Source organism: Limnothrix redekei LRLZ20PSL1 (assembly GCF_043235035.1).
Taxonomy (GTDB): domain Bacteria; phylum Cyanobacteriota; class Cyanobacteriia; order CACIAM-69d; family CACIAM-69d; genus CACIAM-69d.
Genome location: NZ_JAZAQF010000081.1, coordinates 1 through 57671, shown reverse-complemented (window position 1 = coordinate 57671; position 57671 = coordinate 1). Strand labels below are relative to the sequence as shown.

Sequence of the window (57671 nt, the reverse complement as noted above, 5' to 3'; positions counted from 1 at the left end):
GGCCCGAAGCACCACCTTGGGTGAACGCATCCACAGCCGCTTGGCCGAAGTGCGGATCCCAAATTGCGTGGGCGATCGGACGGACGTTCAGGGGATCTTTCACCCACTGCTCAAAGTTGCCTTGCCAGGCCACATGGAACAGGTTGCCCGAAGTCCACAGGAAGATGATTGCCAAGTGACCGAAGTGCGACGCGAAAATCTTTTGATAAAGATTTTCTTCCGTCATGCCATCGTGGCTTTCAAAGTCGTGGGCTGTGGCAATCCCGTACCAGATCCGCCGCGTCGTGGGATCAGCGGCGAGATCCTGGCTAAATTTTGGGAATTTGGTTGCCATAAGTCCTGTTTTTGTCTTAATCCTCGTTGCCGAAGTCGCGTCTCGACCTCAGATGCAATCCGGGGCTAAAGGGATTAGCCGCTGACCGAAATAATCCGAGCCAGGAAGAACGACCAAGTGGTCACAATGCCGCCAAGCAGATAGTGAGCAACACCCACCGCACGACCCTGAGTGATGCTCAGAGCGCGGGGTTGGATTGCCGGAGCCACCTTCAGCTTGTTGTGCGCCCACACGATCGACTCAATCAGTTCTTGCCAGTAGCCGCGACCGCTGAACAGGAACATCAGGCTGAACGCCCACACAAAGTGAGCACCCAGGAACAGCAGACCATAGGCCGACAAAGCCGAACCATAGGAGGTGATCACCTGCGAAGCTTGCGCCCACAGGAAGTCACGCAGCCAACCATTGATGGTAATGGCGCTTTGAGCGAAGTTGCCCGCCGTGATATGAGCCACCGACCCATCAGGGTTCACCGTGCCCCACACATCCGATTGCATCTTCCAGGAGAAGTGGAAGATCACGATCGACAGCGAGTTATACATCCAGAACAGACCGAGGAACACGTGATCCCAACCGGACACTTGGCAAGTACCGCCACGACCCGGACCATCGCAAGGGAACCGGAAGCCCAAGTTCGCCTTATCGGGGATCAAGCGAGACGAACGCGCATACAGCACGCCCTTCAGGAGAATCAGCGCCGTCACGTGAATCGTGAACGCATGGATATGGTGAACCATGAAGTCCGCCGTACCCAGGGTGATCGGCATCATTGCCACCTTGCCACCCACCGCCACGATGCCGCCGCCAAAAGCGTGGCTAACGATTTCCAAGGCATTAGGAGCCGTGTTACCAGGCGCAAGGGCGTGCAGGTTTTGCACCCACTGCGCAAACACCGGCTGCAACTGAATACCGGTATCCGAGAACATGTCTTGGGGACGACCCAAAGCACGCATCGTGTCGTTGTGGATGTACAGACCGAAGCTGTGGAAGCCCAGGAAAATGCACACCCAGTTCAGGTGCGAGATGATCGCATCGCGGTGACGAATCACGCGATCGAGCAAGTTATCAACGTTCTTCGCCGGATCGTAGTCACGAACCATGAAGATCGCCGCGTGAGCGCCAGCACCCACGATGCAGAACGCGCCAATCCACATGTGGTGGGTGAACAGCGAGATCTGCGTCGGGTAATCCGTCGCAATGTAGGGGTAAGGGGGCATCGCGTACATGTGGTGCGCGATCACAATCGTCAGCGAACCCAACACAGCCAAGTTAACGGCCAGTTGCGCATGCCACGAGGTATTGAAGATTTCGTAGAGACCCTTGTGGCCTTGGCCGGTGTAAGGGCCCTTGTGGGCTTCCAGGATTTCCTTCATGGAATGACCAATGCCCCAGTTCGTGCGGTACATGTGACCAGCCACGATGAAGAGCACCGCCAAAGCCAAGTGGTGGTGAGCCGTATCCGACAGCCACAGACCACCAGTGACGGGGTTCAGACCGCCCTTGAAGGTCAGGAAGTCAGAATAAGCACCCCAGTTCAGCGTGAAGAAGGGGGTCAGACCCTGAGCAAAGCTCGGGTAGATCTCCGCCATCAGATCCTTGTTCAGGATGAATTCGTGGGGCAGCGGAATATCCTTCAGCGCCACACCCGAATCCAGCAGGTGGTTGACGGGCAGAGAAACGTGGATTTGGTGACCAGCCCAGCCCAAGCAGCCCAGACCCAGCAAGCCTGCCAGGTGGTGGTTCATCGCCGATTCGACGTTTTGGAACCACTCAAGTTTGGGTGCTGCCTTGTGGTAATGGAACCAACCAGCAAACAGCATCAGGGCAGCCATCACCAGCCCACCGATCGCGGTCACATAGAGTTGATCGCCATTGGTGAAGCCGGAAGCCCGCCACAGTTGGAAGAGACCGGAGGTGATTTGAATACCGTGGAATCCACCGCCCACGTCGCCGTTGAGGATTTCTTGACCGATGATCGGCCAAACTACTTGGGCGCTGGGTTTGATATGAGTCGGATCGCTCAACCAGGCTTCGTAGTTCGAGAAGCGTGCACCATGGAAGTACATGCCGCTCAACCAAACGAAAACCACGGCCAAGTGGCCGAAGTGAGCGCTAAAAATTTTGCGCGAAACGTCTTCTAAGTCGCTGGTATGGCTATCAAAATCGTGAGCGTCAGCGTGGAGGTTCCAGATCCAAGTCGTCGTCTTGGGACCCCGAGCCAAAGTTCGATCAAAGTGACCCGGCTTGCCCCACTTCTCGAAGGAAGTCGGAACCGGATTCTTATCAACCGAGACCTTGACTTTTGCCTCTCGCTCTGGAGGGCTAATCGTCATCGAGATTCTCCTCTCTCAAGACAGGAAACGAGGACTATCCACCCGACTGGCCTTCGCAGCGCCCCAAGCAGGGGGGTACAGCGGGTCAGCGATGGCGTTGATCACGGCTTGGATAGCAGGGATCAAGACACGCATCACAGCCAGATTGCCTGGAATTCCCGTCGCATCTAGCTCGCAGTGAACGACCGGGGTGGCTTCTCTCTTGAAGATTATAGACGTGGGTTTTCAAGGGACTTGAGGGGGTTAACAATATTTCAAAATCCGTAAAGCCTCATCCCATGAGGCATTGGAGCTTTTTTATTCAGTAGTAAGATCCAGAAAGTTAGGTTTATAAACTTTACAAACAGTTTGATTAAGAATTACAAAGCATCTGAGGTCAAGTTGGGTAGTTCTTTGTGGTAAAGGCTGGAAACCGCGGCCCGGCTATGGTTCTCGGATACACTGGACTCGATTTCAAATCGCCTTCAGATCGCAAATTTCGCAGATTTCGCAGGTTTTCCAAATTCTGCATTGCCTAGGTTTGCTTAGGATCGCCTAGGTCATATCAGTTCCTATACCCATTACTGAAGATTGCAAAGAGGTAACGAGATGAGGTGGCTCGGGGCGCTGGGTCGAGGGCTAGGGCGGCGAATGGCCTGGGGATGCGTGGTGTTGGTCTGGGGATGCCTCCTGTTGCCGATCGGGGGATGCGCCAAGGAGCCACCGCCGCTGGCGACGGCCACACCGCCCAAACCCAATCAGGGCAAGGTGGTGGGGGCTATTGATGAGGTAGCACCACCATCGATCGTGCAGCGATTGAATCGGGAGTTGGATCGCTATCAACCCCAGGTGCAGATCATTGCGCCAAGGCCCGATGAAACCCTGACGCAAACACAGGTGGCGGTGCAGTTGCGGGTGCAGGATTTGCCGCTATTTAAGGATGAAGCGCTGGCGGCCGGGCCACATTTAAAGCTGATGTTGGACGATCGCCCGGTGGCGGAGATTTTTGATGTCACGGATCCGATTACGATTAGCGACTTAACGCCGGGAACCCACACACTCCGGGCCTTTGCGGAACGTCCCTGGCATGAAAGCTTTAAGAATGATGGGGCCTATGCTCAGGTGTCTTTCCATGTGTTTGCAAAAACCCAAACCCAGGTTCCCGACTCGGGCCGGCCACTGCTGACCTATAACCAACCGATCGGGACGGTGGGTACGGAGCCGGTGTTGCTGGACTTTTACTTGACCAATGCACCGCTGCATCTGCTGGCTCGGGAGCGAGATGATGATGAGATTGTGGATTGGAAGGTGCGGGTGACGGTCAATGGCGACAGCTTTTTGCTGGATGATTGGCAGTCTATTTATTTGAAGGGATTCCGTCGGGGCAAAAACTGGGTGAAGTTGGAGCTGATCAACGATCGGGGAGAGCTGCTGGAGAATGCGTTTAATGAGTCGGTGGCGCTGGTGGAGTTTGACCCCAACCAGACGAGCGCGATCGACCGACTGCTGAAGGGTGGGTTGTCGGAGTCGGAAGCTCGGGCGCTGATTGACCCAACCTATGAGCCACCAGCCCCGAAACCGGTAGCCGCGCCTGAGCCGATCGCACCGTTGCCGCAAGACCTGCCAGCCGTGACCGAAGCGCCAAAGACCGAAGCGCCAAAGACCGAAGCACCGGAGGCGATCGCTCCAGCAACGACACCGGCGGCTCCGTCGATGGAAGCGGTCAACCCAGAGCCAGAGGACGCAACCGACGAGAACGTAACTGATAACGACACGATCGCCCCGGGTGAGACCTTGGCTCCGCAACCTAGTGCAGTGACTCCGGCGGAGTCTGCCGCTCCGGCTCCAGAACCGGCCCCAGAACCGAAAACGGTGATTCCGGAAACGGTCGAGGAGTCAGCGATCATTAACCCGCCTGCGGCTCCGGAACCGGAGCCAGTACTGGAACCCAGTGCCGAGCCAGTTAGCCCAGAGTCAGCTAGCCCAGAGCCGCTGGATGCAGCCCTACCTCAAGCAGAAACCCGGAGAGTCAACAGCTTGCTGAGCGAAGACCGTGAAGAGTCTGCTTCGCCAGCATTGGTGAGCGAACCGAAGCCGGAAACTGCTCCACCAAGCGTGATTGCACCAGCGGCGGCAACGAAGCCGAAAGCATCAGCAACGGCAGTTCCCACCACGGAGCCGATCGACCCAGAAGCCCAACCGAAACCGGCAGCGGTGGTTACACCCAAGTCAGCGCCTCCAGTTGCAGTCAAACCGCCGATTGCGCTTGAGTCGATCGAGCCGGTGACCCCAGAGCCGATCGTTGAGCCAACGCCATCGGACACCCCATCGGCCACAGCAACGCCCGATCGCCCCCTCAAGGGCTTGCGCAAACAATTCCTGAAGTGGCTGAAACAGACTCAACAGCAGTTGCCGGATGATTTGAACCTGCCCTTCGACATCAAGCAAGTGCCGATTCCGTCGGGTGATTAGGCAACAATCCCAATCCAGACAGCCCCCAGCTAGGCAGGTCAAATCTAGACAAGGGGCAAAACCAAGCCAGACAAGGGGTTTCAACCCCTTGCCTCATCAAGCACTTTCTAGCGTTGAACCTTCGTTGAACCTTGCGGGTTAATCGTCTGGATCGGTGGGCGGTTGGTGGTTGGCGAAGGCACGCCGATCGACCCGGAATAATTGATAGGAACCAGCGGCGGCGATCGGTTGACCCACTTGGTCTAAACCGGTTTCCGCCAATTTTTTGCGATCGCCCAACAACAACACCGTGGCCGGTTTGGGGTTGGGGTTAATTTTGAGCGCTTCCCGCTCTCCTTCAATTAACGGGGTCGCCCGTTGGGAGAAGTTAACGATTTGCTGGGTATAGAACACCACGCTCGGTTTGGCAAACCCCACCATCATTAACTCTTCCTCCGGTTGTCGTACCCGAATTACGTCCGCCGACAGGATCCGCAGGGGCAATTGACGTTGGGAATCGAGGGCAAAGGTCACCGGCATGATCGTGCCCACGAAAAACAGCACGCCACCCACCCACGTGATCAGCCACAGCCAGCGATAGCGCCGCCGGTAAATCATCACCGCACCGAAGACAGCAGCGATCGCCCAATCGATCGCCCCCCGCGTAATGGCTCCGGATTCGATCAGTACCTCCCGAATGCGGGGCATGGTCGGATCTTTGATCAACGGAAGCCAGAGGTTTTGGGCACTGAGGGCGATCGCTAAAATGCCCATCACCACCACCGCCGCGATCGCCGTGCGGTGGAATCCCGGCGACACCACATCTTCCGTGGCGATCGGCGGTTCGCTCAACCCTGGCCGGGGCATCGATCGACGCGGGGCCAGGTCTCCACTCAGCAAGTCTCGCCACAGCAGCGCCACCAACAACCCGCCCGCTGGCATCAACGGCACAACGTAGCTGGGCAACTTGGTCACGGCGATCGTGAAAAAGCCAAACACGCCCAAAAACCAAGCGCCCGCAAACAGGGGCAACCGTTCCGCCCGCGATCGCCGCAGCCACCATTTGCGCCGCCACAGTTCCAGCCGGCCCAGGGCGATCGGCAGATAGACCGACCAAGGCGCAAAGCCCCAAGCCACCACAATGAAATAGAAAAACCAGGGAGCCGAATGCTGGTTGACCACTCGGGTGAAGCGATCGATGTTGTGGTAGCCAAAGAAGGATTCAACGTAGGCATCCCCATTGGCCACAATCACCAGCACAAACCAGGGCACGGATAGCAGCGCCACCAGCAGCAAACCCCAGATCGGCTTCGCCTCCTTCCATAGAAGCTTGAATTCTCCGAGATATAGCCCAAAAGCCAGAATAATCAGCCCCGGCAGCACCACCCCGATCGGCCCTTTGGTCAGCACGCCGAGGGCCATGGCCAAGTAGCAGCCCCCATAGGCCAGGGTTTTGACCTGGGGGCGATCGCTGGCATAGCCCCAAAAGAAGGCCAGCAGGGCGGTGCTAATACAGCCGGTGAGCAACATATCGGACACGCCAACCCGGCCCCAGATGATCATGTGGGGTGAAAAGGCGATCGTCCCGGCCCCGATCGCCCCCACTAACCAGGGCCGCCAAGGGGCTTGTTGACGCGCCTCGCCAGTGACGGAAAAGCGCCAAAGGGTGGCAAAGGCCAGCCCGATCGTGGCCAGGGCCGCCAACCCCGAGGGCAACCGCACGGCCCATTCATTCACACCCAAAATTTTGTAGGCGATCGCCGTCAGCCAGTAGATCAACGGGGGCTTGTCGAAGCGGGTCGCTCCGTTGAAATAGGGCGTGATCCAATCGCCGGTGACGGTCATTTGGCGAGCCGCTTCCGAAAACATCGGCTCCGTTTCATCCACCAGCCCCACGCTGCCCGAGTGCCAAAACAGGGCGATCGCCCAAACCAGCAGCACCCAAGCCAGGCCCAGCCAGCCCCGCCCCTGATCGTCCAAAGCCGCCAGCCGCCCCATCCAAGAGCGCAACGGCTCCGGCAGCGATCGAGTTAAGCGTAAGTCCAGCATAGGTTTCCGAAAAAGTGGGCCAAGCAAGTCGAGCTTTACTTTAGCGCCGTGGGGAGCCGTTGCGTGTGGATCGCCAACGTTGCCAAGCATCGGCCACACCGTGGAGCTTGGCGCGCGATCGGGCGGGATGCTGCGGCCACTGGGCGATCGCGCTGACCACAATCCGCACCAAACGATAGACCAGCGCCCAAGGACTGCCGTGAATCGCCAGGGCCAACAGATAACCCCCGATCGACCAGCGCAGTTTCCGCTCCGGTTGGCGACCCGTCACCGTCGAGGTGGCATGGATCACCCGCAGGCTCGGGGCGATCGCCACCGAATGGCCTTGGCGAGCATAGCGGCGGCAAAACTCGAAATCTTCGTAATACAAAAAGAAACGGCGATCGAACTGGGGCAAAACTCGAAACGCCGCCAAATTAATCAACAAGCTGCATCCGCTCACCCAATCCGTGGGCTGAATTTTGGGATCGGTGGGGGGTTCTTGGGTCATTGGTTCGATTAAGCCCGATCTCCGATCGAACCGGCCGCCCCGAAACTCCGGCCGGCCGTCGGGTTGATCGATCGCCGTGCCTAAAATTGCCCAATCGGCTTGACTCAGGAGCGATCGGGCCGCTGCGATCGTCCCCGCCGGTAGCCAAGCATCGGGATTAATCAGCCAAACGATCGCCCCCGGATCGCGATCAGCCACCCAGGCGATCGCCCGATTGCAGGCCCGCCCAAACCCCAGATTCTCGCCGGTTTCTAGGATCGTGCAATGGGCAAATCCAGCGCTGAAGGAATCAAGCGATCGATCCTCCGGTGAATTATTGACAATCAGGATTTGGTAATTCTGGTCGGGGCTATCTTGGGCAAGCGATCGTAATAAATGGGCGATCGATTCCCCACACCAATAATTCACAATCACGAAATAGAAAATCGGCATTTCGCCCCATCAAAATCCAACCCCAAATCCATGACCACGCCAACCAGTTCTGTAGGTTGGGTTTCGCAAGGCTCAACCCAACGCGATCCACGTGAGGCTTGCTGTTGTTGGTTTTTGTTCCTCAACCCAACCTACTGTTGTTGTTAGGTTAATTCGATGTGGGAGTCGTCGCCGATCATGAAGCGGAGGGCTTTCGGGCGTTTTGGCCCCACGTGGAGTTTCACCCGTTGACCGATTACGCTGTCGATAATTCGCTCCGTGACCCCCACAATTTCCGCCCCTTCCAAGACCACGCTGTGATCCAAATCCACATCCACCAAATGGGCGCGATCGCTGATGCTGCTGTAGGGGCCAATGTAGCAATTCTCGATTGTGCAATTCTCGCCAATCACCGCTGGGCCACGCACCGTAGAATTGACGACCTTGGAGCCTTTACCAATTTCCACCCGCCCGATAATTTTGCTCGATTCATCAACTTCGCCATAGTTCCAAGGCTGCAAATCGGTGTCCAGAATAATTCGGTTGGTTTCCAGCAAATCATCCTTTTTACCGGTGTCTAGCCACCAACCTTCGAGGGTGCAAGCCTCCACGGTTTTGCCCGTATCAATTAGCTTTTGGATCGCGTCCACAATTTCCAATTCGCCCCGGGCTGAGGGTTGAATTTGGGCGATCGCCTCGTGAATCACCGGCTGGAAGAAATAGATCCCGACCATGGCCAAATTCGAGGGGGGATTTTTCGGTTTTTCCACCAACCGAATCACTCGCCCCGCCGCGTCCACTTCCGCCACCCCAAAGGCTCGCGGATCGGGCACTTCTCGCAAGATAATCACCGAATCCACACCGGGCTTTTTGAATTGGTCGATAAACTGCCCCAAATCCGCTTGGATGACGTTATCGCCCAAATACATGATGAATGGCGAGTCACCGAGGAATTCTTGTCCGACGGAAACTGCATGGGCCAGCCCCGACGGATGCTCCTGCAAAATATAGGTAATGTTTGCGCCAAACCGACTGCCGTCGCCGGTTTTTTCGCGCACTTCGTCGCCGGTTTCCGGGCTGATAATAATCCCAATATCCGTAATCCCTGCCGCCACAATTCGCTCGATGCCATACCAAAGAATTGGCTTGTTAGCCACCGGCACGAGCTGTTTTGCGCCCGTATAGGTTAGGGGTCGCAGGCGGGTTCCTTTGCCACCCGAAAGAATCAAGGCTTTCATGTTATTAACTCGCTGCGATCGCGGTTGAGTAAATCGTTGAATCGTTGGGGGCAAGGGGCTTAAGCCCCTTGTCTGGAGTCGTTGGGGTGAGCGCTAGTAGGTTGGGTTGATCTGTGCGAAACCCAACGTGATTTTGGCAAGGTCTGCTGATGTTGGGTTTCGTGTCTCAACCCAACCTACGGGGCTACGAGGCTGGGATTCAGGGAGCTATTTAGCGGTTCAGCAGTTCTGGCAGCATTTTGCGGAGGCTGGCCCGCCAATGAGGAGCCGGACTGCCGAGCAAGGCCGCCAACTTGCCGCCCCACAGCACCGAATAGGATGGGCGCTGGGCTGGGGTTGGGTAATCCTCCGTAGCGATCGGGACGATTCGCTCCACCGCAAGTTCCAACCCCAGGGCGCGGGCCTCTTCGATGATCGCTACGGCAAAGTCATACCAGCTAACGGCCCCGCTGTTGGTGTAGTGGTAGACCCCGGCGGTGTTGGCATCCAGGCGGCCGGCGAGCTGCCCGATCGCCCCGGCCAAATCCCGCGTCCAGGTGGGCGAGCCGATTTGATCCGCCACCACCCGCAGTTCCGGGCGATCGGTCGCCAGCCGAATCATCGTTTTCACAAAGTTGCCGGTTTTGCCCGCGCCATAGACCCAGGCGGTGCGGACGATCGCGCTCTGACCCGGAGCTGTGGCCAAAATCGCCGTTTCCCCCGCCAGCTTCGATCGCCCGTAGCTGCCCAGTGGATCGGTGGGGTCGGTTTCCCGGTAGGGTCGCCCCTGCTGTCCGTTGAACACGTAATCCGTGGACACATGGATCAGCCGCCCGCCCAAGTCTTTGGCCGCTTGGGCCAAAATCCCGGGGGCCGTGCCGTTGACGGCGATCGCCAAGTCGGCTTCGGTTTCCGCCTTGTCCACGGCCGTGTAGGCGGCGGCGTTCACGATCAAATCCGGCTGGAGCGCCATCACCGCGTCGTAGAGCGTGGCGGTGTCGGCCAGGTTGACCCGATCGCGCCCGACCGCCGTCAGCTCCCCGATCGCCCCCAACACCGGTTGCAGGGCCTCGCCCAACTGCCCCTGTGCGCCCGTCAATAAAATCCGCATGGTTCCGCGATCCTAGATTTGCCCGTACTCAAACAGATCCGCTTCTGCCAACAGCTTGGCCGCCTGGTCTTTGCCCGACAGGATCGGCTCGCCATCCAGGTTCCAAGCAATGTTGATTTGCGGATCGTTCCACAAAATCGAGCGATCGCCCGCTGGGCAATAGAAATCCGTCGCCTTATAGAGCAATTCCGCCGTATCGGTCAGGGTGAGGAACCCATGGGCGAATCCCGGCGGAATCCAGAGTTGGCGCTTGTTTTCCGCACTCAGCTCATAGCCCACCCATTGACCAAAGGTGGGCGACCCGCGCCGAATATCCACCGCCACATCAAACAGCGTCCCGGCTCCGGCCCGCACCAATTTGCCCTGGGGCTGCTGCACCTGGTAATGCAACCCGCGCAGCACGTTTTTCACGGACTTGGAATGGTTGTCCTGCACAAAGGTCACATCGAGGCCGGTTTTGTCGGCGAAGGTGCGACTGTTGAAGCTCTCATAAAAAAAGCCGCGATCGTCTCCAAAGACCGTCGGCTCAATCAGCAATACATCGGGAATGTCGGTCGGCGTGACGTTCATGGCGCTGGGATCGCTCGAAACCGGCCTGAGACTACCACAGACCGGCAACAGAACCGATCGCAATTTGCGATTAACTCTGGGCGATTAACTCTGGGCGGTTAATTCTGAGCCGCGAATTCTGAGCCGCTGATTTTAAGTCGTTGATTTTGGGCGACGGATGCCCAGGCATCGAAGCATCCAGCCTTTGGCAACTGGTTAGCTGGCCCTAACTCTCCAAGAGATAGCGCTTGCAGTAGGTATTGCGCCCTTGCTGTTTGGCCTCATAGAGGGCCGCGTCGGCGGCGGCGATCAGATGTTGGGGAGTATTGCCCATTTTGGGAAACTGACAGGCTAAGCCCAAACTAATCGTGACCCAGGGGCTAGCTTCCGATCGCTCATGGGGAATTTTTAAATTTTCGATCGCCCTTCGCAGTCGATCGATCACCTCCACTGCCATCGTCAAGTCCGTATCCGGCAACAGAATCGCGAACTCCTCTCCCCCATAGCGAGCCACCAAATCCGTCGCCCGGCGTGTGCCATCCTGCAAGGTGCGGGCCACTTGAATCAAACAATCGTCTCCCGCTTGATGACCGTAATGGTCGTTGAAGCGCTTGAAATAGTCCACATCACAAAGCACCAACGACATTGGACGATGATCCTGGGCCAGGCGTTGCCACTCGCGATTAATAGTGGTGTCAAAACAGCGCCGGTTTGCCACCTGCGTCAGGCCGTCGCTGGTGGCCAGACGCTCCAGTTCCAAATTCACCGTCAACAGCGTGGCTTCCACCCGCTGCCGTTCCGCCACCTCCCGCTCCAGTTCTTCATTTTTGGCGCGTAACTGCCGAGTCAAGTCCAAAAGCCGCAATTGCAGTTCAATACGGGCTAAGACTTCTTCTTTTTGGAAGGGCTTGATGATGTAGTCCACTGCGCCCAGTTCCAGCCCTTCGAGCTTGCTGGACAAGTCCGAAAGGCCCGTCATGAAGATGACGGGCACATCCCAGGCAGGATAAAGGGTTTGCAAAGCGCGGTAGGTCTCAAACCCGTTCAGCTTTGGCATCACCACATCCATCAAAATCAGGTCAGGATGATCCTTAGGTGGCACATTTTGCAGATATTCGAGGGCCAGTTGACCGTTTTCAACACTTTGAATGCGAAATTTCTTGAAGCGCATCAGGTAGCGCCGCAACAGATCCACGTTGTCGGGAGTGTCGTCAACGATCAACAGTGAGTAGTGTTTGCGGCTGGACTCCATGTCTGGCGATGCGATCGGGTGGGAGAGAGGACTGGATGAGAGTGATGGGTAACTGGCCGCAACATTGGCATCGGTGCGGGCGGTGATCGAATTGCGCATTCTGACAGGTGATCCTCACTCAGCACGACTGGATTCTGCTGCACTGGAGTGATGCAACTAGGGGGGCGATTCACCCCGTTTCAGCACTCCAGAGCGCTGTTGGTTACCCCCTAACTCAAACTCCTGAATAGCACTATTTTTGGCAATCGATCGCGTTTCGAAAGCGATCGCGGTCAATGGACAGGAATGATATGCACCAAGAGGCAACTAGCTCCAATGGGTGATGAGCGCACTGGGATTGGGATCCATGGGCTAAGGACTAGTGGTGATCGATGCTGAAAAATTTCTAACCCCCCAAATTCCTAAGACCTAAAGCGCTAGTGGTTGATATCAGTCGGGTTGCCGGTGGAGTTTGTTGAATCTTTCATCCTGCTTCAGCGACTTTCAGGTCAAATTTCCCTCAACTAAATCCGGTTGGTTGGATCAAGCGGTGGCAGCAGTCGAAACAATAATCGAAAATTGATTGTAAAAAATGACACAATCAGACCCCGGGAAAGCCCTCAAGACACCCTAGGTTTAGCCATGGCAATTCCGGTTCCCCAACCCACAGTCGAGGACGAACGATCGGGATCAGGGCGATCGGAAGTGGGAGACCAGTCAACAGTTACAACGTGAGCAAGGGATAGGCAGAAACTATCAATTGTTGTTGATCTTTGGTTGGGTTTGGAACTTCTGAAGTTACCCTTGCCCACCCTAAGTACCTAATGGTTTGCTGACGGCCTTTTGGGATCTAGCTTACCCATTAGAAATTGAGAGGTTTCAAACTATCCCGAACTCAGGTGAATTCAGCATAGGAGCTTAGACCACATCGGAGTTCTATTGCACCCAATAGCACCCAATGAAGCCCAATACAGCCAAGACTGAGGTTGAATGTTTTATCTTGCTCATGCTAACGAATACGAGTCGATACTCGCCAACCCTTGCACATTGTGCCCCAATGTGGCCGGGGGAGCTGCAAGTTGGCGAAACACCCCTTGGGCTGCCCATGGCACTGGTTCAGGGATGAATAGGGATTAGCAGCAAGTTCAGGAATGGTGGGACTTACCAGAACTTAACTCAGTTGGGCGATCGGGCATTGGTTGAGCAGGGTACGATCGCTCAGCAAGTCTTCAACGGTGACCCGCAAGGTGCGATCGGCATCCACTTCAAAGGCCACCCGAATTCGGTCAATGCCAGGCATTCCAGGTGGATCCAGTTGAGCCAAACTACGTGCGCCATCCCGATCATTCAGCGGCTGCACTGAGGCTTGGCCACCGATGGTTTTGGTGACCAATCGATCGCCATCAAAAAAGATTTCGGTGCGCTGTTCTTCGTCGCCCAATTCTCCAATGATCAGTTCAATTTGGGGCTGATTTTCAATGGAGGCTCCCAAGAGCAATTCAACGGGCTTGGCGGTGGGATAAGGCTGACCTTTGGGGATGATGGGATGCCAACTGTGACGTTTTTCTCGTTGGTTCCAATAGCGAATCCCGTAGCCGTGATAGAGAAAATCGCGCACTTCTAAGCCACTGGCCAGTTTCAAGGCTCCTTGGGCAATCGCTTCAAAGGGACGATCGGTGGCGACTTTTTCGGCAGGAAAATAGTTACGAATCCAGGACTGAATGGCAGGAATTTGGCTAGTGCCACCTACTAATAACACCGCCTCGATCGACTGGGGTTCTAGTCCCTGGCGAATGGCTTGCTGAAAAATTTGATCTAACGCGCGATCGAGCTGCTGAAACAGCCCCCGATCGCGCAAAATGGTTTCCAATTCCGTGCGTGAAAGGCTTAGTTCCAAGCTATTAAACGTCGCGTCATCAAAGTAGACTTCCTGGGCCGTTTCCTGATGCGAAAGGGCAATTTTGACCCGCTCCGCTAATCGCAGCAAAATTGGCGTTTTCTGGAAAGAATGACCCGCGAGATTGCCCGAGGAATTACCCAAGGCATTGCTTGGCAAATCCACCGCAGATTGCTGTTGACTCCAATAGTCCACAATCCAGTTATCCAAATCAGATCCGCCCAGGTTTAGCCCTGCTTTGGCCAAAACCCTGGCGGTTTTCACGGTTTGTTGGGAATCCTCGAGGGCGCGGTTCCCCCACTTCAACAGAAACCCCAAGGGGCGGCCGGCGCTGGTGGCACTGGGGCGATCGAGCCGCACCAGGGACAGATCCAACGTGCCGCCGCCAAAGTCCACCACCAACACCAAGTCCCGATCGCCTGCACCATAGCCCAAAGCCGCCGCCGTTGGCTCATCCAGCAAACGCACCTGTTCAATTTGCCCCAAGGCCGACTGGGCGATCGCCCGGGTTAACCAATTGCGGTATTGCTCAAAACTGTCTACCGGCACGGTCAAAATCAGTTGTGACCCAGCCCCTGCACCGCCCAAAAACTGCTGCTCTGTCAGGGCGTGGGCGATGGCATCTAAAAACCACTGCCCCGCCTGCTCGAAGTCCACCGATCGCCCGTCTAACTCGGGCACAAATCCTTGAACGGCGGTTCCGATCCCCCGCTTGAATCCCCGAAATAAGCGCCCATCGGCCAATTGATCCAGCCCCCGATCGCGCACTGCTTGGCCAGCCACCACCTGACCTTCGGCCGCCTGGGCCACGTACAACAGGCTGGGAATGAGCGGCGGGTTGGGAGACTGTCGCACCGAAAGTTCACTGAGATCCAGGGTTTCGGGATTGCCGGTTACGGGGTTGAGATAGGTCACCACCGTGTTGCTGGTTCCAAAGTCGATCGCAATGGTCATGGCAGTGGCAAAGGTGCAGTAAGGTGCGTTGGGTCATGAATCCATGGCTCAGCCGACAACCAGCCAACCAACCGGGAGCAAGCCATGCCGGGGAGTCAGAACTCCAATTCGGTATTGTGCCAGTTTCCCAACGGGTTTCCCAATGGCCTTTTGCCGCTGCCTTTCCCCACTGCTTTTTCCAAATTTTGGTCTCAAGCATGGCCTCAGGTGCTGCCCAAACCCCGATCGCCCAATTTTCCCAGCCATTTTCGATCGGTTTCTATTTTCCTCATCCCTCGGCCCGATTCTTGCGAAGTGCGATTTAATGCCAAGGCTTGCGAATTAATTGCGTAATTTCACGTAGATACTTTACGAAGCGCCCGATCGCCCGGCAAATCCTGACAAATCCCGGCAAATTGTCCATCCCATCCTGAATTGCAACCCCCTACTGAAATCTCGCAACCCAAAATTGAGAGCTTGCGGAGAGCTTGTATGGCATGGCCGATCCATGACTTGCCAAGGCTTGCGAATCCTGAGCCTTGCTGAGCCGCTGATTTTGGAACTAGAAACCAACCGATCGCGCCCGCATGGCAGGGTGAATCTAGGGCAAATTCGTAGCCAATCTTGAGCCAAGCCGGAATCTCAACGACGACAGCCGATCGCACGCTGCTTCAAAGTCGCTTCAATATTGCACACCCAATTGCACACCCAGCGATCGACCACAGATCGCAAGTTCATCAATTCCCATCCTGGCGAAAATGGCTTAGGGTTCTTGAGGTTAAATGATTCCAGCGCACGAATCTGGCCGAATCCTCGTAGAATCAATGGAAGTGTGCTTCCGGATAGACGGCTCTCGGCGAAGTGGCACCCCCTCGCTGAGACCCCCAGCAAACTAGCCGTCTGAGCGCGGCGCAACTGGCTTACCCCCATGCTTATGGAACGTATCGGAAAATACGCCCCCGATTTTGAAATTCCTGGGGCCGATGGCAAAGTACACCACTTTGCGACCTATCTCGGTCAATACAAGGCGGCGGTGGTGATTTTCATGTGCAATCACTGCCCCTATGTGGGGATGTATCTCGATCGGCTGAAGGCTCTGCAAGCGGAATTTGAGCCACAGGGCGTAACGCTCATCGGGATCAATGCCAATGATGCCAATCAGTTCCCCGAAGATAGCTTTGATGCGATGAAGGTCTTTGCTCGGGAGCGGGGGCTGAATTTTCCATACCTGTGGGATCCCACCCAGGATGTGGCGGACTGCTTCGGGGCCAAGAAAACGCCCCAGGCTTTTTTGGTGGATGCCAACAGCGTGATGCGCTATATCGGCGCGGTGGATGACAGCCCTCAGGATCCATCCGTCGTCACGCAGGCTTATCTGCGGGATGCGATCACCAGTTTTTTGGATGAACAGCCGATCGCGATTGCCTTCACGGAGGCGATCGGTTGTTCTGTGAAATGGCGGCCCGGCCGATGACCGGCAGCGTTGAGCACACAGAACTTAGCCCCAACATCTCCCCAAATCTTGATCAATCTCAATCGCGCGATCGAGCGGATCAGCGACCGTTGATTTTGGGAGTTTCGGGGGCTTCGGGCTTGATCTACGCGGTGCGGGCCCTGAAGTGGCTGTTAACAGCGGGCTACGCGATCGAACTGGTGGCTTCCAAGGCGGCCCACATGGTTTGGCAGTCAGAAAGCCAGGTGCAGATGCCCCTTGAACCCTTGGCCCAGGAAGCTTTTTGGCGATCGCAGGCCGGCGTGTCCACCGGAGGGCAGCTCATCTGCCATCGTTTCGGCAACGTGGGAGCGACCATTGCCAGCGGTTCCTATCGCACATTGGGCATGGTGGTGATGCCTTGCAGCATGAGCACCGTGGGCAAATTGGCAGCGGGTTTAAGCAGCGATCTCCTGGAGCGGGCCGCCGATGTGCAACTGAAGGAGGGGCGACCGTTGGTGTTGGTTCCTCGGGAAACCCCTTGGAGCTTGATTCACTTGCGGAACCTGACTCAGTTGGCCGAGGCCGGCGCGGCGATCGTGCCGGCCATTCCCGCTTGGTATCACCAACCGCAATCGATTGAGGACTTGGTGGATTTTGTGGTGGCCAGGGCGCTCGATCGCCTGGCGATCGACTGTGTGCCTCTCCGGCGCTGGCAAGGGGGCAACGAAACGCCCGAAGATTTGCCGGGCTAAACCCACTTGTTGAACTTTTTGCAGCCATTCTCATTTTCAGGCATTCCCAATTACAAGCCCAAGGCCAGAACGCTCCGCCTGCCTCCTCGGGCGGCAGCACTCCCATCGGCCCCAATCCAAGCTAGGTTGGTTGAACGGCCAGGTCACGAAACAGCTAAGGTCGTCCGGAGAAGGAGAGAGAGCGGGTAATGGCGCGCCTGTTGGGATTGCTACTGTTGGTGGTGGGATTGCTGTTGTTAGCAGTTCAAAACCCCTTGCCCCTGCTGCCTTTGGTGGTGTTTGGCCGGCCGATGGTGGTTTTGCCGTTGGGGTGGTGGCTGGCTGGTGCGGTGGCTGCGGGGGCCGCAACGATGGGCCTGATTGGCCTGTTGGTTCAACTGGGCCGGCCGCCCCGCCGTCCGGTGATCGATCGACGGTCAACCCCCGAATCCGAGCAGTCTCGATCGCCCCGTCAGCGTTTGATTAATCAGCCCTTAGGCGATGAGTCAGAGGACGAGTGGGGCAGCGGGGAATCGGCCAACGAGGGCCAAGCGCAAGGTCAACCGGGCAATACCTCTTGGCGATCGCGCCTGTTTTCCCTGCAAGCGGAACCGCGCCCTTCCGCCACTGCCGCCGAACTGGAACAGGAATTGGCCGATTGGACTGTGCCCGATCGCCCGCAGAAGGGTTGGAATCACGATCCGGAGTGGGATGAATGGTCAGAAGCGGCTCCCGACAGCAACCGAACCCAACCGAGTCCACCCCGATCGACCCCATCGCCGCCTCCGGATCGCCCCCGATCGACCAATCGGATCGATCGCCCCTTTGACCCCGACCCGGCCCCGGCCCGCCCCCCTCAGGCCGCCCCCCCAAAACCAGAGCCTAAGCCCCTTGAAGCACCCGCCCGCCCCGCTGCCACCCGCCGCGAAGGAACCAGCTACTCCATTCGCTATCAGCGGAACGAGGACAATAGCGAGGACAATTTAGAAGAACCAGCAGCAGAAGCACCAAAAGTAATAGCAGAGCCAGAAAAACCAGCAACGTCGGCAGCACCGCCCAAGGCCGATCGCGCCGCAACTGCCCAAGGCACAGAATCTTCAAAGCCAGAATCAGAATTGCCGCCGCCCGCCGAGCGATCGCGCTCCGTCACCGATGCGGAATATCGCGTTCTGACTCCGCCCGCCCCCCAATCCACCGCCCCTCAGGTCAACGATTGGGATCGATCGGCCCCCGATGATGACTGGGACGACAATTGGTAGAACTTGAATTAGTAGAGCTTGAATTGGTAGAGCTTGAATTGGTAGAGCTTGAATTGGTAGAGCTTGCACTCGCCATTCACCACCCATTCAACCCAAAGCCAATCAAACTCAACACCCAATACAAGCTCAATACCCAATACAAAGGGGCCGTCGCGATCGCAACAGCCCCCTCAATGTCATGGCAATCCCTAAACCGACTCAGCCATTCCAGCCCAAAACCGGGGTAGGAGCCGAATCCTCAAGGTTTAGTAGGTTTCCACGTGCCAGCGCTCTTCCTTGCGCATCTGCTTCTGATAATCCGCCCAGTTCACACCAAACTTAGACGCAGCCGCCGACATCCCCTCGTCAATGCCCGGCTCCATGCCACGCAGACCGCAGATGTAAACATGGGTATTGGGTTGTTGCACCAACGCCCACAGCTCATCCGCATTTTCCTTAATGCGGTCTGGGATATACATCTTGCCGCCTTGGGCGTTCTTCTGTTCCCGGGAAATGGCATAGGTGATCCGGCAGTGGTCAGGGTTTTCCGCCTGCATTTTTTCCAGATCGTCCTTGTACAGGATGTTGCCGGTATAAGCCACACCAAAGAACAGCCAAGCGAGGCCCTTGAATTGGTAATCCGGGTTGTTTTCCTTAAACATCCGCCACAGGAAGGCGCGGAACGGTGCAATCCCGGTTCCAGTCCCCATCATGATGATGTTGGCATTCGGATCCACGGGCAACAGCATTTCCTTGCCCACGGGCCCCGTGATGGTCACGTCATCGCCGGGCTTCACGTTGCACAGGAAGGTGGAGCAAACCCCTTCAACCCGCTCGCCCGCTTCGTTGGTGTAAACCAATTGGCGAACGCAGAGGGAAACCGTTTTGTCATCGAGCAAGTCACCATGCTGCGTCGAGGCGATCGAGTACAAACGCAGCTTGTTGGGTTTGCCGTTCTTGTCCGTTCCGGGCGGGATAATGCCGATGCTTTGACCTTCCAGATAACGCAGGTTGCCGCCGCTCAGGTCAAAGGTGATGTGTTGCACCACCCCTTCGCCACCTTCGCGCACCAGACCTTCATTGGAAATCACCTTGCCCGTGAAGGGATTTTTGGGCTTGTAGGTGTTGACCGGTACATCAGTGGGAAAAATATGCTCATGGCTGACGGCGGCGGGCGGCTCGGCCGGAGCACTCGGGGTCGGTTCCGGAGCGGCGGCGGCGGCCACCGGAGCGGCTGGGGTCAAGCCATCATGGCCCGAATCCACGGTCACCGCCACAATGTTGACGATTTTGCCCCCGAGCCGAGCGATGCGACGCATGAAATCATTCATGCGGCTGTAGGGCACGTTAAAGAACACGCTGCCACTCTTGCGAATCGCGTAACCGTTTTTATCGGATTCACTGCTTTGACGTAACCCGGTTACTTCGTAACGAAATACGCGGTTTCCGGCAGTTGTGTTGCTGGCGCTCCCGGCTGCACTGGGACTATACATGACTTGCTATGACTCTAATCAACGTTTAGGAGTGGGTTTCGATCTGCAAAGATTTTAGCCCCTCTGATGCAAGGCCTTCGCTGGGATTCGAGAAACGGTTGCGCTTGCAGGGGCAATGACAGCTCGGTGGCCAGGTAAGGAATGGGGCGATCGGCCAGGCAAGACCCCCATTAACCTAAACTTGCACGAACGATATCAGTCTGATACGCTACTGACGGTTCGCTTAGTAAAAATACTTAACGAACTATTAATTTTAGACAACGTGCTCGTTAAACAACTTGTGCGATCGCAACGTTGCGGTTAACGCTTGCGGAAGTTGCTTGGGGAGTGCTGGTTTCCAGCAGTTCGTGGGTAACCAATCTCCTGGTAGCCTGCTTCCGGTAATGCGTTGGTGATCGATCACTGTTTCGTAATTTCGCAACGGTAACTTCGCAACGGTAACCCAGCGATTGACGAAACGCTCGATCGGCCCCGGCCCTGCACATCGCTGATTGCGGCGATCGCGACAGGTCAATGACCGCTTCATTGGGGTCTCGAATCAGCACTTGCTGCCCTCTCCTTTGGAGATCATCAATTGTCGATTCATTTCCCAAAGCAACGGTTCTCGGTGCAATTCATGCCACTGTAGTTCATGCCAAATAGAGCGCAGACCCGATGTAGTGCATGATTTTGATCGAGTCGCTTTGATCGTGCATCAATTGACTGCGATAATTGCAGGGATTTTCTTAGGCGCTGTTCGCTGCCGAACACGCCACACATCCCAGCCAAAGTGTCTAGTGATATAGAGGAAACTTATGACCAGCAAGCCAGATCGCGTCGTCTTAATTGGTGTGGCCGGCGATTCCGGGTGCGGTAAATCGACCTTTTTGCGTCGCCTAGAAGACTTGTTCGGCGCAGAGTTAATGACCGTGATCTGTCTGGACGATTACCACAGTCTAGACCGCAAGCAACGTAAGGAAGCGGGTGTGACGGCTCTGGATCCGAGAGCCAATAACTTTGATCTGATGTATGAGCAGATCAAAGCCCTTAAGAATGGCGAAACCATCAATAAGCCCATCTACAACCACGAAACCGGCCTGATCGATCCGCCGGAAGTGGTACACCCCAACCACATTGTGGTGATTGAGGGCTTGCACCCACTCTATGACGAGCGCGTTCGCAGTCTGTTGGACTTTAGCGTCTACCTCGATATCAGCGATGAGGTGAAAATCGCTTGGAAGATTCAACGCGACATGGCTGAACGGGGTCACACCTATGAGGATGTGCTGACCGCGATCGAGGCCCGTCGTCCGGACTTTGAAGCTTACATTGACCCGCAAAAGACCCACGCCGATGTGGTGCTGCAAATTCTGCCGACGCAGTTGATTGCCAATGACGAAGAGCGCAAGATCCTGCGCGTGCGGATGATGCAACGCACGGGTGTTGAAGGATTCGAGCCGGTGTATCTGTTCGATGAAGGCTCTACGATCCACTGGACTCCCTGTGGCCGCAAGCTGACCTGCTCTTACCCCGGCATGAAGCTGTTCTATGGGCCTGATACTTACTACGGCAACCAAGTTTCGGTGCTGGAAGTGGATGGTCAGTTTGAGAATCTCGAAGAGATGATTTACGTGGAAAGCCACCTGAGCAACACGTCTGCGAAGTACTACGGCGAGATGACGGAACTGTTGCTGAAGCACCGTGACTATCCCGGTTCGAACAATGGTTCGGGTCTGTTCCAAGTGCTGACGGGTCTGAAGATGCGGGCGGCCTATGAGCGTCTGACCCAAAAAACGCTGGTGGGTGTGGGCCTGTAAGGGTTCTGAGTCCTAGCGTCGAAGTTGGTTCGAGACTAGGTTTAGGGAGCAGATAGAAACCCGGATCTAAGCTGGTTTGGGAATTCAATTTCTGGATCCTTTCCATTGAAGCCCGGGGATTTGAAACAATTTGAAGATAATGGTGGGGATGTTCCATGGGGACATCCTCCTTTTTTGTCGATCGGGGTGACGATCGAGATGGTGATATTGGATTGATGATTTTGTTGATTAAGCTAGGACATGAGCGTAGGACAAACTGGACGCAGCGAGGCTGATGGGCTGACCAAAGCCTGATAAAAGGGGTTGGGGGCTGAGCGATCGGGTTGCCCAACGGCCACAAAGGAACAAAGCGAATGGGTTTGGTGGGAGGACAGACAGGCGATGGCATCAGCGGCAGCCCAAGGCGGCTGTCGTTGCGTTGGCTGTTGGGGTTGGGGGTGGTGCTGCCGGTGGGGGTGGCGTTGGTGATTAGCCAGGGAATCTATGGCTGGCAGGTGCGCGATTTGAGCGATCGCACGGCCCAACGATGGCAGCAGGTGTTGGGGGCCCGGGCTAGCGATCGACTGGTGAGCCACTTGCAGGGTGCAATTCAGCTTAATCAATCCTTGGGTGATGGGGCCCGCTGGGGCCAGTGGGCCCAAAGTCCCCAAGACCTGGAGCGTTGGCTGTGGCAACAGTCCCAGCGATCGCGAGCCTTGCGATTTGCGGCTTTTGGCCGAGACAATGGGGCCCTGACGGCGGTGGAGCGCACAGACACGGGATCTTTGCTGCTGTGGGCTGTGCCGCCGAAGCCGAATCAAGGACTGGCGATTTACAACACCAATAGCCAAGGGGATCGATCGGGTCTGCTGCGCAGCCAGGGCGATTTTGCGATCGAGCGGGAGGCTTGGTTTCGGGCAGCCACCTTGGCGGGCCGGCCCACTTGGTTTCTGTGGCCCCTGAGCGAGCAGACGGCAACCCCGATCGCAGCGATCGCGGAGCCGGTGGTGGGAGCCGATGGCCGGCGCTTGGGGGTGTCGGTGTCGGCGGTGTCTTTGCAACCGTTGGGGGTGGAACTGGCCCAGTTGGGGGATGTGGATGTGGCGGTGGTGGATCGATCGGGGCAACTGTTGGCCCTGAGTGAGCGATCGACCCAGGCCGGTCAACCGCCAGCCCGTGATCGCTGGCCCCTGTTGTTGGAGCGTTGGCAGCAGGCTAGCGGCCCCTTAGAACAATGGGATGGGGAGCGATCGACCACAATTCGTCTGGGCAACCAAACCTATCGCCTTTGGGCCCAACCCCTGAAGAATCCGAATTTACCTAACTGGGTGGTGTTGGTGGCCGCCCCGATCGATAGCCTCAGCGATCCGGGCAGCAATGCCCTCACCGTCGCTGTGCTCTTCCTTTCCGTGGGCTGTGCCCTGGGTGTGGCCTGGTTGTTGTTGCGGCTGATTGAGCAACCCCTGGCCCGGTTTGCCCAAACGGCCCAAACCATGGCCAGCGGTCACATTACGGGGCCCATTGAACCCACGGGTCTGCGAGAGCTAGATGAAGCTGCCCGCCAAGTGCGGCTGATGATGCGGGAGTTGCGGGCGGCCATGGCGGCCTTTGAGCGCGATCGGGACACCCTTCAAGAACGCATCCGCGAACGCACCAGTGCCCTCAGCCTTTCCGAAACCAAGTTTTCTAAAATCTTTTACGCCAGCCCCAGTGGCATTTGTCTGATGCAACTGGATAACAGTTGCGTTTTGGACTTCAACGACAGTTTCCTCGACATTTTTGGCTATAGCTTCGAGGAAATGATGGGCTTTGCCAGCATGGAATTCAACATCTGGCTGCGGGCGGAAGATCGCCTAGCCGTCATGCAGGCCCTGCAACGGGGCAGCAGCATCCGCAACCAGGAAATTCCAGTGCGCACCAAGGGCCGAGATATCCGCACGGTGCTGCTGTCGGCGGAGTTGCTCTATCTCCACGGGATGGAATGCGCCCTGTTGGTGGTCCATGACATCACGGACTACAAAGGCCTAGAGGAAGACCTGCGCTATTCCCAACAGCGCCTGGAGGAAATGGAGCGGCGGCGGGCCTTGGCGCTGTTGGAGGTGTCCCGCGATGAGTTGCGATCGACCCTAGAGAAGCTGGAAACGGTTCTTGGCTCCGTGCGCGATGCCCTCGTTTGGACGGATCCAGCGGGCAAGGTGCAATGGTGTAATCCTGCCTTTGAGCGGTTAGTCCAACAGTCCCATGAGCAAGTCATTGGCCAAGATTTAATCGACTGCTTGCCTCTGATCCATCGTGGCAAACAACTGCCTACGCCTCTGCATCCGGTCACCCGGGCGTTGGAAATCGGCTCGGGCAACACGGCTTACGAATTTCACAACTCAGCGGGCGATCGCTATTCCCTGGAAATTGCTTGGTCTAATGTGACGCTGCCGGATCCTGACGGCGCACCCAACCACAACCAAACCAGTGCCGTTCTGGCAATTCGAGACATCACCGAGCGCAAGCGGCTGATTGCCGAGGTGCTGCGGGCCAAGCGCTTCATCGACGGCATCATTGAACATATCCCGTTGGCGGTTTATGTCAAGGATGTGCGGCAGGATTTCCGGTTTGTGCTCTGGAATCGAGCCAGTGAAAAGCTCTTCGGTATTCCGCGCGATCGGGCCTTGGGCAAAAACGCCGATGATTTGTTTCCCATTAAGCGAGCCACCACCATCCTGGAACAGGACGTGCAGGCCGTAGAAGAGCGGCGCGAGCTGGAAATTCCCGAAGAGCAGGTGACCGGGCCCAATGAATCCCTAGTGTTGCGCACGGTGAAAGTGCCGCTGTTTGATCCCAACGGAGGCGTGGCCTATCTGCTTTGCATTACGGACAACATCACTCAGCGCAAACAGGCGGAGCAGGCCCTCAGCGAAAGCCAAGCCCAATTCCGAATGCTGACGGAACAGGCCAGCGGCGATCTGATGTTGGTGCATGACGTGCATGGGCAAATTCTGGATGCAAACCAACAGGTTTGCACCGTGTTGGGCTACTCCAAGGCGGAGTTGCTGCAAATGAATGTGCGGGCGATCGACACCCTGGCTTCCTTGGATCAGCACGATCGAATCTGGGCCATGATGAAACCGGGGCAACCCGTAACCGTGGAAGGTATGTATCGCTGCAAGAGCGGCCGTACCTTGCCCGTGGAAACCCGGGTGGGAATGCGCGAATCCCAAGGCCAGAAAATTTTCTTGGCGATGGCCCGGGATGTGACCGATCGCAAGCAAATGGAAGAGGCCTTGCAACGGGCCGAAGAAAACTACCGCAGCATTGTGGAAAACGCGGTGGAAGGGATTTTTCAGTGCGCCCCCAATGGTCAGTTTTTGGGGGGTAACCAATCCTTGGCCAAGATGTTTGGCTTTGACTCGATCGAGGAAATGCTCGGCTCCTTAGGCTTAAACCGCACCCGCCGGTTCTATGTGGATCCAGAACGATGGGACAGCTTCCTCACGGTCATTGCCGATCGAGGCACGATCTATAACTTTGAGTCGCAAGTGTTCGATCGCGATGGCGATACCTTTTGGGTTTCCGAAAATGCCCGCACGGTATTCGATGGAGATGGGCGACTGCTGTATTACGAAGGCACGATTCAAAACATCACCGAGCGCAAACAGGCGGAAGAAGCCCTGGTGATGGAGCAAGAAAAGTCCGATCGCCTGTTGCTGAACATTTTGCCCAAGGCGATCGCCGAGCGCCTCAAACAGGGCGAAGGATCCTTGGCGGAACAATATGCCGAAGCAACAATTCTGTTCGCCGATTTGGTTGGTTTCACGCCCGTCTCTGCCCAAATGCGCCCGATCGAGCTGGTGAACCTCCTCAATCAAATCTTCTCCACCTTTGACCAACTGGCCGAAAACCACGACCTCGAAAAAATTAAAACCGTCGGGGATGAGTATATGGCCGTGGGCGGTTTGCCCGTCCCCAAACCCGACCATGTGCACGCCGTGGCCCAACTGGCCTTGGACATGCAAGCGGCCATTTCCAAATTCACCACCCCCAGTGGCAAGCCTTTCCAAATTCGGATTGGGATCAACACCGGATCCGTGGTGGCCGGAGTGATTGGCATCAAGAAATTTGCCTACGACCTGTGGGGCGACACCGTAAATGTGGCTAGCCGCATGGAAACCCAGGGGGAACCCGGCAAAATTCAGGTCACCGAAGCGGTTTACGAAATTTTGCGCCAAGAATTCCTCTTAGAGCCGCGCGGTGAACTAGAAGTCAAAGGACGCGGCATGATGACCACCTATTGGCTCTTAGGTCGTAAGCCCAAATCTCAAAGCGAAACAGACGAGGCCGAGGCCATATCTATTTTCAGTAATTAGCAATTAATGGCCAACCAGCTTGTTTGCCATTGGTAAATGATTAACAGCTCATTGACAGGTCAGTCATTAGCAAATGATTGGTGATTAATGCGCTAGCCATTAGTCTGTGATGGCCGATTCATTGGCTGATCATTGGCTGATCATGATGCCATCTAGGCGATCGCATCACCGCTTGCCATGGACCAAAACATATCGGCCGATTTCGTCAAAGTGTTGAGATCGGGGATGGTTTCCTATAAATTTCCACTTGCAATGTTGCTATCACGAATAACTCGCAATCATGGTCGCTAGCAAACGGCAATGATTGGCAGTTATGGAGCAATGGCTGGAGCAATAGCTGGAGCAATACTGAGTGACAGTTCATGAACTTGAGTCTTCCATTTCAAAGAATTTAGGTTATGAAGGATTAAGGAGCAGTAAGCTGAGTGATAATTCAGGTGTTTTCAGCCACCCCAAATATTGATCAGTAACGATTCTGATGAGTCGATCGACCCATTGACGATCGCATCGTGGCCCTGATCACTCCCACTGTTTTCCCTTCCCAGAACACTACTTTCTAGAAGGTTTGCCCATGTCTTGCGTTGCATCTCGTGAATACAAAGTGATTTTGCAGGCTAATCAATTTACCGATCGGGCGGCTGGAGTCGATCGATTTTGGTTAGTTGTGCGCAACCTCGCAGAAGGTTTGGGCCTGAAGGTGACGGGCGAACTCAGCGAATTGGTGAAGCGGGAAGTGGTGTTTTTGGACACACCAGAACATGACTTGCTCAACACCGGCTACATCGTGCGCCGTCGGGTGGAACTGAAGGCCGGCAAACCCGCCCGCACGAAGGTGATGCTGAAGTATCGATCGCCCGATCGCTACATTGCCTGGGGTGCAGATGTTTCCACCCCCACGCTCAAGGGCGAAACCAAATTTGAAGAGGACATTGTTCCCCCCTTCCGCAGTCAGTTTTCCCACTCCACGAGTGCCGTTGTGGAATCGGCAAATTGGACAACGATCGGGGACTTGGCCACCAACTTCCCGGGGGTTGATTCCCTGGAGCTATCGGCCAGCAAACCCCTGACCGTTGTGAATCAGTTTGTTGCCAAAGAGTTTGTGCAACGCGGGGCAATCATCGACTTTGGCAAACAGGATGCAGAAGTAGCCCTCACCGCCTGGTACGTAGACCCCGATCGCCAAACACAGCCTTCCGTGGTTGAGTTTTCCTTTGCCTATGGAGAAGATGCAGAAAACTTCTCCGCTCGCAGCGCCCTCCGTGCCAAAAAACTGTTTGATGGTCTCCAATCCCTCACTGATTGGTATGACCCAAAGGCTATTACTAAAACACAGTTTGCCTATCAGTTTTCTGGCTAGTTTTCTGGTTGATTCTTTGATTGGTTTTCTAGTTAGTCAGCCAGATTCATTAACCGGAAAGGCAGCCAGTTGGCAAATCAGTTAATTCAAACTAAACTTGTGCTGAATTTATGCTGAATTTGCGCCTGTGAATGAGTTACCGGCGAATTAGCTAACAATGAACTAGTTACCAACCAATAAGTTGCCAACCAATAAGTTGCCAAACACCCCATTTTTCCAATCACTGACAAGGCTCATGGAAACACTCGATACTGGTTTGCAGTTCCTTTATGGTTGGATGCCCATCCTAGCGGCCCTGGCAGGCATCTGGATTTGGCAACGCTATGGCCAATTGGGATGGGGTTTGTTTGGCACGATCGCCCTGTTGCAATTCGTTGCTCCCTATATTTGGCCGGCGGTGGCCCTAGGCGCTTCTAACGATCGCGTGAACTGGTTTTCGATCGCCCTGGTGTCGTTTTGGTCTGCCGGCATTTGGCAACAATTCCAAGAGCAACGGGCGAAGAAGTTGGATGCTGAATCTGCTCCCGATCGCCCCACCCTTGATACATCCGGTGGCGTTGATGAGTCTTGATGCTTTTGCACATTAATGTTTTTGAGAATGTTTTTGAGTGTTGATCCTTTTGCACATTAGCGCTTTTAGGTATTGATACTTTTAAGCATTGATCCTGATAGATGCTGATGCCGATCAATGTTGATTCTTTTGAAGATTAATGCTCAAAAGAATGCTCGAAAGCATTGATCCTTTCTTAACCTCCCTCGCGGTCTCTTGGCTTGACCACCGCCTAACACCATGTCTGCCTCTGCCAGTTTCCTTAGCCCCGATAAACGTCAGCGAAAGATTCGGTATATCCTGTGGCTGACGCTGCTGCTGAATCTTTTGGTGTTGGTGATCAAAGCCCTCGTGGGTTGGGCCACCGGATCCTTGAGCCTGTTGGCCGATGCCCTGCACAGCGTGACGGACAGTGCCAGCAACGTGCTGGGGTTGGTTACCAGCCAGCTAGCCGATCCTCGCCCCGATCGGGAACATCCCTACGGTCACCAGAAATACGAAGCCCTTGGGGCCCTGGGGATCGCTGCGTTTTTGGGAGTGGCTTGCTTTGAAATTACGCAAGGGGCGATCGAGCGATTAACCGGCCAGGGCGAGGCCGTGAATGTCTCCGGCCCGGCGATCGGGCTGACTGTACTGGTGTTGGGGATCAACATCTTGGTGGCCCTCTACGAACGCCATTGGGGCCAAAAGCTTCACAGCAACATTCTGCTAGCCGACGCTCGCCACACCATGGGTGACGTATGGATCACGATGACGGTGATTGGGGGGCTATTGGGTGTTTGGTGGGGACAGCGTTGGCTGGATGTGGCCCTGGCGTTCCCTGTGGCCCTGTTGGTGTTCAAGAGTGGCTGGGATGTGCTGCGATCGAACCTGCCTTGGTTGATTGATGCCATGGCCGTTCCCCCTGAAGAAATTCACAGCCTGGCGATGAGCGTGCCGGGTGTGGTCAACTGCCACGACATAGCCTCACGGGGAGTATTGGGGCGGCAAGTCTTTATGGAAATGCATTTGGTGGTGGATGCGGAGGACGTGCGCCAGGCCCACGACATCACGGAAGCGGTGGAGTCAGCCCTGTGCGAGCACTACCATCCCGTGCGCATGACCATTCACGTGGAACCCAATGGTTATCAGAGTGATCAGTTGACCTACAGCATGGACTCGATCACCCATAAGGAAGTTTAAAGAAAATTTAATGATCGGTTAAAAATCCTGAGTTTTCCACAAGGGCGGCCGAGTTTTCCACAGAAAATGTTTAGTTTTCCACAGGATGACCGTCCCCGCATCAACGAATTGAGCGGGGAGATTGGGGAGCGATCGGTTAAATTGGGGAAAATTCGTTACGCTAGAGGGTTGGTCTTGGGGGCACCTGGCGTGATCGACCTCAACGAATCTCGGCCAAGCTCCGTGAATCGAGGTTAATCAAGATTGATCAAGATCGATCGAGCCAACCCATGATTAGCCCTACTCCCACTCGATCGTTCCCGGCGGCTTGGAAGTCACATCATAGACCACCCGGTTAACCCCTTCCACCTCGTTCACAATCCGGTTGGAAATGGTCTCCAGCAAATCGTAGGGAACCCTAGCCCAATCGGCGGTCATGCCGTCTTCGCTGGTCACCATCCGCAGCACGATCGGGTAGGCATAGGTGCGCTTATCGCCCATCACCCCCACACTACGCACGGGCAACAACACGGCAAACGCCTGCCAAACGTCGTTGTAAAGGCCGGCGCGGTTAATTTCTTGCCGCACAATCAAATCCGCATCCCGCAAAATATCCAGCCGCTCATCGGTAATTTCGCCCAAGATCCGAATGGCCAAGCCCGGTCCGGGGAAGGGCTGCCGCTTCACGATCTCTTCAGGCAAGCCAAGGGCTCGGCCCACCTTGCGCACTTCGTCCTTGAACAACTTCCGCAGCGGTTCCACCAGCTTGAAGCGCAAGTTGTCTGGCAACCCGCCCACGTTGTGGTGGCTCTTGATTTTCACGGCAACGCGCTCGCCGGTTTTGGGATCCATGTTGGTGTCCGCCGACTCAATCACGTCGGGGTACAGGGTTCCCTGGGCCAGGTAATCGAAGGGCCCCAAGCGGGTGGATTCTTCTTCAAAGACGGCAATGAATTCATGGCCAATGATTTTGCGCTTCTGCTCAGGATCGGCAACTCCATCCACGGCATTGATGAAGCGGCGACGGGCGTTGACATATTCCACGGGAATGTGAAATTCCTCTTGGAACAGCTTCAACAGGCGCTCTGGCTCGCCTTTGCGCATGAAGCCCTGGTCAATGAACATGCAGGTGAGGTTGTCCCCGATCGCCTTGTGCAGCAAAAAGGCCAAAGTGGAGGAATCGACTCCACCCGACAGGGCCAACAGCACCCGCTTATCGCCCACGCGGGCCCGCACTTCGCGCACAGCCTCTTCCACAAAGGCTTCCGTGGTCCAGGTGGGTTGGCACTGGCAGATGTGATAAACGAAGTTGCGAATTAGGGCCGCGCCTCCGACGGAATGCACCACTTCCGGGTGGAATTGCACGCCGTAGAGTTTGCGTTGGTGATCGGCGATCGCGGCGCAGGGGGTGTTGTCCGTGTGGGCCAAAACCTCAAACCCGCTGGGCAACTGGGTGCAGGAGTCTCCGTGGCTCATCCACATGGTGGAACCATCTTCCACGTTGGTGAGCAAATCGGTGGGGTCATCCACAAACAGGGCCGCTTTGCCATATTCGCCCCGATCGGCTGCTTCCACGAGGCCGCCCAACTGCTGCACCATCAACTGCATTCCGTAGCAAACGCCCAACACGGGAACGCCCAGGTTCCACAGTTCCGGGTCGCACAGGGGCGCACCATCGGCATAGACGGAACTGGGGCCGCCGGACAGGATGATGCCTTTGGGGCTAAGTTGCCGCAGTTGCTCTGCGGAGGTGCGATAGGACAGAACCTCGGAATAAACCTGGGTTTCGCGAATCCGACGGGCAATCAGTTCGGAATATTGAGAACCAAAGTCCAAAATGGCAATGAACTGGCGATTGACTCGGGAGTCAGGAGCAGTGACGGTGGGCGATAGGGTTTCGGTAGTCACGGGTCGTCAGCGAGAAGGTAGACGGAATAGCATATCGGACAGCCTCGCTGCCAGCGGCCATTTTGATGAAGAAATCAATAGGAGCGATCGGGCTAGGCTAGTCAGTTACCGTGACTGCCAAGGCAGGATGCTGCGGCCCGACGCTAGGTCATTAAAACTGATTGATCCGAAAAATCCGAAAAATCCGAAAGATTGGACTCAGGATTGGACTCAAAAAAAAATTGATGAATTGCGGCGGCTGAATGGAAGGCCCTGAGCTGGCGAATCGTTGGCTGGCAACGAGGACACCAAACGCGATCGACCAAACCGAATGAAGCGGGCGGGCGATCGGCGGCTCAGTCCACGGCGGACAGCGCGGGCACAGCCAGCCCCTAGGGGCTAACGAGCCAAAAGAAGTGTACCAACCTAGATGGCCGTTGAATGCCCCGATGATAACCCATGGGGCGGATGAATGAACCAATTAAGCCGGTTAAGGATAACCCATTGGGTATGAACGAACCCGTCAAGAAAAAGCACGGATTTTGGTCGAGATCCTGAATAATGATTGGCCACATCGCCGCGCACAAGTTCGTCAGGAACTGGGTTGGGCACTTATGGCCGCTGAAACGATTGATTATCTGCGCATCAGTTTGATTGACCGCTGCAACTTCCGCTGCCAGTACTGTATGCCCGAAGGAACAGATTTGCAGTTTGCGTTGCAACAGGATTTGCTGACCGATGGGGAGTTGCTGCTGTTGTTGCGGGAAGTGCTGATGCCGGCGGGGTTTCGGCGCTTTCGACTCACGGGGGGAGAACCCCTATTGCGGCCAGGGGTGGTGGAAATTACCCAGGCGATCGCGCAGTTTCCAGAAACCTTGGACCTATCTCTCACCACTAATGCCTTTTTGCTGAAGGATTTGGCCCAACCGCTCTACGACGCAGGGCTACGACGGATTAATATCAGCTTGGATTCCCTGATTCCAGAAACCTTCGATGTCATTATTGGGAATCGGGGGCGATCGCGCTGGAAACAGGTTTGGGATGGGATCCAAGCGGCTCACCGGGCGGGCTTCGATCCGCTGAAGCTGAATGTGGTGGTGATTCCGGGCATCAATGACCAAGAGGTGGAAGCCTTGGCCGCCCTGACGCTCGATCGCCAGTGGCATGTGCGGTTCATTGAGTTCATGCCGATCGGGAACCAGGATCTGTTTGCCGATCGGGGTTGGATTGATTCAGAACAGTTGCGTCAACGGATTCGCTCTCGCTGGGGCCTGACCACGGGTTGGGTCGCCGGCAATGGTCCCGCCGATGTGTTCCAAATTCCGGGGGCCAAGGGCACGATCGGTTTCATTAGCCAAATGTCCGAATGCTTCTGCGATCGCTGCAATCGAATGCGCCTTTCGGCCGATGGCTGGTTGCGCCCCTGTTTGCTGAATGAGTCGAGCCAAATCGATCTCAAAAGCCAACTGCGATCGGGCATTGACCTCCAGGACTTGCGGGCCCAAGTCAGCCAACTGATCCAAGCCAAACCAGAGATCAACTTCAAAAATCGCGAATCAGGAACCACTGGACGCTACGCCCGTACCATGTCCCAGATTGGTGGCTAGGGGCAAACTGAAAACAGCCAGCTAAGATTGGAATCAGCCATTACTAAGATTCCATTTCCATTGCCCAGAAGCGGCGAAATCCAGGGCAGTCAGCCCATTTCAGGGCGCTGGCTCCCCGTCGGTCTCACCCTTGCTAATCCCACCCTTGGAACTTGTGGCACCCTCTCTCTCGTCCAAAACTTCTATCGCAGGGTGTAATCAACCCGTCAGGCAATGCAGGTGCAAGCCAGTGCAACGCACGCTGGAGAACCAGTCATGAGCGACCTTCAGAATAAAATGCCCACTCGGAACCCATTGGCGACCCGAAGCGCAGTTGCCATGCTGCTATGCGGTGGCATTGTCCTCTCCCTGGCCCCTGCCCAGGCCGCTTCGATCGCAGGGCCTGCTTTCCCCAACACCGAAAACCGAGGCGGCCCCAACCGCACGATCGGGGGTGGCACTCGCTTTGGGGCACCTCGCTCCGGGCTGCGGTTTCCCCAAACGGAAGATCGGGGCGGCCCCAACCGCACCACTGGCGGCGGCACCCGGGGCGGTGAATGTATTGCGGCCACGGGGCCCAACTTGACCTTGTTGTTGCCCCAAAACCAGTCAGGCCAAGCCACCAGCGCCAACCCAACGGTCTTTGTTTACGTGCCCTCCACGGTGGTCAAAACCGCAGAATTGGTGGTGGCCGATCAAGACGGCAATTTGATCGATCGCCAAGCCGTGCCGCTCACCGGTCAGGCAGGGATTTTAAAAATGTCCCTCCTCAGCCCTGGCAAGGCGCTGCAAACGGGCAAAACCTACAACTGGGCTTTTTCGATTGTTTGTGACCCCAGCGATCGAGCCAGCGATGTGGCCGCGATCGGGGAAGTGAAACTCGTGGCCCTGCCGGACAGCGTTAACCGCCGCCTCAGCGCAGTCCGCGATCCCTTCCAGCGGGCCCAAGTCCTGGCAGAAGCGCGCCTGTGGTACGACACGTTGGCCACGGCCATTGCCCTCCAAACCACCCAACCGGATCAATGGCAAAGCCTGTTGGAATCGGTGGGACTGCAAGGCCTCGCCAGCGCTCGACTCCTGAATTAGCCTGAATTGAATTAGCCTGAATTAGGTTGCCCGTGCCGCTTCCCCCATCCGGTTCTATGGTTAATCGGCAGTTATGAAATCCTGGGCCAAAATGCTCAAACGGTGGGTTTGGCGGTGGCGGGGCGTGCTGCTGGCGGTTCCCACGGCCACCGGCTTCGTTTTGGGGATGCGGGAGGTTGGCCTCCTGCAAGGGCTGGAATGGTTAGCCTATGACCAAATGCTCCAGGCCCGGCCGGCAGAGGCTCCCGATCGACGCGTAGCGATTGTGGGGATCACCGATGCCGACTTGCAGCGGTTTGGCACCACAACCCTGCCCGATGGGGTCTATGCCCAGGCGATCGAACGGTTAAAGGCCATGGGCCCCCGGGCGATCGGGCTGGATATTTACCGCGACTTGCCCCAGGAACCCGGTCACGCCAACCTGGTGCGCCTGTTTAACAACACGGATTACCTGGTGGGCATTGCCAAGGTGCGGGGGGAAACCGCCGCCGATCGGGTTGCCGCGCCCCCCGCCCTAGCCGCCAAAGGGCAAGTGGGCACTAATGACTTTGTGGTGGATGCGGATGGCAAAGTGCGGCGAGTTTTAATCGATACCCAAGACACCGAAAACAACAAAATCTACGGTTTGGGCCTTTACCTGGCCCTGCTGTATCTGTATCCAGAAAACGTCGCCCCCGAAGCCGTGGCTGCCGAACCCGGAGCCTTTCAGCTCAAAAACGCCATTTTTCGGCGGTTTCGGAGCCATGACGGCGGCTACATTCGTGCCAACGATGCGGGCAATCAACTGCTGCTGAACTATCGCGGCGGGAGTGGTTCCTTTGAAATCGTTTCCTTGCGGGATTTGGTGGATGGCAAACTCCCCACCAACTGGGCCCGCGATCGGGTGGTACTCATTGGCAACATCAGCGAGAGCGGCCGCGATCTATTCCTCACGCCCTACAGCGGCAAACCCCTAGAACTGCCCCAAAGAATGGCCGGGGTTGAAATCCATGCCCACTTCACCAGCGAAGTAATTGCCGCCGCCCTCGACAATCGCCCCCTCCTCACCACCTGGCAGGAGCCGATCGAGTGGTTATGGATTGTGGGCTGGGCCGCCGTGGGTTCCACCCTGGCCTGGTTGTTGCGACTGCCAGACTCGCGCCGTTGGATTGCCATTTGGGGCATTGGGGGTTCCGGCAGCTTGGTGTTGCTGTTGTGGGGAATTTGCCAAGGGGCCATGATCCAAGGCCTGTGGATTCCCTTTGTGCCGCCCCTGTTGTCTTGGTTGGTGGGAGCGACCATGGTGGCCCTTTACCTGGCCCGCACCGCCGGACAGATCCGCAACACCTTTGGCCGGTACCTGAACAATGAAGTAGTCGCCAATCTGCTGGAAGATCCCGAGGGCCTGAAAATGGGCGGGGAACGGCGCAAAATCACCATCTTGACTTCCGATCTGCGAGGGTTCACAGCCACCGCCGAACGGTTGCCCCCGGAAAGAGTGATCGAAATTATTAACCTCTACCTGGAAGCCATGGCCGATGCGATCACGGACTTTCAGGGCACGATCGATGAGTTTATGGGGGATGGAATTTTGGTGCTGTTTGGGGCCCCCACCACCCGATCGGACGATGGCAAACGGGCGATCGCCTGTGCGATCGCCATGCAGCAAGCCATGGGCGGTGTGAACGCCAAAATGCGCGAAATGGGCTACCAACCCTTGGAAATGGGCATTGGCATCAACACGGGCGAAGTGGTGGTCGGCAACATCGGTTCCTACAAACGAGCCAAATACGGCGTGGTGGGGGCCCAAGTCAACCTGACCTATCGCATTGAGTCCTACACGATCGGGGGCCAAATTCTGATTACCGAATCGGCCCTTGAAGAAGCTGGCGGCTCCGATTACGTCAAAATCGCCGCCACCCAACAGGTGCAACCCAAGGGCGTTCCCGAACCGATCACCATTTACGATGTGGGCGGCGTGGGTGTGCCCTATCACCTCACCCTGGAACGGGCCCAGGAAACTTACTACCCGATCGCCCCCCTTCAATTCACCGCCCAACCCCTGGATGGCAAACATGTCAGCAGTCAGGCTTGGGCCGTTGCCTTGGTGGAACTGTCTACCAAAGGCGGTTGGCTGAAAATCCAAGGGGCAATCAACCCGGCCAGCAATGCTCCGGCCCCGAACCCCCAGGCCTTAACCAAGCCCCTAACAAATCTCAAGCTGAACCTGACGGAAGCCTCTGCCCCGGATACCCTGCCCCCTGGCTCGGAAAACCGCGAAGTTTATGTCAAAGTGCTCCCCAGCCCCGATCGCCCAAATCACGTTTTGGTGCAATTCACATCCAAGTCTCCGGCCCTGGGTCAATGGCTGCAATCCCTGGGCGATCGGGCCCAGGCCGCAACCTCAGAATCGGAAACTCAACTACAGTAGTTCGGTCAAATAACGGCTAGTTTGGCTTGATTTCAGCCTCTAGGTTGCTCGCATCTTCCTAACATGAACTGGTTAAAACCCCTTCAGCAAGGCCTTCTGGATTTGCTGCAAACGCCCCTGTTTCAACTGGGCGAAACGGTTATTTCTCTCGGGTTTTTACTGCAATTGGTACTCTACAGCGCCCTGGTTTACGGCGGTGCTCGAATCATCAAGGGATTTCTGCAAAACCGCCTGCTTGCCAAGCTCCGCATTGATGAAGGAAATCGCGGACCGATCGCCGGCATTGTCAGCTACAGCGGCGGCGTTTTGATTTTCATCATGTTGCTGCAAAGTGCAGGGTTTAATCTCAATTCCCTCGCTGTGCCGGCCGGAGCTTTGGGGGTTGGTGTGGGCTTGGGCCTGCAAAATATCACCAAAAACTTTGTGGGTGGCTTGAACCTGCTGTTGGAGCGCAAGCTGAGGGTGGGGGATTTCATTGAGTTCGATGGGCTGGCGGGTCATGTGGTGGAGGTGGCCCTGCGATCGGCCGTGATTCGCACCCTGGATGGAGCCCATGTGATCGTTCCCAACAGCGATTTAGTGGAAAAACGGGTCATTAATTGGCACTACAACAACTTAGCCGCGAGGCTTCATATCAAAGTCAGCGTGGCCTACAGCAGTGATCCGTTGGTGGTGACGGAATTGCTGTTGGATGTGGCCTATTCCGAGTCTATGGTGCTAGATGATCCGGCTCCCACGGTAATTTTGCTGGGGTTGGGCGATCATGGGCTGGACTTTGATCTGCGGGTTTGGATTCGGGGCTATGAACGGGAGTTTGATGCTCGCCATGCCCTCAACTGCGCGATCGAGTATCGATTTCATCAACAGGGCATTGAAATTCCCTTCCCTCAACGAGATTTGTGGCTACGGAACCCGGAAGTGCTCTATCCCCTCGGGCGCGGCAGTGACCCAACGGCCGCTGTACCCCTTGCACCCTTGGCCCAACGCCAAATTCCCAGCGAAACGCGATCGAGCCTGCTGACGGAATCCCTGAAACGGGTTCACTACTTTTCGCATCTGAATGATTTGGATCTGCGGCGGGTGATTGAGTGTGGTTACCGTCAGCGCCTCAAGCCGGATGAGATTCTGTTCCGGGAAGGAGATCCGGGCAATAGCTTTTATATTGTGCTGTCGGGATCGGTCAAGGTGTTTGTGGCGGAGTTGGATAAGCACTTGACAGATTTGGCAGCGGGGAGTTTCTTTGGGGAGCTGGCGCTGATGCTGGGCATTCCGCGCACGGCAACGGTGAGCGCCAATGAGGAAACCTTGCTGTTTGCCATTAATCAGCAGGGGTTCACGGAGTTGTTGCGGAAGCATCCCCCGATCGCGGAGGTGATTGTGCGGGAACTGTCCGTGCGCCAAGAGGAATTGCGCGATCGACAGGCCCAGCTTCGGGCCTTGGGCCTGATTGCGGCCGATGAAGATGACAGCAACCCGGTGCAGTGGGTGCGCAAGCGGATTGCTCGCCTGTTTGATTTGGGTCTTTAGGGCTGGTCGTCCAATTGCCCAAACCCCTGATTCCACCGTGACGAGTCGTGGGGCAAGGGCGAACCGTAGGAGTCGTGGGGGCAAGGGGCTTAAGCCCCTTGTTTGGGGTGGTTAGGGCATGGAAGAGTAACCGCTTTTGCGTGATCCCAAGACATGACGACTGGCCCTCATCCTGATCATGGCTTGGCCCTTGGTGCTGCAAGAGATGATGCGAAATCTTCCAAAAAAATGTTACGAAAGATGAATAGCGTTAAGCTTGTATGTAGATTGGTTAGTTTCTAATTTGCCTATGTCGGCTCCTACCCCTCCCGATCCCAATCTGCTGAAGACCATCTTGCAGCCGCTGCTTGAAGATTTTCAATATTGGTTTGGGCGATCGCGCACCTTGCTGGAATCGGAGCGCTTGTCGTTTCTGAGCGATGAGCAACAGGAAAGCTTGCTGGCACGGGTCAAACAGGCCCAACAGGAAGTGAGCAGCACTCAGTTGCTCTTTGAGGCCATGGGGGCCCAGGTGGGTGTTGAAACATCAACCCTCATGCCTTGGCACAACCTAGTTCAGGAATGCTGGCATGTGGCAATGCGGTTCCGGGCTGAACAGAATCCTTCGGGTTCGGCGGGGTAATCGCCTTCTCAGATCATGTTAGAGACTATTTATTTAGAGATCATCCGTTAGGGAGACGACGGCCGTGCTACAGGTGTTGTATATCCTGGCCTTTGCAGTGTTGGCATTCTTGGCGATCGGGAATTTAGTCCGCAATCTCTTCACACTGGGAACTGAGGCGGGCCGCACGGCCGATCGAGTGGATCATTCAACGCGGGGGGCGGCATCGGCTCAACCGCCCATCTCGCTGCACCCGGAAATGCTGGATGATCGGGGGCAGCCGATTCGTGAACCCCTGTTGGTGATGAAGTCAATCACAGTTGAAGATGCCCGCAGCCGTCTGGATGCGTTGTTTGATGCTTCGCCGGGAGATTCGTCTAACCCTTCTTCCAACTCTCAACCCACGGATGAGGCTTAAGGATCCACAACGATCGGCTCAACCGGTTCTCGGACAATGTTCGGGAGATCGGAATGGCCGGTCTGGGCTAGATCGGTCTGGGCTAGATCGGTCTAGGTTCCTCTGGAAACCATTCAACGGACAGAGACGGCGATTTTGGATACTTTTGGGGGCGATCGGGCTGCTTGGGTTGCCGATCGCGCCGGCCGCTCAGGCCCAAGGGCCATCCCAGCCACGCCGCCCTCAACCAACCAACCCCGCTCGCTCCCGATCGCCGCAACCGGCCCGCAATCCGCCACCCGGCCCGGCAGAACCCAAACCACCCCAGCCCAATGCAGCCCGCAGTCAACAGGCCCAAGCGGCCTATGCCAGGGGAACCACCTTGGCGGCGGCGGGCAAGCTCCAGCAGGCGATCGAAGCTTTTTCAGAGTCCCTGCGACTGAATCCGGCCTTGGTGGAGGCCTATAACGATCGAGCGACGGCCTACGCGGCCCTAGACAATCCCTTGGCGGCCATGGCGGACTATAACCGGGCGATCGAGCTGGATCCCCAATACGCCAATGCCTATTTCAATCGGGCTAATTTGTTGGTGCAACAGCAGGCCTATTTCCGGGCCATTGAAGATTACGATCGCGCCCTGGCAATCGCGGCGGACGATGCGGAAGCTTTGCACAATCGGGCGATCGCCCAAGCGGCCGTGGGCAATCTGCAAGAGGCCGTGGATAACTTGCAACAGGCGGCCCGGTTATTCGCCCGTCGGGGCGATCGCGAGGGCTACGAACGGGCCCTCAGCACGCTGCGGCTTTTGCAACCGGCCGAGGCGCTGCCCAATGCCAATCCTGCGAACGCTAATCCTCCAAACACCAATCCTACGAACCCGTAACGTTCAGGCGGCACAACCCCTCGCCCCCGTCCGGCGCGATCGCCAATTTAGCTCACCAACCTAGTTTGCCAATTTAGCTCGCCAACCTAGTTTGCTAATTTAGCCGGCCCATTCAGCAATGCAGTTTGCTTGGCTCTATCCACGCCTCTATCCAGTCTTGGCGGCCGGTTTTCCCTTGGGTCTGTGGGCCGGCAATCCCGATCACCGGGAAATTGCTCTCAGCTTTGACGACGGGCCCCACCCGGAATATACGCCAGCCCTGTTGCGCCTGTTGGCCCAAGAGCAGGTGACCGCTAGCTTTTTTTGGTTGGGCTGTTGGGTCGATCAGGCTCCTGCCGTTGCCAAACAGGTTTGGGACGCGGGCCACTGGCTTGGCCTCCATGGCTACCGTCACCGATCGTTTCCCCGCCTCAGGCCAGACGAACTTCAACGGGATTTAAAACGCACCCAACGGGCGATCGCCCAGGCCTGTCAGCTTGATCCGACTTGGGTGCAACACCATGTGCGAGATGTGCGGCCACCCAACGGGCTATTTTTGCCCGGGGCCTTGGCTCAGTGGCGCAGTTGGGGATATCGACCAGTCCTGTGGAGCGTTGTGCCGGAAGATTGGACGCATCCTGGGCCGGCAGTGGTGCAGCGGCGGGTTTTGGATCAGGTGCAAAACGGTTCGCTGATTGTGTTGCACGATGGGCCCTGTGGCGGGCGCGATGTGGTCGAAACCGTGGCGCAACTGATTCCGGCCCTGCGCGATCGGGGGTGGCAGTTTGTGACGGTCGATCGACTTTGGAATGCGATCGAGCAGAACGCTCTCAACCCGACTTCACCAAGACCAACTGATCGCCCGATCAATCAGGCGATCGATCAAATGTCCGATGAATGAATAATCGTTGAATACGTTGAATACTTGGTCAATGCTGGATTGATGAATACGCGATCAACTCATCAATCACTCCAATCCACTGAACTGTTATTCGCGCCCTGCAGGATTGGCCAATTAAAATCCCAAACATGAAAACTCGAAAAATGAAAACCAAATGAAATCAGTAGCCCTGTGATTTAGAAAAGAGCGTGTTACAACAGAGGAAGGCACAAGAGAACGCTGAAGCATCACTTTGGAGGTTTGTAAATCAGCCCCACTCCAGCCTGTCTAGGGAGATAAAATCGCTGGAAGTATTTCAGCGACCGTGACCGGGGCGATCGGGGGAAAGAGACCGTTCCTCCGCTGACAACAATTGCCGCTTATCCAGGGAAATATCAATAACTCATAACTTAAACCCTAGCCAAATTGCCCACTTCAGCCGACACAAGATCGGTCATGGGCGGCAAATCAGCGGCCAATCGGTTGTTTCTTGCCTGTTTGTTGTGATTTTTGGAGTTAATTGCCAGCAAATTTTCGATCGTCCCGGCAAAATTTCGTAAGACAGGCTACAGTTTATTGGGACATTTCAAAAATCTGGGGCTAATCTGGATCTCGGCAAAAAATCCAGCCCAGACTGCGGCGTTGCCAGCCCTTCAGTGCCTGTTTCCGCAACCGTCGCAGTTTCCAACTTCCCACTGATCACTGCATATCTACCCCACTTCGTTGAAAGGAGCGAGAGGACTCGGCATGACCCAGGCCAAAACCGTACTCGAAGAAATGAACGTATTGACTGATGCTGTGGATGATGTAGAGGTCGAGCTAGAGCTACTCACCACAGAGGATGAAGATGAGGTCGATATTGATGAGTATGATGACCCGTCTGCCGAACTCGACGAGGAAGATGAAGAGCAGCCTGGCAAAGCGGCCGCGTCCCGTCGTCGCACGGCTGCTAAGAAAAAGCACTACACCGAAGATTCAATTCGGCTATATCTTCAAGAAATTGGTCGAATTCGCCTGCTGCGAGCCGACGAAGAAATTGAACTGGCCCGTAAGATTGCTGACCTGCTAGAAATCGAACGGGTTCATGAAAAGCTGCTGGATCAACTCGATCGCGCACCGAACGATCGAGAGTGGGCTGAAGCGTTGAATATGGGCTTGCCGGAATTCCGGAAGCGGCTGTATGTGGGTCGGCGCGCCAAGGACAAAATGGTGCAGTCAAACCTGCGCTTGGTGGTTTCGATCGCCAAGAAATACATGAACCGCGGCCTGTCGTTCCAGGATTTGATCCAAGAAGGTAGCTTGGGTCTGATTCGCGCCGCCGAAAAGTTTGACCACGAAAAGGGCTATAAATTCTCCACCTATGCCACTTGGTGGATTCGGCAGGCAATCACCCGGGCGATCGCCGACCAATCCCGGACAATTCGCCTACCGGTACACCTGTACGAAACCATTTCGCGGATTAAGAAAACCACCAAGTTGCTGTCTCAAGAGATGGGCCGCAAGCCCACAGAAGAAGAGATTGCAACGCGGATGGAAATGACGATCGAAAAGTTGCGGTTCATCGCCAAGTCGGCTCAGTTGCCAATTTCGTTGGAAACCCCGATCGGGAAGGAAGAAGATTCGCGCCTGGGCGATTTCATTGAATCCGACGGCGAAACGCCGGAAGATCGCGTTTCCAAGAACCTGCTGCGGGAAGATTTAGAAAGCGTGCTCGATACGCTCAGTGCCCGTGAGCGCGATGTGCTGCGGTTGCGCTATGGCTTGGATGACGGTCGGATGAAAACCCTGGAAGAAATTGGGCAAATTTTCAACGTGACCCGTGAACGGATTCGCCAAATTGAAGCGAAGGCCCTGCGGAAGTTACGCCACCCGAACCGCAACAGCATCTTGAAGGAATATATTCGCTAGGAAGCTGGGTTCAATTCATCTCGCATGGGGCGATCGTCTGAGGGCGATCGCCCTTTTTTGGGCCTGCCAATCCGAATCACAAGGATATCTGCAAAACCAAAACGGATCCCTGATTGATCCCATTATTGAAATGATCCACAGGCCCTATTCTTCCAAGAAATTTTGAATCGCTTGGGCTGTGCGATCGGGCTGTTCCAAATGGGGCACATGTCCGCAATTTTCCACCCAAATAAATTGACTTTTGGGCAGCGCCGCTTGAAATTTTTGGGCTGTGGCTTTGGGCAAAATTTGATCTCGATCGCCCCACAAAATCAAGGTTTTTTGGGGCAGTTGGGCAATGCGATCACCCGTAATGGTATAACCACCGTTGCGAGTGAAGGAAATGAGCGCCTCACTCCATCGGGGCATTCCCAAATGCAACGCACCGCAACGATAGGCCTCTTCGGTGGCACAGCGATCGGGGTCGGCGTAGGCCTTGCGCCCAATGCCCGATCGCACCTTTTTATTCGCCAGAAATTGCGTGGCCCATTGTCCCAAGGGCGGAATCAAAAACCGGCTGGCGATCGGTTTGCCCACAAATCCAGCGCTATCCAGCAACACCACTTTCTGCACCGCCTCCGGATAGGTGAGGGCAAAATCCATCACGGCTGCACCCCCCATGGAAGCCCCCACCAGCACCATTGGCCGCCCAATGATTTGCTGCCAAAAGCAATATAAATGGGTGCGAATTGCTTCAGCGGTAAATTCCAACTTCTCAGGGCGATCGGTGAACCCAAACCCCAACAAGTCCACGGCCCAAGTGGCAGATTGCTGAACTAAGCGTGGGAACAATCGACGATATTCCAACAGTGAACTGTCAAAGCCATGAACTAGCAAAATAGGTGGCGCATCGGGCAATCGATCGCGCAATTCCGGCGGTTGACCCGTGACGAAACTGGTTTCGATCGGCAATACACTATGGGGATAGGGCCAGGAAGTCTGGATCGTTTGGCGCTGAATTTGACGCACAAAGTCGATCGACTCTGGTTCCGTTAGACTTGCCACTGCTTCAGGTAAAAATTCCGGAAATTTATTCATGGCTTCTTGATGAGTTCCCTGACCAGATTCTTGACCAGATTCCTGATTGATATCCTGATTAACTTCCCGATTAGTATTTTGATTAATATCTCCCTGCACAATCACCACCTCAAATGAAAATTCAGTCCAAACTCAATGCGCCAACCCATGGATCATCCACCTACCCATCATCGTAGGGCAACACCCCAAAAATCAAATCGCCCTCGTTGGTTTTCGTTTTCTGCCATCCATCCCCGTCTACTGATCTGGGCTACAGGCACGATCGCGATGTTAGTGGCGATCGCCCTGCCCCAAGCAGCTTTGGCCAATAGCTGGCCACCCATGGCCGTTTCCCTGTTTAACTTGCCTCTTTTCGCATCATTCATCAGCTTTGGGTGGGGCTTGGTGGCCATCATTGCTATTGAAGCAATCACAATCCTTAAGCGCGAAACTTATTCCTCTAAGCGAGTTTGGATTGCAGTAACTGGCGCTAATTTGGTTTCATCAATCACAGGTCTTGTTTTTTCATTTGGGTTGGTTGGCATACCGTTTTTAAGCTACGGTGATGACTGGAACCGAAGAATTACTTTCGTACTCATGGGCTGCCTAGGTTTAATGGGACTGACAACCCATGATGCTTTGCGGCAGCTAACACCCTGGTCTGTTGGCTGGCGATGGCTATGGTTGTTGTTTTGGCCTTTTAATTTAGTATTGGCATTGGTCATTATTGGCATTATCAATGCCAAGTTTCCCTTTTGGATTGAGCTTTTTTGTGCCTTTACCTATTTTATGATTGGCTGGGCGATGAGTTGGGCGATCGAGGGAGCTTGTTTAGCGAAGTGGCTGCCCAACCCTTCAGTTCATCTTGGCCGATCTATTGCCATTGCAAATCTTCGATCCTATGCCTATGTGGTCATTCCCCTTGTGATTGGGCTATATCTGCAAACCAGGGCATTTTTTAACTAAAGGGCATTTTTTAACTAAAACGTGGTTGGAGATGAAAAACCCTGGCTATCCCCTAGCCGGCCACAAGGCGACCATTTTAGTGTTGAATTTTTACTGATTATTGTCTTGAAGCAACCTCACCCCGAGTTCCATGACCCGTATAGCCGACGCGATCGCCCCTCACGGCGGCACGCTGATTAACCGCATTGCCAGCCCTGAGCAAAAGGCCGAATTCCTGAGCAAGGCCGACCACCTGCCGCGCATTTCCCTGGACGATCGCGCCGTCTGTGACCTGATCGCGATCGCCATCGGCGCGTTCAGCCCGATCGATGGCTTCATGGGCCAAGCGGACTACAAGACCGTGGTTGACGACATGCGCTTGGCCAACGGGCTGCCCTGGGCAATTCCCGTGACCCTGCCCGTGACCGATGAGCAGGCCAGCACCCTCAGCGAAGGGCAATTGGTGCGCCTAGACGATCCCACCGGTCGCTTCATTGGCGTGCTGGAGCTGACGGAGAAATATCACTACGACAAAACCCGGGAAGCCCTCAACGTTTATCGCACCAACGAAGAGAAACACCCCGGCGTGGCGGTGGTTTACGGCCAAGGGGCAACTTATTTAGCTGGGCCCGTGTGGTTGCTGGAACGCGAGCCAGATCCTCGCTTCCCGCTCTATCAAATTGACCCGATCGACTCGCGCCATGCTTTCCGCGACAAGGGTTGGAAGTCGATCGTGGCCTTTCAAACCCGCAACCCGATCCACCGCGCCCACGAATACATCATCAAGTGCGCCCTGGAAATCACCGATGGTCTGTTCCTGCATCCCCTAGTGGGAGTGACCAAGAGCGATGACATTGCCGCCGATGTGCGGATGCGTTGCTATGAAATCATGCTGGAGCACTATTTCCCCCGTGGCCGGGTGATTTTGGCCATCAACCCTTGCGCCATGCGCTATGCGGGCCCCCGGGAAGCCATTTTCCATGCCCTCATTCGCAAGAACTATGGCTGCACGCATTTCATCGTGGGTCGTGACCATGCGGGCGTGGGTGACTATTACGGAACCTACGATGCGCAGCACATTTTCGATGAGTTTGCGCCGGGTGAGTTGGGAATCATGCCGCTGAAGTTCGAGCACGCGTTCTACTGCAAGCGCACCCAAAGCATGGCCACCACCAAGACCAGCCCCAGCGAACCGGACGAGCGGATTCACCTGTCGGGCACGAAGGTGCGCGAAATGCTGCGTCGGGGCGAGTTGCCGCCACCGGAATTCTCGCGGCCTTTGGTGGCGGCTGAGTTGGCCCGGGCGATGCAAATCCCTGAGAGCTACTCAATCTAGAGCTACTCAATAGACCTCTGACGCGAATCGGCTAGGAGCGTTCATCCCCCAACCCCTTCTCCCAAGGGGGGCTGATTGATGCAAGAGGTCTCGTGAACTGGTTTTCATCAAAAAGAAAAAGGTCTGAAACCCCGCCCTTTTAGGGCGGATTTGCTCGACATCTTAGATTCTAGCTGATACGATGCACGGGATATTTTGGCTGCTGGACTAGCGGTTTCAGTCTGTGGAGCGACCGTAAGACCCGAAGAGAGCAAGTCTCGGAAGGCAGGTGCTATGAAGCAGAAACCCAGATCGTGAGGTCTGGGAATCCCTGCTCCTTTAGGGCGGGGAGGATGTCAACAATTCAGATCAAGCAGGGCGCACGATCGTGTGCCCTTGTTTTTAGAGCCTGATTTTTTTTGGAGCAATCTTCTCTAGGCATCAGGAAAGCGCTGTTTCAGGGCTTCGATGATGGTGGTGTTGGCCTTGGGGAAGGGAAATTGGTCAATTTCGGCAAGGGTTACCCAACGCACTTCATCACACTCGATCGCCTGGGGTTCCCCTTGCAGATGCTCGCAAAGATGCACATGCAGCGACACTTTGAAGTGGGTGTAGGCATGATCCACCACAATCAGTTCTTCACCGACGGCAATTTCAATGCCTAATTCTTCTTGAATTTCCCGGCGGATGCATTCGGCGATCGACTCATTGGGTTCCACTTTGCCGCCCGGAAATTCCCATAGGCCGCCCAATAACCCTTCGGCGGGCCGGCGATCGATCAAGATTTGCCCCTGGGGATTGCGGATCACGGCCACGCCAATCACTTTGTGGGGAATCGGTGCTTTCGGTTCGCTCACGGGAATTTGCTGCTGCTGGTTGGTTTGGTATGCCTGACAGTATGCCATCCAGGGACAAACCAAACAGGCCGGCTTCCGGGCGGTGCAAACCGTGGCCCCCAAATCCATGAGGGCTTGGTTGAGGTCTCGGGGGCGATCGAACGAGACCACCGCTTCGGAGGCGGCCCAGAGGCGATCGAGCGCTTTGGCTGGCGCAACGGGCAGCGCAATCAACCGCACCAACACTCGCTTCACGTTGCCGTCCAAAATGGGCAAGGGCAAATTAAAGGCAGAACTTAGGATGCCGCCGGCCGTGGTGCGGCCAATGCCAGGCAGGGCGAGCGCCTCGGCCAGGGTGCGGGGAAATTGTCCCCCATGCCGTTCCATCACCAACTGGGCAGCCCGGTGCAGATTGCGGGCCCGGCTGTAGTAGCCCAGGCCTTCCCAGGCTTTCAGCACCGCTTGCAAATCGGCCTGCGCCAAATCAGCGATCGTGGGAAATCGATCGAACCACCGTTGGTAGTAGGGCAAAACGGTTTTGACTTGGGTTTGTTGCAGGGCAATTTCCGAAACCCAAACCCGGTAAGGATCCAACACGTCCGGGGGGGTTCGCCAAGGCAAGTCGCGGCCGTGGCGATCGTACCAATCCAGGAGCGATCGCTGTAAAACCGCCGCCGAAACCGGCAGCGGTTCTAAGGTTTCAGCAATTGAAGAGCGCAAAATCACCCAAAGTCAATGGAACAACCGGCTACTGAACCGAATCGGGCCTAATCTGCCGTCGGCGCGTCGCCAGCCAAATCACCCGACCAGTTTTGCAAGGACTTTTCAAAACTCATCCGTTGCTCAGCATTCCGCAAAAAGTAGCCACTCATCATGGCCGAAGCCAACAGCCGCCCCAAATGTTCGCGGTTGGTGGTGATGGACACATCAAACTGCTCGCCGGGCAACACGCCCAGCAAACCCACGATGTTGTGCTCCATCATCCGAATCGTTTCCGGGGAAGCCGGCCGCGACAGGTGGGCGATCGTTTCCGGATTGAGGGATTGGATGTATCGCATCAACGATTCGCTCGGTTCGCGATCGGTGGTTGGCTCGCTTTTCCAAAAGTTAGACATGGGGTTCAGTTTTGGGGCCACGATTCAAACCTCGCGGGTGGACGGTGCGCATGGTCTCCGATGAACAAGCACAATCTAACAAGCAAATGAGCAACTGGGGGTCGTCAGAACCGAACCGCCTTGGCGCGATCGCCCAACGCTCTTTTGAACCTTTGGCCCTGAATTTGCGCTGCATCGGCTTTGCATCGGCTTTGGCTTGGCTCGGAGCTACTTTGCGCGGCTCCGAGCTGGGACCAATTGCCCCAACCGCATGTTCACAACCGCGCACCGCCAGCCGTTAAATTCCTTCGGGCGACATCCACCGTTCCAGCCAATCGAACACCCGATCAAGCTGTTGCGTGGTAATTGCCCCGTATTGCCACAATATCGTTGGCAAATTGTTGCCACTGTCGGGATGCTTGAGGGCCAGCGCCAAATCTGCGGCACTCAACTGCAAATCTTCTTGCAAAAACCGAACCAGACCTTCTAATCCCTGACGTTGCATAGCTTTTTACCTCCTAGTCACCGTCGTCAACGGCTGGATTGGATTGGCAACAAGTGCCTGATTCTGATCGGTCTCGATCGCGCCTTGGTTTCGGCGGCAATCAACAGGGTTCACACTGCGATCGAGGCGGGGGTGAATCACCATCCAGCGGTTTTCTGACTCTCTGTTTCGGGGCCCTGGCTCAGGCTCAGGATCACGTTGTCCAGTTTCTGAGCTGTCCTGTGTTGAGGAATGGAAGCACCGGGCGCACCCAACCCAAACACTGGGTCAAGATTTGCGAGAGTACAGGGTTAGAGACTATGAAGCGCTCTAGCCTTAAGTTTCGGCCGCAAACCCGTTAGAGTCTGCGATCGCGATCGCCTGATGTTGCGATCTTGATCCCCGTTGATCGGGTATGGCTTTTGGCGGTTCCGGCGAACCCATAGCGACTCAGCCAATTACGACCGATCGCCACTGAGGTGCTACCAATCAAGACCGATCACAACCCAATCGCGATCGACTGCTGCGGAACCATGGCAACCGATTCCCAGCAATCGCCATCCATTCACCCCGGGGACAGTCGCTAATCTTGCTGCTGAGAAAACCGCTGGGCCCCCAAAAACGCCAGCACCGTGGCCACCGCCAGCAAAATTGGGATGCTATACCAAGGAAACTCGCTCAGGGGAAGGTAAGCAGCCGATCGCAGGCCAATGCTGGTGTAGGTCAAGGGCAGGCAATAGACGATCGGTTTCAGCAGCGGCGGCAACTTGGCCGGGTCAAAAAACGTGGCCCCCAAGAAGGACATGGGCACAATCAGAAAATTGTTGTACAGCCCCACCATTTCCAGGGACTGCACCGAAAGGCCCACAATCACCCCCAAGCCCGCAAACACAGCACAGTTGAGCACCAGCAACAGCAAAAAGAGCGGATTTAAAAAGCTCCAAACCTTGCCCGTAAACAACACCGCTACCAAAATCACCGAGCCAGCCGTCAGCAGGCCGCGCACAATGCCCGCCATCATCCGTCCCAGATGCATGGCCAAGGGATGCACCGGCACAAGCAGCATTTCCTCAAAGGTCTTGGTAAACAGGCGATCGCCGCAAATTGAAAATGTTGTGCCCCCAAAGCTAATGGCCATGGAAGACAGGGCCACCATCCCCGGCAAGATAAATTCCAAATAGCTATCGCCTGCGGAAGGCTTGGCCACGGCATCGAGGGAGGTTCCCAACCCCAACCCGAAAGCCAGGATATAAATCAGCGGGGACACCAGCCCCGAAGCGGCCACCTGCCCAACCCGCACTCGCAATTTCAGCCAGTCGCCCCAAAATACGGATAGGGCATCGGCCCAAAAGGTTTTGAGAAGGGCGGGCTGGGGTCGATCGCCCTTGGGAGTCATGACGGGGCGATCGCTCGATCGGGCAGTAGCTTCGTACATAGGGTTTTGGCAAAGAATTTAGCAAAAGATTCAGACAGCGCTCAGAAAAAGCCCAACAGGCTCAGGGTTTGCGCAAGCTTGGCTGGGAATCAACTTGGAGATCAACTTGGAGATCAACTCAAGACCAGTTCAGTCCCGCACAAAAAACTCAATTCAGAAAGATTGAACCAACAGGAGCATGGGATTGAGCCAAGATTTCGCAGGGATTTCGCAGGGATTTCGCAGAGATTTCGCAGAAATTGGGTAGAAACCTAGCGGCAATGAGCTGGTAATTGCGATCGGGGTGAAATTCCATGGGGGTGAGATCCCATAGAATGATTATTAAGGATTTGTTACAAAAAGCGATCCACCCATCAACGTACTGGGTTAACAAAGTTGCGCTCACTGCGGGTCTGCCCCAGTTCGCCCAAGGCTTGTGGTGGCGAGAACGCCGGCTCCCAGCCACCGATCCCCGCCCCGGCCCTTGCCCAGACGGTGCATGAACTGGCCAGCAGAATCAACCTGGTATTGTTAGCCTCAGAAACCATGAAGAATATCCAACCGGTCGGGGAACTCTAGCTGCCCATGATGCGTCTAAACTCTGCTTCTACTGAGGTTGTGCCGAACGCCCCGACTGCCCAAGGGCCATCCAGACCGACCGGCAGCACCGTCACCATGTCGATCGTGAGTGATTCGGTGCCAGGGACGGCGCGGGGGACAGTGATGCAGCTAGACGACCCGCTGAATGCGGAACGCAATCTTTCCTCCAACAACGGCGATCGGGCTAATTCTTCCACCGGACAGCAGCCCACACCCCCAGCAGCCCCGGAGCTAACCCATCAAGCCACGACTCACCAACAAACCAAGGATTACCAAACCCCGACTCACCAAACCACGAATCATCAAGCCATGGATCATGTGGTTGATTCTGGGTCGATTCGCTCCTGTGTGTTGCCTTGGCTCGCGCGGGTGCTCTATCCCCTGGCCCGACGGGTTGTGTTGCCAACCTATTTTGGTTCCGTGACGATCGAGGGCTTGGCAAACCTGCCCCAAAACGCCCGATCGCTCCTATTTGCCCCCACCCATCGATCGCGCTGGGATGCCTTGGTGGTTCCCTGCGCCATTGGCCGGCCCATCTGCTCCGCCGATTTGCACTTCATGGTTTCGGCCAACGAAGCTTCTCGAGGCCTCCAAGGCTGGTTTATTCAGCGCATGGGTGGATTTCCCGTAGACACCACCAACCCGAGCATTGCCAGCGTTCGCCACGGCATCAAAGTGCTGGAAACAGGCAAGTCCTTGGTGATTTTCCCGGAAGGCGACATTTTCCGCGATGGCCACCTGCACCCCCTCAAGCCCGGCTTGGCGCGGATGGCAATCCAGGCGGAACGCAGCCATCCGGGTGTGCATATCGTGCCGATTCATGTGGAATATGGTTCACCGGAGGTGGGTTGGCGCTGTGGTGTGCGGGTGATGATTGGGCGATCGCTCCCGTTGGCGCAATATCTCGATCGCCCAGCTAAGGTGGCCGCCCCCACCCTGACCCAAGATTTAGCTGATGCCTTGAATCAACTGGCACAGTCTCCTACGGAGCCGCTGAACGGCAGTGAACTGAACGGCAGTGATTTGCCCCGCTAGTCTCGCTAGTCTGCCCTCCGAATTAAGGGCTTGACCCTGACCGGCAAAGATCTCCATGCTCTCTTAAAATCAAAGCTTGAACCAGCAATCCAATCACCCGGATTTTGGCCATGCTCTTGGCCATGTCGTTGGCGGCCCAAAGGCTGACCAAAGTGTGACAATCGCGACGGGGCCGCATCGGAACAGCCTCTCGAAGTCCGAGTGAAGTTCAGCCTTGATGCACCGTCAGTACATGTCAGAACATACATGTCAGAAAATACACGTCAAAATGGGTACTCTTGCACAGCCCAGTTCGATGAGTAAAAGCTTGTCACGCCATATTGAAACCACACCGGGGATTCGGGGCGGTCGTCCGCGGCTGGCCGGAACCCGGATTACCGTGACCGATGTGGCCCTGATGCATCTACGACTTGGCCAATCGATCGAGGAAATCGCTGGGCGCTATCAACTGCCCCTGGCGGCCCTCTATGCAGCCATGGCCTATTACTTTGACCACCGCAGTGAAATGGACTTGGCCATTCACGAAGACCTGGCCTTCGTTGCCGGGTTTCAGCGCAGCCAAGTCTCCGTCCTTCAGGAGCGCCTCAGTGAGCTACGCGGAGATTAGGGCTGAGTGCGTCCTTAACTGAACGTTTTTCGGTCAAGCGATTGAGTGCCGATCGAGCCGTTAGCCCACCTCATCCCTGAGCGTTGTGGCGATCGCTCCGGAGCGGCCGCAAAAGGGTGCGGAAAGTTTCAGGAAATTGCAATCGATCGCGCTTCAGGCTATATCCAATCCTGAGATGCTCTTGACACCCCCGCAACCCGTGAGCCAACCACGCTTGGGATTTTACCTAGACGACAGCCTTGATCCCGCCGTCAGCGCAGCCCTGCGCGGCTATGGGGTGCGGGCCACCCGGCCCACAGAGGTGAAGCTCCAGAACCAGAGCGATGCCACCCAGCTTTTGTTTGCCTATCGCCACCAATTGGTTTTCGTGACAGCGGAAGTGACGCTGGTGAAGTTTGCCGGATCGCAAAAAGATCATGGGGGCGTGGTTTATAGTCCGCTGGCCCTCCCGATCGGGCGGATAGTGCGTCAATTGCTGTTGCTCTATGAGACCTTTCAGCCGACGGAATTAGCTGGCAAAATCGAAATTTTGAGCTAATTTTTCAGCAATCAGCGATTCATGCGGCACGGTTCACCGATTGTCAGAAATTCACCATGGGATCAAGGGCAATTAATAAGGGCAATTGATTAGGAATCCGTAGCTGTGGCTTGCCAGGGCGATCGCCAAATTTCACCCCGCACCCGCAACACCAAGCGCTCAATGCCAAGCTGACAGGCCGCTTGATTAAGTTGGGCCCGCTGTTCCCAAAGCTTGTGGGCAGCGCTCTGGGCCCGGCAATCAATGGCCAAGACCGATCGCCCCTCCAATACATCCAAATACATGGCATACCCCGCAACGGGTCGGCAGCGGGCCAACTGCCAAAACCGCATCACCAAAGCTCTTTGAAAGTCGATCGGCATTGGATCGCCTCCTCTGCTGGCCAGTAAATCCTGAACTTTGGCCATTGTGGCTTGTGGAGAATTCAGCGGTCGAGGCGATCGTTACAGCTTGATGATCATTGCAATAATTAACCTACGCATAAAGACCAGAAACCCATTGTCCATAGCCGTTGTAGGGACGGGTGGGAACCGTTTTCCAGGCGAGCGGCGGGCCCGATCCCAATAACCGCTCCGTGGCCTGCGACCAGCGGGGGTGGGGAACCAGGGGATCCACATTGGCCTCAAAGCCGTATTCATCAGGAGCCAGAGTGTTCCAAAAGGTCAGGGGCTGCCGGGGCAAAAACTCAATTTTGACGATCGACTTAGCCCCTTTAAAGCCATATTTCCAAGGCAGGACGGCCCGAATCGGTGCGCCATGCTGCTTCGGCAAAATTTGCCCATAGTTACCCACCGCAAAGAAGGCGAGGTCGTTGGCCATTTCCGCCAACGTGAGGCCTTCGGTGTAGGGCCAAGGGAGGTCGCGATAGGCCCAGGCCGGCCCGATCGCGATGTCTTTGTTGTAGTAGGAGGTGAAGCGGACAAATTTGGCATCGGGCAAAGGATCGACGGCTTCGATCAGTTTGCGCATCGGAAACCCGAGCCAAGGCACAACCATCGCCCAAGCTTCGACACAGCGAAACCGATAGATGCGTTCTTCTATCTCAAAGGCTTTGATTAAATCCTCGATCGCCCAAGTTTTAGGCTGCTTGACCAATCCAGACACTTCCACGGTCCAGGGATTGGTGGGCAACCGTTGGGCCCGCTGGGCAATGTCCTTTGTGCCACCAAATTCATAGAAGTTGTTGTAGCGGCCGGCCAAGTCTTGGGGCGTGACGGCTCGCTGTGGATCGGCAAATTGGGAATTGCGCTGCACCCCAACAAAGGGCGATCGCATGGTGGTGGGGCCGGGGGGTGGGGCCGCTTCCAGCTCGCTGGTTGGTGTATTTTGGCAACCCGTCAGCGACAGAACACCACCGGCAATGCTGAACCCGGCGAGGGATTGCAAAAATCGGCGGCGATTGAGAAACAGGGCTGGATCCGTTGCTTCGCGATCGCGCAGTTGCCAGTCGGGGCGCAGATTAAAGAAGGTCATGGGGTAGACAGGGCGGGCAGTCAGCGCGGTGAGTCGAGCACAGTCGATCGGGTGCGATCGCGGCGGCAACTAGGGCAGGCGATCGCTAGGATTACAGCTTTTCAGGAGAACACCCAAGCCAAAATTATATTCTCCCTCAAGAATACTCAGAGCCTTTTTTAGTCTAACCCTGATTTAACTCGCAATTTTGTTCCAAAATCATCAAGTTGAAGTCAATGTTAGGCGGCTATTTCTTCTCTCTATCGATGTCTTTCATTAAATCCCATTCTTTGCTTAAGATTGCAAATTGCATTGTATTTTCGTATTTTGGCGTTCCGTCATCATTATTGATAAACGTGATGAATTCCTTGAAGCATCCTTCCTTTCTCATGCCCAGGCGTTCACAGACCTTCTGAGAGCGAATATTATCTTCTTCCACATAAGCGTAGATTCTTCTTGCACCTCTATCCTTAAAAAGATAGTCTAGCAGCGCCTTAGCGCTCTCAAGAGCATATCCTTTTCCCTGATAGTCCGCGTTAAAATTCCAACCCACACTGTAAGTGTCTGGCTCATCTTTCTGGAGAAACAGGTCTCCGATCAATTCATCAGTTTCTTTCAGGCAGACAGCAATGAACTTATCAGTTTTCTGTCGTTCCTCCACAACCTTCATTGCCTGATCCATTGTCTCGATTCTGTCTGAAGCGAAGCAATTCACTTGCTTTCTCGACAGGTAGCGGAACAATCCCTCGGCATCTCTCTCTGAGAACGACCTCAACACAAGCCTATCTGTCAACTTTGGTTGCACCAAATTCTCCCAAAATATAAAAAGCTTCCAGTGCGTCAATTGATGACTGTCTTCACAGATTCTTGTTCGCCCAACGGTTGCGCTCACCCAGCACAAACAGGTTTTGCAAATTAATAGACCCTATTGAACGTTCTGGTGCAGCGCGTTGTTAGATTTTGCTACTTTGCGCCACAGTAATGACAACATTTCCTTTCTTGTGTCCTTGTTCAACATACCTGTGCGCTTCGGCAGTCTGTTCCAGTGAATAGCGCCTGTCGATGACCGATTTCATCCTGCCCATTTCAATTAACTCTTTCAGGAAAATTAGATCTGCTTTACGCTCGATCGCTACCCCACCTATGACTTTCTTGTTGCTGGTAATTGAAGTCCACAGCCCTCGGAGGATCGGCAGCAAATTGATATGAACAGCTCTAAGATAGATGCCATTATTTTTTAGCGCGCTGAGACAGCCTGAAAATGAACTTTTGCCACTTGTGTCGAAAATAATATCGTAGGTCTTACCGTTTTGAGTGAAATCCTCTTTCGTATAGTCAATAACGTTGTCAGATCCGAGAGATTTCACCAGTTCTAACTTCGCTGTACTACACACTCCGGTCACTTGTGCGCCAAAGAATTTGGCAAGCTGCACGGCAGCCATCCCTACTGCTCCAGAAGCACCATAGATCAAAACTTCCTGCCCACTCTGAATCTTTCCCTTATCTCTCAGGAAGATCAATGCAGTTGTTGCCCCAAAAGGAATAGCAGCAGCTTCCTCATAGGTCATATTGGTAGGCTTGATCGCAACTGCTCCTGCTTCAGGCAGACAAATATACTCAGCATTTGCACCGAGGCTGGTTCCTGCACCAGCAAATACTTGGTCACCTGCTTTGAATTGTTTTACATTTTCACCAACTGCTTCGATTTCTCCGGCCAGCTCCGACCCGAGGATGGTGTTGTTTTTAGGTCTTGCGAAACCGTAGAAAAATCTTACGGGGAATGGGTCAGCCTTTCGGATACGAATGTCTGCTGACGTTACTGTTGTTGCATAGATTTTAATTAGCACCTCGTTTGCTTTAGGAGTAGGTTTCTCTACTTCTTGAAGCTGCATAGCATCAGGAGATCCATACTTTACACATACAATTGCTTTCATGAATTTTCCTCAAAGATAGCTTTAGTTTGCCATATTCTCTATCCATTGACTTTACGAAATTTAATGTTCGCGCTCACCGGACACAAACAACTTTTACCTCTGAATCGGCAATTTTAAAGCGTTCCGGTGCAGCGCGACTGTTCGACTGCTGACAACCATTATTCAAAACAGGTAAGGAATTAGGCGCTTTGTACGCTGCATATACGCTTTATATTCCTCTCCAAACTGTTCAAGCATCATCTGCTCTTCATTACTAATTCGTAAGATATACATGATCCCAAATGAGATCAATCCGGCTAGACCTGCAATCCAGTTTGGAAGGAGCAATGCTTGTGCAGCACACCATAACCAGATAGCAGTGTACATTGGATGACGAATTTTTTGATAAACACCGTTGCTGATGACGGTGTGTCCTTTTCTGACCTCCAATGTGGGCGACCAATTCTTGCCCAAGTCATCGTGGGCACGCCAAAATAACCAGAGCGAAACCAAGAAACAAATGGCTCCTAAATAACCGATCCAGGACATTGGATTGTAATCAGCAACACTGAGCCAGGGAGAAAAAACGTAAACCAAAGGCAGAATCATCATGCCGATAAACGCAAGGACAAGCAAGATTTTTTCTTGTGCCGTTTTGCGATCGACAGCAACTTCATTCTTTTTATTTTCTCTTTGGTAGGGAGAACGAATCGCAAAAGCAGAGACAAACCCAATCATGAAGAGTATTTTCAGAGTCAGTGTGTTCATCGCGTCTAACCTCACTGCTAGGGATGTAAAACTTTTTTGACCATTACTGACTCAGTATAGCAGCTAAATAGGAATAATTCTCAATAATCTATTACAAATTTGCTTTCTGCACTTTGGTAACTCAATGAAAATCTTCTGATGTCTCCACGGTGATGAAATGAAGGCAGTCGAACTATGTATTAGGCTGCATGTGCACGATAACTCCTCGCTGATCGGTTGAGAGGACGAGATCATCAGGGTTTTAGGCAATTTGACGACAGGCCCTAAGCCTCTCGCTGCCTACCGATCGCCTAACAGCAACCATCATTTGACCTGACCGATCGAACTAAAACAGCCACGCCCTAGGCTCAGCGATCGCTAGGATTACCGCTTTTCAAGAGAACACCCGAACCAGAATTACATTCTTCCTCAAAAATACCCAGAGTCTTTTGTCTTCTAACGGTTTGGGTCAGCAGTTGCCAGCGTCTTTGCCCCCCACCCAAGCAGCTTTGGTCAATCTGCTGCACCCGAATTGTTAGCCTGCACACCCACAGAACTTACTTCACTTTCTTTGGCTAAAATAAATACTTACGTTGTTTAATGTAGTGGTAAAGACTTCTTATTGATGAAATTGTTATTAGTATTTTACCTATTGCTGCTGTTGAGCTTAGTTCCCATCGTTCCATAGATTTAGCTTCCAGGCTGTGTCCTGCCATATTGCGGACAGACCCAATCGCTTGTGAAATATCACGTTGCTTAGTGTGGATGAAGCTAAGAGAAGTACCTGCATCATCCCTGTAAGCATATAAGATACCGTTAGCCAGCTCTGAAATACCAGATTTCCCAGCAATTTTTTTTGCGTCGATACTTCCAATTTCCACAGATAGCCTTCTTAAAATATCCTCATAAGCTCTTCCTGAACATTCAATTGCACTTCTTGGATTGCTACGATAAGTTAAAATAGCCGCAACTAATTCTTGAAGTTCACTATGAGTAAGCCATTGGAATACTTCATCTCCAAGTATGTTGTTTAGATAAAGCCTTACAGCTACATCATCTAGTAGTTCATTAGAAAAACTATCTGTTAGTTCCTTGGTCTCTAGGGCATAGTCTTTAAAGGTTAAGGAGCCTTTAGAATCGATCAAATCACATGATTTAGCCCATAGAGTTAATAGATCTGCGATTGCTTTTGGTTCTTGGTTAAAGGAATAAAAAGAAATAAGCTTTCTTGCTGAAACTTCACAACTATCACCTAGCGATATATGTCGAAGAAAAATCATAGGTAGTGCCTGTGAAGTAATGATGGACTATGAAGCGACTGGCAATGAGGCATTGTAGTGGTGAATAAATCGCCAAATCGCTGCTTCGTGATTGACCAAGGATTTGGAAAAAGACAGGGTGCGCCGCA

The 57671-nt window shown here is 55.0% G+C and carries 46 protein-coding genes and 1 pseudogene (1 of these 47 running past the window's edge); 24 read left to right on the top strand and 23 right to left on the bottom strand.

Features of this window, described 5'->3' with window-relative positions:
• Both psaB and psaA read right to left on the bottom strand, forming a co-directional pair.
• Positions 1–334 carry the start of a photosystem I core protein PsaB gene (gene psaB / locus VPK24_RS14185; protein ID WP_099532035.1) on the bottom strand. 1880 nt of this gene lie to the left of the window's left edge, so 334 of the gene's 2214 nt are visible here — the first part of the coding sequence; the start codon lies at positions 332–334; the stop codon falls past the left edge of the window.
• Between the two features lie 74 nt (positions 335–408).
• Positions 409–2667: a photosystem I core protein PsaA gene (psaA, locus tag VPK24_RS14180; protein ID WP_393014310.1), complete on the bottom strand. Its 2259-nt coding sequence runs from the start codon at positions 2665–2667 to the stop codon at positions 409–411.
• A 630-nt stretch (positions 2668–3297) separates the two neighbouring features.
• Between psaA and VPK24_RS14175 the strand changes: the two genes are divergently transcribed.
• Entirely contained in the window at positions 3298–5118 is a 1821-nt protein-coding gene (locus VPK24_RS14175; RefSeq protein ID WP_393014308.1) for a hypothetical protein, read from the top strand.
• A gap of 138 nt (positions 5119–5256) precedes the next feature.
• Here the strand turns inward: VPK24_RS14175 and VPK24_RS14170 are convergent, their stop codons facing one another.
• The 7 genes from VPK24_RS14170 to VPK24_RS14140 form a co-directional block, all read right to left on the bottom strand.
• A complete protein-coding gene (locus tag VPK24_RS14170) occupies positions 5257–7146 on the bottom strand; it encodes an ArnT family glycosyltransferase (protein WP_393014306.1) in 1890 nt (629 codons plus the stop codon).
• Positions 7147–7186: 40 nt separating this feature from the next.
• Complete coding sequence (locus tag VPK24_RS14165) at positions 7187–8068, bottom strand: glycosyltransferase (protein WP_393014304.1); 882 nt, start codon at positions 8066–8068, stop codon at positions 7187–7189.
• A 143-nt stretch (positions 8069–8211) separates the two neighbouring features.
• Positions 8212–9285: a glucose-1-phosphate thymidylyltransferase gene (locus tag VPK24_RS14160; protein ID WP_099532039.1), complete on the bottom strand. Its 1074-nt coding sequence runs from the start codon at positions 9283–9285 to the stop codon at positions 8212–8214.
• A 211-nt stretch (positions 9286–9496) separates the two neighbouring features.
• Positions 9497–10375, bottom strand: a complete 879-nt coding sequence (rfbD, locus tag VPK24_RS14155) for a dTDP-4-dehydrorhamnose reductase (RefSeq protein ID WP_393014302.1) — start codon at positions 10373–10375, stop codon at positions 9497–9499.
• A gap of 12 nt (positions 10376–10387) precedes the next feature.
• Positions 10388–10945: a dTDP-4-dehydrorhamnose 3,5-epimerase gene (rfbC, locus tag VPK24_RS14150; protein ID WP_393014300.1), complete on the bottom strand. Its 558-nt coding sequence runs from the start codon at positions 10943–10945 to the stop codon at positions 10388–10390.
• 205 nt (positions 10946–11150) lie between these two features.
• Complete coding sequence (locus VPK24_RS14145) at positions 11151–12275, bottom strand: GGDEF domain-containing response regulator (RefSeq protein WP_393014298.1); 1125 nt, start codon at positions 12273–12275, stop codon at positions 11151–11153.
• Between the two features lie 1051 nt (positions 12276–13326).
• On the bottom strand, positions 13327–15006 hold the full coding sequence (locus VPK24_RS14140; RefSeq protein ID WP_393014296.1) for an Hsp70 family protein: 1680 nt from the start codon (positions 15004–15006) through the stop codon (positions 13327–13329).
• 35 nt (positions 15007–15041) lie between these two features.
• On the opposite strand from VPK24_RS14140, the gene VPK24_RS14135 reads away from it, so the two are divergent.
• The 4 genes from VPK24_RS14135 to VPK24_RS14120 all read left to right on the top strand — a co-directional run bounded on the left by VPK24_RS14135 (position 15042) and on the right by VPK24_RS14120 (position 18410).
• A complete protein-coding gene (locus tag VPK24_RS14135; RefSeq protein ID WP_393014294.1) occupies positions 15042–15311 on the top strand; it encodes a hypothetical protein in 270 nt (89 codons plus the stop codon).
• 602 nt (positions 15312–15913) lie between these two features.
• Positions 15914–16459: a thioredoxin family protein gene (locus VPK24_RS14130; protein ID WP_242027746.1), complete on the top strand. Its 546-nt coding sequence runs from the start codon at positions 15914–15916 to the stop codon at positions 16457–16459.
• On the top strand, positions 16456–17172 hold the full coding sequence (locus VPK24_RS14125) for a flavin prenyltransferase UbiX (RefSeq protein WP_393014291.1): 717 nt from the start codon (positions 16456–16458) through the stop codon (positions 17170–17172). Before VPK24_RS14130 ends, VPK24_RS14125 begins: the two co-directional genes overlap by 4 nt.
• A 188-nt stretch (positions 17173–17360) precedes the next feature.
• The gene (locus VPK24_RS14120) at positions 17361–18410 is read left to right on the top strand and encodes a hypothetical protein (RefSeq protein WP_393014289.1); all 1050 of its coding nucleotides are present in this window, start codon (positions 17361–17363) and stop codon (positions 18408–18410) included.
• 245 nt (positions 18411–18655) lie between these two features.
• On the opposite strand, the gene petH is transcribed toward VPK24_RS14120, so the two are convergent.
• Positions 18656–19882 carry a ferredoxin--NADP reductase gene (gene petH / locus VPK24_RS14115; RefSeq protein ID WP_393014287.1) on the bottom strand — a complete coding sequence of 409 codons (1227 nt, stop codon included), beginning with the start codon at positions 19880–19882 and terminating at the stop codon, positions 18656–18658.
• 794 nt (positions 19883–20676) lie between these two features.
• Here petH and VPK24_RS14110 point away from each other — a divergent pair.
• From VPK24_RS14110 to VPK24_RS14090, 5 genes are all read left to right on the top strand, one after another.
• On the top strand, positions 20677–21678 hold the full coding sequence (locus tag VPK24_RS14110; protein ID WP_099532239.1) for a phosphoribulokinase: 1002 nt from the start codon (positions 20677–20679) through the stop codon (positions 21676–21678).
• Positions 21679–22031: 353 nt separating this feature from the next.
• Positions 22032–26015, top strand: coding sequence for a PAS domain S-box protein (locus tag VPK24_RS14105; protein ID WP_393014285.1), 3984 nt, complete (start codon positions 22032–22034; stop codon positions 26013–26015).
• Between the two features lie 571 nt (positions 26016–26586).
• Positions 26587–27372 carry a hypothetical protein gene (locus tag VPK24_RS14100; RefSeq protein ID WP_393014283.1) on the top strand — a complete coding sequence of 262 codons (786 nt, stop codon included), beginning with the start codon at positions 26587–26589 and terminating at the stop codon, positions 27370–27372.
• Between the two features lie 235 nt (positions 27373–27607).
• Positions 27608–27943, top strand: a complete 336-nt coding sequence (locus VPK24_RS14095; RefSeq protein ID WP_393014281.1) for a hypothetical protein — start codon at positions 27608–27610, stop codon at positions 27941–27943.
• 219 nt (positions 27944–28162) lie between these two features.
• Positions 28163–29104, top strand: a complete 942-nt coding sequence (locus VPK24_RS14090) for a cation diffusion facilitator family transporter (protein ID WP_393014279.1) — start codon at positions 28163–28165, stop codon at positions 29102–29104.
• A gap of 279 nt (positions 29105–29383) precedes the next feature.
• On the opposite strand, the gene guaA is transcribed toward VPK24_RS14090, so the two are convergent.
• Positions 29384–30991: a glutamine-hydrolyzing GMP synthase gene (guaA, locus tag VPK24_RS14085; RefSeq protein WP_393014277.1), complete on the bottom strand. Its 1608-nt coding sequence runs from the start codon at positions 30989–30991 to the stop codon at positions 29384–29386.
• Between the two features lie 593 nt (positions 30992–31584).
• On the opposite strand from guaA, the gene moaA reads away from it, so the two are divergent.
• The 9 genes from moaA (at position 31585) to rpoD (ending at position 42227) form a co-directional block, all read left to right on the top strand.
• Complete coding sequence (gene moaA, locus VPK24_RS14080; protein WP_393014275.1) at positions 31585–32577, top strand: GTP 3',8-cyclase MoaA; 993 nt, start codon at positions 31585–31587, stop codon at positions 32575–32577.
• A 318-nt stretch (positions 32578–32895) separates the two neighbouring features.
• Positions 32896–33642, top strand: a complete 747-nt coding sequence (locus VPK24_RS14075; protein ID WP_393014273.1) for a DUF928 domain-containing protein — start codon at positions 32896–32898, stop codon at positions 33640–33642.
• Between the two features lie 73 nt (positions 33643–33715).
• Positions 33716–36052, top strand: coding sequence for a CHASE2 domain-containing protein (locus tag VPK24_RS14070; RefSeq protein WP_393014271.1), 2337 nt, complete (start codon positions 33716–33718; stop codon positions 36050–36052).
• 63 nt (positions 36053–36115) lie between these two features.
• A complete protein-coding gene (locus VPK24_RS14065) occupies positions 36116–37579 on the top strand; it encodes a cyclic nucleotide-binding domain-containing protein (RefSeq protein ID WP_393014269.1) in 1464 nt (487 codons plus the stop codon).
• Positions 37580–37868: 289 nt separating this feature from the next.
• Positions 37869–38201, top strand: coding sequence for a DUF2605 domain-containing protein (locus VPK24_RS14060; RefSeq protein ID WP_393014267.1), 333 nt, complete (start codon positions 37869–37871; stop codon positions 38199–38201).
• A gap of 64 nt (positions 38202–38265) precedes the next feature.
• The gene (locus tag VPK24_RS14055; RefSeq protein ID WP_393014265.1) at positions 38266–38598 is read left to right on the top strand and encodes a DUF2973 domain-containing protein; all 333 of its coding nucleotides are present in this window, start codon (positions 38266–38268) and stop codon (positions 38596–38598) included.
• A gap of 169 nt (positions 38599–38767) precedes the next feature.
• Positions 38768–39460: a tetratricopeptide repeat protein gene (locus VPK24_RS14050; protein ID WP_393014264.1), complete on the top strand. Its 693-nt coding sequence runs from the start codon at positions 38768–38770 to the stop codon at positions 39458–39460.
• Between the two features lie 118 nt (positions 39461–39578).
• Positions 39579–40340, top strand: a complete 762-nt coding sequence (locus VPK24_RS14045; RefSeq protein ID WP_393014262.1) for a polysaccharide deacetylase family protein — start codon at positions 39579–39581, stop codon at positions 40338–40340.
• Between the two features lie 726 nt (positions 40341–41066).
• A complete protein-coding gene (rpoD, locus tag VPK24_RS14040) occupies positions 41067–42227 on the top strand; it encodes an RNA polymerase sigma factor RpoD (RefSeq protein ID WP_099532253.1) in 1161 nt (386 codons plus the stop codon).
• Positions 42228–42371: 144 nt separating this feature from the next.
• On the opposite strand, the gene VPK24_RS14035 is transcribed toward rpoD, so the two are convergent.
• The gene (locus VPK24_RS14035) at positions 42372–43271 is read right to left on the bottom strand and encodes an alpha/beta fold hydrolase (protein ID WP_393014260.1); all 900 of its coding nucleotides are present in this window, start codon (positions 43269–43271) and stop codon (positions 42372–42374) included.
• Between the two features lie 300 nt (positions 43272–43571).
• On the opposite strand from VPK24_RS14035, the gene VPK24_RS14030 reads away from it, so the two are divergent.
• The gene (locus VPK24_RS14030) at positions 43572–44249 is read left to right on the top strand and encodes a hypothetical protein (protein ID WP_393014258.1); all 678 of its coding nucleotides are present in this window, start codon (positions 43572–43574) and stop codon (positions 44247–44249) included.
• Between the two features lie 130 nt (positions 44250–44379).
• A complete protein-coding gene (sat, locus tag VPK24_RS14025; protein ID WP_393014257.1) occupies positions 44380–45564 on the top strand; it encodes a sulfate adenylyltransferase in 1185 nt (394 codons plus the stop codon).
• A 413-nt stretch (positions 45565–45977) separates the two neighbouring features.
• On the opposite strand, the gene mutY is transcribed toward sat, so the two are convergent.
• From mutY to VPK24_RS14005, 4 genes are all read right to left on the bottom strand, one after another.
• The gene (mutY, locus tag VPK24_RS14020) at positions 45978–47105 is read right to left on the bottom strand and encodes an A/G-specific adenine glycosylase (protein WP_393014255.1); all 1128 of its coding nucleotides are present in this window, start codon (positions 47103–47105) and stop codon (positions 45978–45980) included.
• 41 nt (positions 47106–47146) lie between these two features.
• Positions 47147–47494 carry a DUF760 domain-containing protein gene (locus tag VPK24_RS14015; RefSeq protein WP_190353660.1) on the bottom strand — a complete coding sequence of 116 codons (348 nt, stop codon included), beginning with the start codon at positions 47492–47494 and terminating at the stop codon, positions 47147–47149.
• A gap of 277 nt (positions 47495–47771) precedes the next feature.
• A complete protein-coding gene (locus VPK24_RS14010) occupies positions 47772–47978 on the bottom strand; it encodes a DUF2949 domain-containing protein (protein ID WP_099532257.1) in 207 nt (68 codons plus the stop codon).
• A 562-nt stretch (positions 47979–48540) separates the two neighbouring features.
• Positions 48541–49353 carry an ABC transporter permease gene (locus VPK24_RS14005; RefSeq protein WP_393014320.1) on the bottom strand — a complete coding sequence of 271 codons (813 nt, stop codon included), beginning with the start codon at positions 49351–49353 and terminating at the stop codon, positions 48541–48543.
• 603 nt (positions 49354–49956) lie between these two features.
• Between VPK24_RS14005 and VPK24_RS14000 the strand changes: the two genes are divergently transcribed.
• The 3 genes from VPK24_RS14000 to VPK24_RS13990 all read left to right on the top strand — a co-directional run bounded on the left by VPK24_RS14000 (position 49957) and on the right by VPK24_RS13990 (position 52151).
• Positions 49957–51006 (top strand): lysophospholipid acyltransferase family protein, encoded by a 1050-nt coding sequence (locus tag VPK24_RS14000; RefSeq protein ID WP_393014253.1) that lies wholly within the window; start codon positions 49957–49959, stop codon positions 51004–51006.
• 295 nt (positions 51007–51301) lie between these two features.
• Complete coding sequence (locus tag VPK24_RS13995) at positions 51302–51613, top strand: DUF433 domain-containing protein (RefSeq protein ID WP_099532259.1); 312 nt, start codon at positions 51302–51304, stop codon at positions 51611–51613.
• Between the two features lie 199 nt (positions 51614–51812).
• A complete protein-coding gene (locus tag VPK24_RS13990) occupies positions 51813–52151 on the top strand; it encodes a DUF5615 family PIN-like protein (protein WP_143472930.1) in 339 nt (112 codons plus the stop codon).
• 89 nt (positions 52152–52240) lie between these two features.
• Here VPK24_RS13990 and VPK24_RS13985 read toward each other — a convergent pair whose 3' ends face one another.
• From VPK24_RS13985 to VPK24_RS18875, 7 genes and pseudogenes are all read right to left on the bottom strand, one after another.
• Complete coding sequence (locus VPK24_RS13985) at positions 52241–52513, bottom strand: hypothetical protein (RefSeq protein ID WP_143472931.1); 273 nt, start codon at positions 52511–52513, stop codon at positions 52241–52243.
• 112 nt (positions 52514–52625) lie between these two features.
• A complete protein-coding gene (msrP, locus tag VPK24_RS13980) occupies positions 52626–53624 on the bottom strand; it encodes a protein-methionine-sulfoxide reductase catalytic subunit MsrP (protein ID WP_393014251.1) in 999 nt (332 codons plus the stop codon).
• A gap of 226 nt (positions 53625–53850) precedes the next feature.
• Positions 53851–54408 carry a GNAT family N-acetyltransferase gene (locus VPK24_RS13975; RefSeq protein WP_393014318.1) on the bottom strand — a complete coding sequence of 186 codons (558 nt, stop codon included), beginning with the start codon at positions 54406–54408 and terminating at the stop codon, positions 53851–53853.
• A gap of 148 nt (positions 54409–54556) precedes the next feature.
• Positions 54557–55537, bottom strand: coding sequence for an NAD(P)-dependent alcohol dehydrogenase (locus VPK24_RS13970; protein ID WP_393014249.1), 981 nt, complete (start codon positions 55535–55537; stop codon positions 54557–54559).
• 162 nt (positions 55538–55699) lie between these two features.
• On the bottom strand, positions 55700–56284 hold the full coding sequence (locus tag VPK24_RS13965) for a protein-S-isoprenylcysteine O-methyltransferase (RefSeq protein ID WP_393014248.1): 585 nt from the start codon (positions 56282–56284) through the stop codon (positions 55700–55702).
• A gap of 554 nt (positions 56285–56838) precedes the next feature.
• The gene (locus VPK24_RS13960; RefSeq protein WP_393014246.1) at positions 56839–57543 is read right to left on the bottom strand and encodes a hypothetical protein; all 705 of its coding nucleotides are present in this window, start codon (positions 57541–57543) and stop codon (positions 56839–56841) included.
• 27 nt (positions 57544–57570) lie between these two features.
• Positions 57571–57671, bottom strand: a pseudogene (locus VPK24_RS18875) (IS1 family transposase); the annotation flags it as partial.

Excerpts from the sequence above, each read along its gene's own strand:
- psaA (WP_393014310.1), bottom strand. The coding sequence starts at position 2,667 with ATGACGATTAGCCCTCCAGAGCGAGAGGCAAAAGTCAAGGTCTCGGTT.
- VPK24_RS14175 (WP_393014308.1), top strand. The coding sequence starts at position 3,298 with ATGGCCTGGGGATGCGTGGTGTTGGTCTGGGGATGCCTCCTGTTGCCG.
- VPK24_RS14170 (WP_393014306.1), bottom strand. The coding sequence starts at position 7,146 with ATGCTGGACTTACGCTTAACTCGATCGCTGCCGGAGCCGTTGCGCTCT.
- VPK24_RS14165 (WP_393014304.1), bottom strand. The coding sequence starts at position 8,068 with ATGCCGATTTTCTATTTCGTGATTGTGAATTATTGGTGTGGGGAATCG.
- VPK24_RS14160 (WP_099532039.1), bottom strand. The coding sequence starts at position 9,285 with ATGAAAGCCTTGATTCTTTCGGGTGGCAAAGGAACCCGCCTGCGACCC.
- rfbD (WP_393014302.1), bottom strand. The coding sequence starts at position 10,375 with ATGCGGATTTTATTGACGGGCGCACAGGGGCAGTTGGGCGAGGCCCTG.
- rfbC (WP_393014300.1), bottom strand. The coding sequence starts at position 10,945 with ATGAACGTCACGCCGACCGACATTCCCGATGTATTGCTGATTGAGCCG.
- VPK24_RS14145 (WP_393014298.1), bottom strand. The coding sequence starts at position 12,275 with ATGCGCAATTCGATCACCGCCCGCACCGATGCCAATGTTGCGGCCAGT.
- VPK24_RS14140 (WP_393014296.1), bottom strand. The coding sequence starts at position 15,006 with ATGACCATTGCGATCGACTTTGGAACCAGCAACACGGTGGTGACCTAT.
- VPK24_RS14135 (WP_393014294.1), top strand. The coding sequence starts at position 15,042 with ATGAATCCATGGCTCAGCCGACAACCAGCCAACCAACCGGGAGCAAGC.
- VPK24_RS14130 (WP_242027746.1), top strand. The coding sequence starts at position 15,914 with ATGCTTATGGAACGTATCGGAAAATACGCCCCCGATTTTGAAATTCCT.
- VPK24_RS14125 (WP_393014291.1), top strand. The coding sequence starts at position 16,456 with ATGACCGGCAGCGTTGAGCACACAGAACTTAGCCCCAACATCTCCCCA.
- VPK24_RS14120 (WP_393014289.1), top strand. The coding sequence starts at position 17,361 with ATGGCGCGCCTGTTGGGATTGCTACTGTTGGTGGTGGGATTGCTGTTG.
- petH (WP_393014287.1), bottom strand. The coding sequence starts at position 19,882 with ATGTATAGTCCCAGTGCAGCCGGGAGCGCCAGCAACACAACTGCCGGA.
- VPK24_RS14110 (WP_099532239.1), top strand. The coding sequence starts at position 20,677 with ATGACCAGCAAGCCAGATCGCGTCGTCTTAATTGGTGTGGCCGGCGAT.
- VPK24_RS14105 (WP_393014285.1), top strand. The coding sequence starts at position 22,032 with ATGGGTTTGGTGGGAGGACAGACAGGCGATGGCATCAGCGGCAGCCCA.
- VPK24_RS14100 (WP_393014283.1), top strand. The coding sequence starts at position 26,587 with ATGTCTTGCGTTGCATCTCGTGAATACAAAGTGATTTTGCAGGCTAAT.
- VPK24_RS14095 (WP_393014281.1), top strand. The coding sequence starts at position 27,608 with ATGGAAACACTCGATACTGGTTTGCAGTTCCTTTATGGTTGGATGCCC.
- VPK24_RS14090 (WP_393014279.1), top strand. The coding sequence starts at position 28,163 with ATGTCTGCCTCTGCCAGTTTCCTTAGCCCCGATAAACGTCAGCGAAAG.
- moaA (WP_393014275.1), top strand. The coding sequence starts at position 31,585 with ATGGCCGCTGAAACGATTGATTATCTGCGCATCAGTTTGATTGACCGC.
- VPK24_RS14075 (WP_393014273.1), top strand. The coding sequence starts at position 32,896 with ATGCTGCTATGCGGTGGCATTGTCCTCTCCCTGGCCCCTGCCCAGGCC.
- VPK24_RS14070 (WP_393014271.1), top strand. The coding sequence starts at position 33,716 with ATGAAATCCTGGGCCAAAATGCTCAAACGGTGGGTTTGGCGGTGGCGG.
- VPK24_RS14065 (WP_393014269.1), top strand. The coding sequence starts at position 36,116 with ATGAACTGGTTAAAACCCCTTCAGCAAGGCCTTCTGGATTTGCTGCAA.
- VPK24_RS14060 (WP_393014267.1), top strand. The coding sequence starts at position 37,869 with ATGTCGGCTCCTACCCCTCCCGATCCCAATCTGCTGAAGACCATCTTG.
- VPK24_RS14045 (WP_393014262.1), top strand. The coding sequence starts at position 39,579 with ATGCAGTTTGCTTGGCTCTATCCACGCCTCTATCCAGTCTTGGCGGCC.
- rpoD (WP_099532253.1), top strand. The coding sequence starts at position 41,067 with ATGACCCAGGCCAAAACCGTACTCGAAGAAATGAACGTATTGACTGAT.
- VPK24_RS14030 (WP_393014258.1), top strand. The coding sequence starts at position 43,572 with ATGTTAGTGGCGATCGCCCTGCCCCAAGCAGCTTTGGCCAATAGCTGG.
- sat (WP_393014257.1), top strand. The coding sequence starts at position 44,380 with ATGACCCGTATAGCCGACGCGATCGCCCCTCACGGCGGCACGCTGATT.
- VPK24_RS14015 (WP_190353660.1), bottom strand. The coding sequence starts at position 47,494 with ATGTCTAACTTTTGGAAAAGCGAGCCAACCACCGATCGCGAACCGAGC.
- VPK24_RS14010 (WP_099532257.1), bottom strand. The coding sequence starts at position 47,978 with ATGCAACGTCAGGGATTAGAAGGTCTGGTTCGGTTTTTGCAAGAAGAT.
- VPK24_RS14005 (WP_393014320.1), bottom strand. The coding sequence starts at position 49,353 with ATGACTCCCAAGGGCGATCGACCCCAGCCCGCCCTTCTCAAAACCTTT.
- VPK24_RS14000 (WP_393014253.1), top strand. The coding sequence starts at position 49,957 with ATGATGCGTCTAAACTCTGCTTCTACTGAGGTTGTGCCGAACGCCCCG.
- VPK24_RS13995 (WP_099532259.1), top strand. The coding sequence starts at position 51,302 with ATGAGTAAAAGCTTGTCACGCCATATTGAAACCACACCGGGGATTCGG.
- VPK24_RS13985 (WP_143472931.1), bottom strand. The coding sequence starts at position 52,513 with ATGCCGATCGACTTTCAAAGAGCTTTGGTGATGCGGTTTTGGCAGTTG.
- msrP (WP_393014251.1), bottom strand. The coding sequence starts at position 53,624 with ATGACCTTCTTTAATCTGCGCCCCGACTGGCAACTGCGCGATCGCGAA.
- VPK24_RS13970 (WP_393014249.1), bottom strand. The coding sequence starts at position 55,537 with ATGAAAGCAATTGTATGTGTAAAGTATGGATCTCCTGATGCTATGCAG.
- VPK24_RS13965 (WP_393014248.1), bottom strand. The coding sequence starts at position 56,284 with ATGAACACACTGACTCTGAAAATACTCTTCATGATTGGGTTTGTCTCT.
- VPK24_RS13960 (WP_393014246.1), bottom strand. The coding sequence starts at position 57,543 with ATGATTTTTCTTCGACATATATCGCTAGGTGATAGTTGTGAAGTTTCA.